This is a genomic window from Lysobacter sp. CA196, from assembly GCF_052078695.1.
Classification (GTDB): Bacteria; Pseudomonadota; Gammaproteobacteria; order Xanthomonadales; family Xanthomonadaceae; genus Lysobacter.
Genome location: NZ_JBQJIN010000035.1, coordinates 1 through 57,061, shown reverse-complemented (window position 1 = coordinate 57,061; position 57,061 = coordinate 1). Strand labels below are relative to the sequence as shown.

44 protein-coding genes are annotated in these 57,061 nt (G+C 68.3%); 27 read left to right on the top strand and 17 right to left on the bottom strand.

Features of this window, described 5'->3' with window-relative positions; all coding sequences use genetic code 11:
• Nucleotides 1-52 precede the first annotated feature (52 nt).
• From ACTOWK_RS21320 to folE, 8 genes are all read left to right on the top strand, one after another.
• Nucleotides 53-490 (top strand): DUF2798 domain-containing protein, encoded by a 438-nt coding sequence (locus ACTOWK_RS21320; RefSeq protein WP_441332095.1) that lies wholly within the window; start codon nt 53-55, stop codon nt 488-490.
• On the top strand, nt 487-1,428 hold the full coding sequence (locus ACTOWK_RS21315; protein WP_441332094.1) for an SDR family NAD(P)-dependent oxidoreductase: 942 nt from the start codon (nt 487-489) through the stop codon (nt 1,426-1,428). The genes ACTOWK_RS21320 and ACTOWK_RS21315 overlap by 4 nt, the downstream gene beginning before the upstream one ends.
• Complete coding sequence (locus ACTOWK_RS21310) at nt 1,425-2,642, top strand: efflux RND transporter periplasmic adaptor subunit (RefSeq protein ID WP_441332093.1); 1,218 nt, start codon at nt 1,425-1,427, stop codon at nt 2,640-2,642. The genes ACTOWK_RS21315 and ACTOWK_RS21310 overlap by 4 nt, the downstream gene beginning before the upstream one ends.
• A 265-nt stretch (nt 2,643-2,907) precedes the next feature.
• On the top strand, nt 2,908-6,075 hold the full coding sequence (locus tag ACTOWK_RS21305; protein WP_441332092.1) for an efflux RND transporter permease subunit: 3,168 nt from the start codon (nt 2,908-2,910) through the stop codon (nt 6,073-6,075).
• Nucleotides 6,068-7,519 (top strand): efflux transporter outer membrane subunit, encoded by a 1,452-nt coding sequence (locus ACTOWK_RS21300; RefSeq protein ID WP_441332091.1) that lies wholly within the window; start codon nt 6,068-6,070, stop codon nt 7,517-7,519. Before ACTOWK_RS21305 ends, ACTOWK_RS21300 begins: the two co-directional genes overlap by 8 nt.
• A gap of 541 nt (nt 7,520-8,060) precedes the next feature.
• Nucleotides 8,061-9,743 carry a GGDEF domain-containing protein gene (locus tag ACTOWK_RS21295; protein ID WP_441332090.1) on the top strand — a complete coding sequence of 561 codons (1,683 nt, stop codon included), beginning with the start codon at nt 8,061-8,063 and terminating at the stop codon, nt 9,741-9,743.
• Between the two features lie 150 nt (nt 9,744-9,893).
• Nucleotides 9,894-10,235, top strand: a complete 342-nt coding sequence (locus tag ACTOWK_RS21290) for a hypothetical protein (protein WP_441332089.1) — start codon at nt 9,894-9,896, stop codon at nt 10,233-10,235.
• A gap of 235 nt (nt 10,236-10,470) precedes the next feature.
• Nucleotides 10,471-11,064: a GTP cyclohydrolase I FolE gene (gene folE / locus ACTOWK_RS21285; protein ID WP_031371805.1), complete on the top strand. Its 594-nt coding sequence runs from the start codon at nt 10,471-10,473 to the stop codon at nt 11,062-11,064.
• Between the two features lie 249 nt (nt 11,065-11,313).
• Here the strand turns inward: folE and ACTOWK_RS21280 are convergent, their stop codons facing one another.
• Both ACTOWK_RS21280 and gltB read right to left on the bottom strand, forming a co-directional pair.
• Nucleotides 11,314-12,840, bottom strand: coding sequence for an FAD-dependent oxidoreductase (locus ACTOWK_RS21280; RefSeq protein ID WP_441332088.1), 1,527 nt, complete (start codon nt 12,838-12,840; stop codon nt 11,314-11,316).
• Between the two features lie 334 nt (nt 12,841-13,174).
• The gene (gltB, locus tag ACTOWK_RS21275; protein WP_441332087.1) at nt 13,175-17,644 is read right to left on the bottom strand and encodes a glutamate synthase large subunit; all 4,470 of its coding nucleotides are present in this window, start codon (nt 17,642-17,644) and stop codon (nt 13,175-13,177) included.
• 518 nt (nt 17,645-18,162) lie between these two features.
• Between gltB and ACTOWK_RS21270 the strand changes: the two genes are divergently transcribed.
• The 3 genes from ACTOWK_RS21270 (at nt 18,163) to ACTOWK_RS21260 (ending at nt 20,883) form a co-directional block, all read left to right on the top strand.
• On the top strand, nt 18,163-19,428 hold the full coding sequence (locus ACTOWK_RS21270) for a TCR/Tet family MFS transporter (RefSeq protein ID WP_441332086.1): 1,266 nt from the start codon (nt 18,163-18,165) through the stop codon (nt 19,426-19,428).
• Between the two features lie 69 nt (nt 19,429-19,497).
• Complete coding sequence (locus ACTOWK_RS21265) at nt 19,498-19,734, top strand: hypothetical protein (protein WP_441332085.1); 237 nt, start codon at nt 19,498-19,500, stop codon at nt 19,732-19,734.
• Between the two features lie 78 nt (nt 19,735-19,812).
• The gene (locus tag ACTOWK_RS21260) at nt 19,813-20,883 is read left to right on the top strand and encodes a DNA topoisomerase IB (protein ID WP_441332084.1); all 1,071 of its coding nucleotides are present in this window, start codon (nt 19,813-19,815) and stop codon (nt 20,881-20,883) included.
• A gap of 417 nt (nt 20,884-21,300) precedes the next feature.
• Here the strand turns inward: ACTOWK_RS21260 and ACTOWK_RS21255 are convergent, their stop codons facing one another.
• The gene (locus tag ACTOWK_RS21255) at nt 21,301-21,741 is read right to left on the bottom strand and encodes a barstar family protein (protein ID WP_441332083.1); all 441 of its coding nucleotides are present in this window, start codon (nt 21,739-21,741) and stop codon (nt 21,301-21,303) included.
• Nucleotides 21,738-22,202, bottom strand: a complete 465-nt coding sequence (locus ACTOWK_RS21250) for a ribonuclease domain-containing protein (protein WP_441332082.1) — start codon at nt 22,200-22,202, stop codon at nt 21,738-21,740. The genes ACTOWK_RS21255 and ACTOWK_RS21250 overlap by 4 nt, the downstream gene beginning before the upstream one ends.
• A 244-nt stretch (nt 22,203-22,446) precedes the next feature.
• Here ACTOWK_RS21250 and ACTOWK_RS21245 point away from each other — a divergent pair, with 244 nt between their 5' ends.
• Nucleotides 22,447-22,647: a KTSC domain-containing protein gene (locus ACTOWK_RS21245; RefSeq protein WP_441332081.1), complete on the top strand. Its 201-nt coding sequence runs from the start codon at nt 22,447-22,449 to the stop codon at nt 22,645-22,647.
• A gap of 79 nt (nt 22,648-22,726) precedes the next feature.
• On the opposite strand, the gene ACTOWK_RS21240 is transcribed toward ACTOWK_RS21245, so the two are convergent.
• The 4 genes from ACTOWK_RS21240 to ACTOWK_RS21225 form a co-directional block, all read right to left on the bottom strand.
• Entirely contained in the window at nt 22,727-23,134 is a 408-nt protein-coding gene (locus tag ACTOWK_RS21240; protein WP_441332080.1) for an I78 family peptidase inhibitor, read from the bottom strand.
• 118 nt (nt 23,135-23,252) lie between these two features.
• Nucleotides 23,253-23,573, bottom strand: coding sequence for an I78 family peptidase inhibitor (locus ACTOWK_RS21235; RefSeq protein ID WP_441332079.1), 321 nt, complete (start codon nt 23,571-23,573; stop codon nt 23,253-23,255).
• Between the two features lie 261 nt (nt 23,574-23,834).
• Entirely contained in the window at nt 23,835-25,238 is a 1,404-nt protein-coding gene (locus tag ACTOWK_RS21230) for a ribonuclease H-like domain-containing protein (protein WP_441332078.1), read from the bottom strand.
• Nucleotides 25,235-27,646, bottom strand: a complete 2,412-nt coding sequence (locus ACTOWK_RS21225; RefSeq protein ID WP_441332097.1) for a DEAD/DEAH box helicase — start codon at nt 27,644-27,646, stop codon at nt 25,235-25,237. The genes ACTOWK_RS21230 and ACTOWK_RS21225 overlap by 4 nt, the downstream gene beginning before the upstream one ends.
• 229 nt (nt 27,647-27,875) lie before the next feature.
• On the opposite strand from ACTOWK_RS21225, the gene ACTOWK_RS21220 reads away from it, so the two are divergent.
• From ACTOWK_RS21220 to ACTOWK_RS21200, 5 genes are all read left to right on the top strand, one after another.
• Complete coding sequence (locus tag ACTOWK_RS21220; protein WP_441332077.1) at nt 27,876-29,321, top strand: Hsp70 family protein; 1,446 nt, start codon at nt 27,876-27,878, stop codon at nt 29,319-29,321.
• 99 nt (nt 29,322-29,420) lie between these two features.
• Nucleotides 29,421-31,469 (top strand): McrB family protein, encoded by a 2,049-nt coding sequence (locus ACTOWK_RS21215; RefSeq protein ID WP_441332076.1) that lies wholly within the window; start codon nt 29,421-29,423, stop codon nt 31,467-31,469.
• Nucleotides 31,466-32,782: an McrC family protein gene (locus ACTOWK_RS21210; protein ID WP_441332075.1), complete on the top strand. Its 1,317-nt coding sequence runs from the start codon at nt 31,466-31,468 to the stop codon at nt 32,780-32,782. Before ACTOWK_RS21215 ends, ACTOWK_RS21210 begins: the two co-directional genes overlap by 4 nt.
• Entirely contained in the window at nt 32,779-33,408 is a 630-nt protein-coding gene (locus ACTOWK_RS21205) for a DUF938 domain-containing protein (protein ID WP_441332074.1), read from the top strand. Before ACTOWK_RS21210 ends, ACTOWK_RS21205 begins: the two co-directional genes overlap by 4 nt.
• A gap of 24 nt (nt 33,409-33,432) precedes the next feature.
• On the top strand, nt 33,433-34,788 hold the full coding sequence (locus tag ACTOWK_RS21200) for a hypothetical protein (protein ID WP_441332073.1): 1,356 nt from the start codon (nt 33,433-33,435) through the stop codon (nt 34,786-34,788).
• Here the strand turns inward: ACTOWK_RS21200 and ACTOWK_RS21195 are convergent.
• The 5 genes from ACTOWK_RS21195 to ACTOWK_RS21175 form a co-directional block, all read right to left on the bottom strand.
• Complete coding sequence (locus ACTOWK_RS21195) at nt 34,698-35,315, bottom strand: YiiX family permuted papain-like enzyme (protein WP_441332072.1); 618 nt, start codon at nt 35,313-35,315, stop codon at nt 34,698-34,700. The genes ACTOWK_RS21200 and ACTOWK_RS21195 overlap by 91 nt on opposite strands.
• A gap of 10 nt (nt 35,316-35,325) precedes the next feature.
• On the bottom strand, nt 35,326-35,856 hold the full coding sequence (locus ACTOWK_RS21190; RefSeq protein ID WP_441332071.1) for a GNAT family N-acetyltransferase: 531 nt from the start codon (nt 35,854-35,856) through the stop codon (nt 35,326-35,328).
• Nucleotides 35,857-36,189: 333 nt separating this feature from the next.
• The gene (locus tag ACTOWK_RS21185) at nt 36,190-36,816 is read right to left on the bottom strand and encodes a thymidine kinase (protein ID WP_441332070.1); all 627 of its coding nucleotides are present in this window, start codon (nt 36,814-36,816) and stop codon (nt 36,190-36,192) included.
• 112 nt (nt 36,817-36,928) lie between these two features.
• A complete protein-coding gene (locus tag ACTOWK_RS21180) occupies nt 36,929-37,702 on the bottom strand; it encodes a hypothetical protein (RefSeq protein WP_441332069.1) in 774 nt (257 codons plus the stop codon).
• 91 nt (nt 37,703-37,793) lie between these two features.
• Nucleotides 37,794-38,597, bottom strand: coding sequence for a hypothetical protein (locus ACTOWK_RS21175; RefSeq protein ID WP_441332068.1), 804 nt, complete (start codon nt 38,595-38,597; stop codon nt 37,794-37,796).
• Between the two features lie 132 nt (nt 38,598-38,729).
• Between ACTOWK_RS21175 and ACTOWK_RS21170 the strand changes: the two genes are divergently transcribed.
• From ACTOWK_RS21170 to ACTOWK_RS21145, 6 genes are all read left to right on the top strand, one after another.
• Nucleotides 38,730-40,712, top strand: a complete 1,983-nt coding sequence (locus ACTOWK_RS21170; RefSeq protein WP_441332067.1) for a UvrD-helicase domain-containing protein — start codon at nt 38,730-38,732, stop codon at nt 40,710-40,712.
• 186 nt (nt 40,713-40,898) lie between these two features.
• Complete coding sequence (locus ACTOWK_RS21165; protein ID WP_441332066.1) at nt 40,899-41,768, top strand: class I SAM-dependent methyltransferase; 870 nt, start codon at nt 40,899-40,901, stop codon at nt 41,766-41,768.
• Between the two features lie 73 nt (nt 41,769-41,841).
• Nucleotides 41,842-42,867: a DUF4272 domain-containing protein gene (locus ACTOWK_RS21160; RefSeq protein WP_441332065.1), complete on the top strand. Its 1,026-nt coding sequence runs from the start codon at nt 41,842-41,844 to the stop codon at nt 42,865-42,867.
• 143 nt (nt 42,868-43,010) lie between these two features.
• On the top strand, nt 43,011-43,511 hold the full coding sequence (locus tag ACTOWK_RS21155; protein WP_441332064.1) for a GNAT family N-acetyltransferase: 501 nt from the start codon (nt 43,011-43,013) through the stop codon (nt 43,509-43,511).
• Between the two features lie 110 nt (nt 43,512-43,621).
• The gene (locus ACTOWK_RS21150) at nt 43,622-44,092 is read left to right on the top strand and encodes a RidA family protein (protein ID WP_441332063.1); all 471 of its coding nucleotides are present in this window, start codon (nt 43,622-43,624) and stop codon (nt 44,090-44,092) included.
• A 126-nt stretch (nt 44,093-44,218) separates the two neighbouring features.
• Complete coding sequence (locus ACTOWK_RS21145) at nt 44,219-45,136, top strand: 5'-nucleotidase, lipoprotein e(P4) family (RefSeq protein WP_441332062.1); 918 nt, start codon at nt 44,219-44,221, stop codon at nt 45,134-45,136.
• 243 nt (nt 45,137-45,379) lie between these two features.
• On the opposite strand, the gene ACTOWK_RS21140 is transcribed toward ACTOWK_RS21145, so the two are convergent.
• Genes ACTOWK_RS21140 through ACTOWK_RS21125 form a run of 4 tightly spaced genes read right to left on the bottom strand, consistent with a single transcriptional unit; the run spans nt 45,380 to nt 50,024 of the window.
• Complete coding sequence (locus tag ACTOWK_RS21140; protein WP_441332061.1) at nt 45,380-46,393, bottom strand: Csu type fimbrial protein; 1,014 nt, start codon at nt 46,391-46,393, stop codon at nt 45,380-45,382.
• On the bottom strand, nt 46,390-48,753 hold the full coding sequence (locus ACTOWK_RS21135) for a fimbria/pilus outer membrane usher protein (RefSeq protein WP_441332060.1): 2,364 nt from the start codon (nt 48,751-48,753) through the stop codon (nt 46,390-46,392). The genes ACTOWK_RS21140 and ACTOWK_RS21135 overlap by 4 nt, the downstream gene beginning before the upstream one ends.
• A 4-nt stretch (nt 48,754-48,757) precedes the next feature.
• Nucleotides 48,758-49,510, bottom strand: coding sequence for a fimbrial biogenesis chaperone (locus tag ACTOWK_RS21130; RefSeq protein ID WP_441332059.1), 753 nt, complete (start codon nt 49,508-49,510; stop codon nt 48,758-48,760).
• Between the two features lie 13 nt (nt 49,511-49,523).
• Complete coding sequence (locus ACTOWK_RS21125) at nt 49,524-50,024, bottom strand: Csu type fimbrial protein (protein ID WP_441332058.1); 501 nt, start codon at nt 50,022-50,024, stop codon at nt 49,524-49,526.
• Between the two features lie 326 nt (nt 50,025-50,350).
• Here ACTOWK_RS21125 and ACTOWK_RS21120 point away from each other — a divergent pair, with 326 nt between their 5' ends.
• The 4 genes from ACTOWK_RS21120 to ACTOWK_RS21105 all read left to right on the top strand — a co-directional run bounded on the left by ACTOWK_RS21120 (nt 50,351) and on the right by ACTOWK_RS21105 (nt 56,746).
• Nucleotides 50,351-51,295 carry a hypothetical protein gene (locus ACTOWK_RS21120; RefSeq protein ID WP_441332057.1) on the top strand — a complete coding sequence of 315 codons (945 nt, stop codon included), beginning with the start codon at nt 50,351-50,353 and terminating at the stop codon, nt 51,293-51,295.
• Nucleotides 51,296-51,406: 111 nt separating this feature from the next.
• Nucleotides 51,407-54,388 carry a glycerol-3-phosphate 1-O-acyltransferase PlsB gene (plsB, locus tag ACTOWK_RS21115; protein ID WP_441332056.1) on the top strand — a complete coding sequence of 994 codons (2,982 nt, stop codon included), beginning with the start codon at nt 51,407-51,409 and terminating at the stop codon, nt 54,386-54,388.
• A gap of 790 nt (nt 54,389-55,178) precedes the next feature.
• Nucleotides 55,179-55,400: a hypothetical protein gene (locus tag ACTOWK_RS21110; RefSeq protein ID WP_441332055.1), complete on the top strand. Its 222-nt coding sequence runs from the start codon at nt 55,179-55,181 to the stop codon at nt 55,398-55,400.
• Between the two features lie 44 nt (nt 55,401-55,444).
• A complete protein-coding gene (locus tag ACTOWK_RS21105; protein ID WP_441332054.1) occupies nt 55,445-56,746 on the top strand; it encodes a hypothetical protein in 1,302 nt (433 codons plus the stop codon).
• Nucleotides 56,747-57,061: the final 315 nt, after the last annotated feature.

The following is a 57,061-nucleotide window of genomic DNA, read 5'->3' as shown; positions in this document are numbered from 1 at the left end:
GTCGCGGGTTGCGAGCAAGCTCGATCCCCGTGTCTCCCACGTCCCTGCCGTCATGTCTGGGGCCGGCCGGGAGGCATTCAAGGAGGCAGAGGGGGCATTGGCCCGATGTCGGGACAATTATTCCCTGAATCAGTGGCTAATCAAGTGCCGTCCGTCTCTCTACTCTGTGCCGCAGATCGACACGAAGGCCCCCGCCATGTTGAGCCCCCGACAAGCCCGATTCGCGTTTCTCCCACTAATGCTGGTGGCCATGTCCGCCCTGATCGGGCTGGCCGTGGTCGTGTTCCGCCAAGGCCTGGCGCAAGGCGCCGAAGAGGCCTGGATGCTGGCCTGGGTGCTGGCCTTCATCATCGCGCTGCCCTCGGCGATGCTGCTGATGCCGGCCGTCAGCGCGGTGTTGGCACATTACACCCGGGGTTATTCCGGGAATGACACTCGTCATGGGATCATCCCGATGACGGGAGAGAAAGTCCCGGGAGCGGGACAATGAAAGCCCCTTTGGTTGTACTCGGTGCCACCGGCGGTGTCGGTCGCGGGGTCGTCCAGGCCGCCCTCGACGGCGGCCGGCCGGTCATCGCGGTCGCCCGCCAGGCCAGCGAACTGAAAGTGCTCAAGGCCGCCTACCCCCACGCCGACCTGACCACGATCGCCGGTTCGGTGAGCAACGACCCCGCCGGCGCCAAGCTCGCCCGCGCCCTGCGCAAACTCGGCCGTCCCCTGGCCGGGGTGGTCGCAGCGGTGTGCGGCAGCGCCGAACGCGGCCGTCTGCTCGACAACCCGGCCGAGTTCCTGCGCCGCAAGCTCGACGAGGACCTCCTCCCCCACCTCGCCGCAGCGCGCCACCTGCTGCCCTTGCTGGCCGAACACGATCGCGGCGGCACCTACGTGCTGATCGGCGGTCCCGGCAGCGAGCACCCCTGGGCCGGTTACGGTCACCGTTCGATCGGTGCCGCGGCCCTGCGCATGCTCGCGCGCGTGCTGCACGATGAAGCGCGCCAGCTCGCGGTCCGCGTGCAGTTGCTCGCGGTCGATACGCCGGTGTGCACCGAGTTCAATCAGCGCAACGCCTGCCCGGAATGGCCGAGCGCCCTGTCGGTCGGCCAGCGTGCGCTGGCCCTGATCGACCACGACGCCGACAGCGAACCGCCGCATGCGGTGGTGCCGTACGCCTCGCGCGCGGCACCGCCGCCGCAATTGCCGCCGCGCGCCGCGCGCGTCCCCTCAGCGCCCGCCAGCCGCCTGCCAGCCGGTGCCCCCGCCTATCCCACCACCGTCCGTCCCACCCCTAAATCGGCTTCAACCGATGCGTGTTCGCAAGATCCGGACAGCACCGCCGAGGAAACCGCGCAACGCTGTCTCCAGGACGCGCGCGCACTGTTGAAGTCGTTGACCTCCAAGAATCCCAAACAGGAACCCACCCCCCGATGAGCACCAGCAACTACTTCGCCCGTTCCGGCCGCGCCGGCGTCGGGCTCTCCGTGCTCGCGCTGGCCGCGAGCGTCGTCATTGCCCTGGCCGCGGTCGGTTGCGGCAGCCAGGCCGCCACCCCCGAAGGCGCGCCGCCGCCGCCGGAAGTCAGCGTCGCCCAGGTGTTGAGCAAGCAGGTCCGGCAGTGGGACGAGTTCACCGGCCGCGTCACCGCGGTGGAATCGGTGGAACTGCGCGCCCGCGTCAGCGGTTACGTCGAGCGCGTCGCCTACCAGGAAGGCCAGGAGGTCAAGAAGGGCGATCTGCTGTTCGTGATCGACCAGCGCCGTTACCGCGCCGAGCTCAACCGCGCCCAGGCCGAACTGGAACGCGCGCGCGCCGAAGCGCGCCTGGCCCAGACCCAGGACAAGCGCGCCCAGACCCTGGTCGAGGCCAAGGCGATCTCGCGCGAAGAGTTCGAGACCCGCCGCGCCGCGACCACCCAGGGCAACGCCTCGGTCCGCGCCGCGGAAGCCGCGGTGGCCTCGGCCCAGCTCGACCTGACCTTCACCGAAGTGCGTGCGCCGATCAGCGGCCGTGCCGGTCGCGCCCTGGTCACCGTGGGCAACCTCGCCCAGGCCGACCAGACCCAGCTGACCACCCTGGTCTCGCAGAACCCGATGTACGTCTACTTCGAAAGCGACGAGCAGACCTACCTGCGCTACAACGACCTGGCCCGCAAGGGCGAGCGCGAAGACAACAAGAACCCGGTCCGCATCGGCCTGGCCAACGAGGCCGGCTATCCGCACCAGGGCACGGTCGACTTCACCGACAACCAGGTCGACCCGCGCACCGGCACCATCCGTGCCCGCGCGGTGGTCGACAACTCCGACCGCATCTTCACCCAGGGCTTGTTCGCGCGCGTCCAGCTCGAAGGCACCGGCGACTTCAAGGCCATGCTGGTCGACGACAAGGCCGTGCTTACCGACCAGGACCGCAAGTACGTCTACGTGCTCGGCCCGAAGAACGAGGCCCTGCGCAAGGACGTCGTGCTCGGCCGCATGATCGACGGGCTGCGCGTGGTCGAGTCGGGCCTGGCGCCGACCGACAAGGTCATCGTCCATGGCGTGCAGAAGGTGTTCTTCCCGGGCATGCCGGTGGCGCCGAAAACCATCGCGATGGGCGCTCCGGCACCGGTGCCGGGTGCGCTGGGCGCGGCGGCCGGGGCGTTGTGACCGACCGATGACGGACGCGCCGCGGGATGAATGCCGCGGCGACGCTCGAACAGTAAGAAACCGCGCAACCCTCAGGCCGTCATCCCCGCGAACGCGGGGATCCAGGGCCTTTCGGGCGAGAACGCTAGAAGTCTCCGGATTCCCGCCCGCGCGGGAATGACGAGCAAAAACAAGCGCTCTCATCAGGTTTCCGTAATCAAGGCCCACGTCCCCACGGCGTGGGCCCGCGACTCATGCGGTTCAACGCCGCACCAAGGAATCCGTCATGGACTTTTCCAAATTTTTCATCGATCGGCCGATCTTCGCCGCGGTGCTGTCGATCGTGATCTTCGCCGCCGGCCTGATCGCGATACCGATCCTGCCGATCAGCGAATATCCCGAAGTCATCCCGCCCTCGGTGATGGTGCGCACGGTGTACCCGGGCGCCAACCCGAAGGTCATCGCCGAAACCGTCGCCACGCCGCTCGAAGAAGCGATCAACGGCGTCGAAGACATGATGTACATCAAGTCGGTCGCCGGTTCCGACGGCGTGCTGGCGATCACCGTCACCTTCAAGCCGGGCACCGACCCGGACGACGCGGCGGTACGCGTGCAGAACCGGGTCAGCCAGGCGCTGGCGCGATTGCCCGAGGACGTGCGCCGGCAAGGCGTGACGACCCAGAAGCAGGCGCCGGTGTTCCTGATGGTGGTGCACCTGACCTCGCCGAACGGCAAGTACGACACCTTGTACCTGCGCAACTACGCGCGTCTGCACGTCAAGGATCAGCTCGCCCGCCTGTCCGGCGTCGGCGATGCGCAGATCTTCGGCGGCGGCGACTACGCCATGCGCGTATGGCTCGACCCGGACAAGGTCGCCTCGCGCGGCCTGACCGCCGGCGACGTGCTGCGCGCGATGCGCGAGCAGAACGTACAGGTCTCGGCCGGCCAGCTCGGCGCCGACCCGATGCCCAACAGCGACTTCCTCACCCTGATCAACGCCAAGGGCCGCCTGCAAAGCAAGGAAGAGTTCGGCAACATCGTGGTCAAGAGCGGCACCGACGGCGAAATCGTGCGCCTGTCCGACGTCGCCCGCCTGGAACTGGGCGCCGGCGACTACAGCCTGCGCGCCCAGCTCGACGGCAAGAACGCGGTCGGCATCGGTATCTTCCAGTCGCCGGGCGCGAACGCGCTGCAGATCCAGGAGCAGGTGATCGCCAACATGGATCGCCTGTCCGAGAGCTTCCCGGACGGCATCAAGTACGAGGCGGTGTACGACACCACCATCTTCGTGCGCGACTCGATCAAGGCGGTGGTCACGACCCTGCTGGAAGCGATCCTGCTCGTGGTGCTGGTGGTGATCCTGTTCCTGCAGACCTGGCGCGCCTCGATCATTCCGTTGCTGGCGGTGCCGGTGTCGGTGGTCGGTACCTTCGCCGCGTTGTACCTGCTCGGCTTCTCGATCAACACCCTGAGCCTGTTCGGCCTGGTGCTGGCGATCGGCATCGTCGTCGACGACGCGATCGTGGTGGTGGAAAACGTCGAGCGCAACATCGAGGAAGGCCTGACCCCGCTCGCCGCGGCGCATCAGGCGATGAAGGAAGTGTCCGGCCCGATCGTCGCGATCGCGCTGGTGTTGTGCGCGGTGTTCGTGCCGATGGCGTTCCTGTCGGGCGTGACCGGCCAGTTCTACAAGCAGTTCGCGGTGACCATCGCCATCTCGACGGTGATCTCGGCAATTAACTCATTGACCCTGTCGCCGGCCCTGGCCGCACGCCTGCTGCGGCCGCACAGCGCGCCGAAGGATGCGCCGACGCGCCTGATCGACCGTCTGTTCGGCTGGCTGTTCCGTCCGTTCAACCGCTTCTTCGCGTCGAGTTCGCAGAAGTACCAGGGCGCGATCTCGCGCGCGCTGGGCAAGCGCGGCGCGGTGTTCGTGGTGTATGCGGTGCTGTTGGTCGCGACCGGCCTGATGTTCAAGGTCGTGCCGGCCGGCTTCATTCCGCTGCAGGACAAGCTGTACCTGATCGCCGCGGTGAAGTTGCCGGAAGGCTCGTCGATCGCACGCACCGACGCCCTGCTCAAGAAGGTCACCGACGTCGCCGCCAAGGTCGACGGCGTGCAGAACACCATGGCCTTCCCGGGTTTGAACGCGGTGCAGTTCACCAACACGCCCAACACCGGCGTGGCGTTCCTGCCGCTCAAGCCGTTCAGCGAGCGTAGCCGGACCGCGGTGGAGATCACCGCCGAGCTCAACCAGAAGATCGGCGGCTTCCAGGAAGGCTTCACCTTCGCCCTGATGCCGCCGCCGATCCTCGGCCTCGGCAACGGCGCGGGCTATCAGTTGTTCATCGAGGACCGCAGCAACCTGGGCTACGGCGCCTTGCAGAATGCGGTCAGCGCATTCCAGGGCACGGTCATGCAGACCCCGGGCATGGGCTATGCGAACACCACCTACCAGGCCAACGTGCCGCAGCTCGATGCCGAAGTCGACCGCATCAAGGCCAAGGCCCAGGGCGTGCCGCTGACCGATCTGTTCGACACCTTGCAGACCTACCTGGGCTCGGCCTACGTCAACGACTTCAACCAGTTCGGCCGCACCTGGCAGGTGATCGCCCAGGCCGACGGTTCGTTCCGCGACAACGTCGAGGACATCGCCAACCTGCGTACCCGCAACGACCGCGGCGAGATGGTGCCGATCGGCTCGATGGTGACGGTCAAGCAGACCTTCGGTCCCGACCCGGTGCTGCGCTACAACGGCTACCCGGCCGCCGACATCGCCGGCGACGTCGATCCGCGCGTGATGTCCTCGGCGCAGGCCATGGACGTGGTCAAGGACGTGGCCGCCAAGGTGCTGCCGCACGGCATGGAAATCGAATGGACTGACCTGAGCTATCAGCAGGCCAGCCAGGGCAATGCCGCCTTGATCGTGTTCCCGCTCGCCATCCTGCTCGCGTTCCTGGTGCTGGCGGCGCTGTACGAAAGCTGGACCCTGCCGCTGGCGGTGATCCTGATCGTGCCGATGTGCATGCTGTCGGCCCTGGCCGGCGTGTGGCTCACCGGTGGCGACAACAACGTGTTCGTGCAGGTCGGCCTGGTCGTGCTGATGGGCCTGGCGTGCAAGAACGCGATCCTGATCGTCGAATTCGCCCGCGAACTCGAACTGCAGGGCAAGGGCATCGTGGAAGCCGCCCTGGAAGCCTGCCGCCTGCGTCTGCGTCCGATCGTCATGACCTCGATCGCCTTCATCGCCGGCACCGTGCCGCTGGTGCTGTCGCACGGCGCCGGTGCGGAAATCCGCTCGGTCACCGGCATCACCGTGTTCGCCGGCATGTTGGGCGTGACCCTGTTCGGCCTGTTCCTGACCCCGGTGTTCTACGTCGCCCTGCGCAAGCTGGTCGGCCAGAAGCTGGTCTCGCACGGCGAACACACTCCTGTGGAGAAGATCCATGCGTAAGTTGACCTTTCCCGCCGTGGCCGTGCTGACGCTCGCCCTGGCCGCCTGCGCCGTCGGTCCGGACTATGTCCGGCCGACCCTGGCGACGCCGGACGCGTTCGCCCGCACCGACGCGGCCGCCGCCACCGACGGCAGCGCCGTGGCCGATGCCAACGCCGAGTTCTGGCAGGGCTTCAACGACCCGTTGCTGACGCGACTGGTCGAGGAGTCGCTGTCGGCCAACCACGACCTGCGCATCGCCCTGGCCAACTACGACCGCGCCAACGCCTTGTTGCGCGGCGCCAAGTTCGACCGTTTCCCGACCATCACCGGCAGCGCCAGCGGCAGCGAATCGCGTTCGAGCAGCGACCAGATGCCGGGTGCGTCGAACTCGGCGCGCGACAACGAGAGCTACAGCGTCCAGGCCAATGCGAGCTGGGAACTCGACCTGTTCGGCCGCGTGCGCCGCAACATCGAGTCCGAACGCGCCGAAGCCTGGGCCGGCGCGGCCGACCTGCAGGCGATGCAGGTGTCGATCGTCGGCGAAGTGGCGCGCAGCTACGTCGAGCTGCGCGGCCTGCAGGAACGCCTGCGCGTCGCCCGCGTCAACGCCGACAACCAGAAGGAAACCCTGCGCCTGGTGCAGGCGCGTTTCGACGCCGGACGCGGCACCGAGTTCGATACCTCGCGTGCCCGTGCCCAGCTCGAAGCGACCCTGGCCCGGGTGCCGAACCTGGAAGCGCAGGTCGCGGTTACCCAGCACCGCCTCGCGGTGCTGACCGGACAGACCCCGGACGCCCTGATCGCCACGCTCGACGAGGCCTCGGCCTTGCCGTCGCTGCCGGCCAGGCTGGATGCCGGCACCCCGGGCGAGCTGCTGCGCCGTCGCCCCGACGTCGCCGCGGCCGAGCACCGCCTGCATGCCGCTACGGCACGCATCGGCGTGGCCACCGCCGACCTGTTTCCGCGCTTCACCCTCAGCGGCCTGATCGGTTCGCAGGCGATCGACACCAGCGCCCTGTTCGAACGCGCCAGCGAAACCCGCCTGGTCGCGCTCGGCATCGACTGGTCGTTCCTCGACATCGGCCGCGTGCGCGCGCGCATCAAGGCCGCCGACGCCACCGCCGAGGGCGAGCTCGCCCGCTATCAGCAGAGCGTGTTGCTGGCGCTGGAAGACACCGAGAACGCCCTCGTGCGCTATGCGCGGGCGCGGGTCGAGGACCAGCACCTGGAACGCGCCGCGCTCGACAGCGCCAAGGCCGCCCAGCTCGCGCGCGTGCGCTACGAGGCCGGCGCCGCCGACCTGTTCGAAGTGCTCGACGCCGAACGCACCCAGTTGCAGGCCCAGGATGCGTTCGCCGACGGCCGTACCCGCAGCGTCACCGGCGCGATCGCGCTGTACAAGGCGATGGCCGGCGGTTGGCCCGGCCGCGAGCCGGTGCGCGAGGGCGTGGCCCGGCGTTGATGGTTCCCCTTGACCGACGATAAAACGGGCGCGGCGGGGCTCCCTTCCCCTCTCATTCGCCGTGACCCGTCGTCGGTCTTTTTGTTTCGCTCCAGCCGGTCGTGCGACCGGCTGGAGTTTTCGTATCGGCAGCCGGTGCTTTAGCTCGTCGTCCTTATTGGGGCGGCGACCCGAGATCTCATTAGTGGTCCTGCGCGCATAGGCGGGCACTCTGCTCCCCTCCGTTCGTCATCCCCGCAGGCGGGAGATCCAGCGCTTCATCGCGACATGGCTCTGAAGTCTCTGGGCCCCGGCCAGGGCGCATGGCGCCCCGGCGTTCACGGATGCGCGAGCCAATGGCTCGCAAGCGCATCCGTTCACCCCCGCCTGCGCGGGATGACGGAACGGCGGGACGCGGCACTCAACACCGATTCCGTGCCCATTGCCGCCCCGGTTGCGCATCCCTCGTCCCGACCCTCGGGCGCTCCGCCCCCGGCTCATGCAGCCCCGCGCCGACTCGGGCTAGACTGCGCAGCTTCATGGAGCGGGAGCGGATCCGGGTATGCGCATAGGCCTATGGGCGCTGCTGATCGCGTTGGCCTGCGCCTGTCTGCCGGCCGCCGCGCAGTCGCTGAAAGTCGAGGTGCTGCTGACCGACACCGACCTGCAAGCGCCGCCGGTCGGCGCCCCGGTGATCCGCCTGTTGGTCGCCGAGCGGCCCGAAGAATCGATCCGTTTCAGCCTGCCGCGCCGCAACGAGGGCTATTGGCTGCGCTTGACCAGCCAGCGCGCGATCGGCAAGTACGAAGGCCAGTTGCTGGTCCTGCGCGGTCCGCGCGCGATGGGCCCCTTGCTGTATTACCCGCCCGGCGCCGGTCCGCGCGAAGTCGAGGACGCCGAACACGGCGGCGTGCCGCTGATGCGCCGCGGCTGGGTGCTGGCCCTGCCGAACGGCTGGCCGCCGTCCTCGGTGGCCTATCTGCGCATCAAGGGCCGCGCGGCGATGAGCGAGATCCGCCTGTCGTTCGCGAGCATCCCCGACCTGGCCCGGCAGGAGCGCGGCGATGCCCGCTTCATGGCCGCGGCCTTCACCGCGATGATGCTGATGGCGGTGGCGATGGTCGGCGTGTGGGTGGCGTTCCGCGACTTCGTCTATCTCGGTTACGGCGCCTACCTGGCCTGCATTGCGACCTATCTGCTGTTGCTGTCCGGCGACGCCTCGGAAATGTGGGGGTTGGCCGGGTTGGCCAGCGAGCCGGCGATCGGCTGGGCGTTGGCGACCCTGGCGACGATCTTCCAGCTTGGTTTCAGCCTGCGTTTCCTCGACCTGCCGCGGCTGATGCCGCGCACCGCCTGGGTGCTGCGCGCGATCCAGTGGGCCAACATGTTCTGGCTGCTGGTGCTGGTGATCATGCGCGAGCATTCCTACGGCTGGTGGTACATCGGCGGCAATCTGTTGCTGCTGCTCGGCGTGCCGCTGATGCTGGTGATCGCGGTCGCGGCCTGGCGCAAAGGCGCGCCGTATGCCGGTTATTACCTGCTCGGCTGGACCCCGATGCTGGTGTTCGCCGCCGCGCTCGCCGCCAACGCGCTCGGCCTGCGCGATGCCGAATGGGCCGAACGCGGCCTGGCCCTGACCGCGGTGCTCGAATCGGCCGTGCTCGCCCTGGCCCTGAGCCAGCATGCCGCCAACCGCCATCGCATCTTGTTGCTGGCGCGGCAGTCGGTCGAACGCGACCCGCTGACCGGCGCGCTCAACGCCCAGGTGCTGGAGCAGATGCTCGAAGCTTGGTCTTCGCCGGGCAGCCTGAACGTCAATACCTACGGCCTGCTGCTGGTCGACCTCGACGGGTTCGGCGAGGTCAACGCACGCTACGGCCGCGCGGTCGGCGACGCCTTGCTGCAGCAGGCCTTGTCGCGCATGCGCGGGGTGTTGCGGCCCGACGACACCATCGCGCGCATGGCCGGCGACTGCTTCGGCATCGTCAGCGAATGCGAACGGGTCGAGTGCGAACTGCTCGCACGCCGCCTCGCCGACACCTTCGCCCAGCGTCCGTTCCGCATCGACGGCCACGAGATCACCATGAGCGTGAGCATCGGCCTGGCCATTTCGCAGCGCGGCGAACAAGTCGCCGAACTGTTCGAGCGGGTGCGCCAGGCCTTGCGCAGCGCCACCGTCGCCGGCCGCAACGCGGTCAGCGTCGCTCAGGGACGCGACCTCGCGACCGCCTTGCCGGCCGAGTGATCCTCACGCGGCACTGACGCGGCTGAGCGTCGCGCCACCGCTTTCTGAACATCGGCGCCTGCGCGAGCGATCTTCACCTGCATTGCATCGTCCAGGGCCTAGCGTGGTCGACATGGACGCAGGTGGCGTCCCTGGAACCCGATCCCGGCCATGAAACATCACGACGCAAAGGAGATCGGTCCGGCAGCGGCCGTGGCGATCGATCCTGGCGAATACCGCGAGCACTTCCATCGCGAGTACCGCTTCGCTTCGTACTACAGCGCCGGTCGCGAGTGGCCCGATTACGAGCCCGCCTACCGTTACGGCTACGACACCTATCTGGACTGCGGCGATCGCCGCTTCGAAGAGGTCGAGGACGCACTCGGGCGCGAATGGCATCGGCACCGTGCCAGTTCGCGACTGCATTGGACCGAAGCGCGCGAGGCGGTGCGCGACGGATGGCATCACATCGAGCGCAGCTTGCCCCACGCACTCGACCGGTCGCTGCGCTGACGGCTCGCGCGATGACCACCGCTCCCTAGGCGCTCTCCCCGGGGAGTCTACTGGTCGCCCCACCGGGCGGCCTTTTTTTTGCCGGCCGTGGCGGTTCGCGACGGGTTGCGGGAGTAACGGCCCGCTGCGGCCCGGCGGGGCGTGGCAGCCATCGCAACCCGGCGTTCCGCCCGCGCACTCGGCGTGCGCGGCGCGGTGGAGTAGGATGCCTCTCCCACATGCACGAAGCCGGACCATGGCCGACAACGACAGCAAGCCGTCCCGCGAACAGGCCGAAGCCGCCGTTCGCACCCTGCTGAGCTGGGCCGGCGAAGATCCCGCCCGCGAAGGTCTGCTCGATACGCCCAAGCGCGTGGTCGAGGCCTACGGCGACTGGTTCAGCGGCTACGGCGACGATCCGCGCGAGTACCTGGCGCGCACCTTCGAGGAGGTGGCCGGTTACGACGAGATGATCGTGCTGCGCGACATCGAGTTCGAAAGCCATTGCGAGCACCACATGGCGCCGATCATCGGCAAGGCCCATGTCGGCTACCTGCCCAGCGGCAAGGTCGTCGGCATCAGCAAGCTCGCCCGCGTCGTGGAGACCTATGCGCGCCGCTTCCAGGTCCAGGAAAAGATGACCGCGCAGATCGCCCAGTCGATCCAGGACGTGCTGCAGCCGCTCGGCGTCGGCGTGGTCATCGAAGGCGCCCACGAATGCATGACCACCCGCGGCGTGCACAAGCGCGGCGTCAGCATGATCACCTCGAAGATGCTCGGTATGTTCCGCGACGACGCCCGCACCCGCGCCGAGTTCCTGCGCTTCATCGACGTCGGTCCGGGGCGCTGAGTTCCTGAGGCAGGGGCTATGCCCCGTGCCCGTGCCCTCATCCGGCCTTCGGCCACCTTCTCCCGCTTGCGGGAGAAGGGAAAGCCACGCTACTCCCGCGAAGCGGGAGAAGGAAAAGGCACGTTACTCCCGTGCACGGGAGTAGGGAACGGCAAGCGTTGCGGTTGCCACCCATCGCAGCTCGTCACCCGCTTGGAGCCCCTCTCCCGTTGACGGGAGAGGGGTTGGGGTGAGGGCACGACAGCCCGCTTAACCGACTTGGGCGAGCTGCTCGTCCCGCGCGACCGGCACCTGCGCGCTCAGCAGCGACACGATCCCCGCCGCCGCCTCGCGGCCTTCGAATGCCGCGGTCACCACCAGGTCGGCGCCGCGCACCGCGTCGCCGCCGGCGAACACCTTCGGATTCGTCGTCTGATAAGGCAACCCGGCCGCAGTCTTGCGCCGCGTCGCGCAGCTTTCGCTGGTCGCCAGCACCTTGATGCGGCCGTTGTCGGTCAACTCGATGCCCTGCTGCGCCAGCCACGCCGGCGGGTCGGGCTGGAAGCCGAAGGCGATGATGACCACATCGGCCTCGAGCACCGACTCGCTGCCTTCGACCACTTCGGCGCGTTGGCGGCCGCGCGCATCCGGCGCGCCCAGGCGGGTTTCGGCCACCCGCACCGCATTGACGGTGGTGCCGTCGCCGAGCAGCTCCAGCGGCTGGCGATTGAACAGGAACTCGACGCCTTCTTCGCGGGCGTTGCCGACTTCACGCGCCGAACCGGGCATGTTGGCTTCGTCGCGCCGGTACGCGCAGCGCACCTGCGCCGCGCCCATGCGCACCGCGCTGCGCACGCAGTCCATGCCGGTGTCGCCGCCGCCGAGCACGACCACGCGTTTGCCGTGCAGGTCGGGCAGCTCGAGCTGGTCTTCCCAGCCGGCGATCGGTTGCGAACGCACGCTCTCGCCTTCGCTGTGCACGACGCGGCCGTTCTGGACCAGGAACGGCAGCGCCGGCAGCACGTTGCGCAGGTCCTGGCCGGGCAGGCCGCCGTCGGTGTAGCGGTACGAGCCCAGGCCCAGGAACACTGCGTCGAACTGGGTGATCAGATCGTCCAGGCTGAGGTCGCGGCCGATCTCGACGCCGAGCTTGAACTGCACGCCCATGCCTTCGAGCACTTCGCGGCGCTGGCGCATCACCGACTTTTCGAGCTTGAAGCTCGGGATGCCGAAGTGCAGCAGCCCGCCGATGTCTTCGTAGCGGTCGAACACCACCGCCTGGATGCCGGCGCGGGCCAGGCGGTCGGCGCAGGACAGCCCGGCCGGGCCGGCGCCGACGATGGCGACGCGCTGGCCGTTGGGCTTGACCGCCGACAGGTCCGGGCGCCAGCCGCTGGCGAGCGCGCTGTCGACGATGTATTTCTCGACCGCGCCGATGGTCACCGCGCCGAAGCCGTCGTTGAGCGTGCAGCTGCCTTCGCACAACCGATCCTGCGGACAGACGCGGCCGCAGATCTCCGGCAGCGGGTTGGTCTCGTGGCACAGCGCCGCGGCTTCGTGGATGCGGCCTTCGCGCGCGAGTTCGAGCCAGTTCGGAATGTAGTTGTGCAGCGGGCAGGCCCAACCGCAGTAGGGATTGCCGCAGTCGAGGCAGCGGCTGGCCTGCTTCTTGGCTTCGGCTTCGGCGAAGCGGCCGTACAGCTCGCCCCAGTCGCCGTCCAGGCGCAGTTGCAGGGGAATGCGCGTGGGCATCTCGCGCGGCGCATCGCGGAATTGGAAGACGGACTTCTTGCTCATGAGTGGCGGCCCCGTTGGCTGCGTTGTCGTGGCGTCGTGGCTGGGGCTGCAAAAGAAAGATCAAAAGCAAATCCCCCCCGGCCCCCCTTTTTCAAAGGGGGGAGGAGTACCGGTTTGTCGCGGTGATCGTGGGCAGTGAAGCGAATCCTTCGCGAGTCCCTCGATTCCCACAGTCCGTGCGATTCACGCGGTGCATGAGCGTAGTAGGCATTGCCGGGTCGCTGCGCATCGCGCGAACCAACCCAGGGTGCCAAATCCGCCTTTGCTGTTCCCCCCTTGGCAAAAGGGGGGCAGGGGGGATTTGCTCTTGCCGTTGCCGTCGCTCGAAGCGCCATCACGCGGCACTCCTCAGAGTCTCGGCCAGCGACTCCAGGCTCGCCGCCTTCGGCTTGACCAGCCAGAACTTGCCCATGTAATCGCGCATCTCGTCGAGGATGCGCCGCGCCCAGGCGCTGCCGGTCAGGGCGACGTGGGTTTCGAGCAGGTCGTGCAGGTGCGAGCGGTGATGCTCGAAGCCGTCGGCGGAAATGCGCAGGATGTCGATCAGCTCGTGGTTGTAGCGGTCGACGAAGTCGCGCTCGGTGTCGAGCACGTAGGCCATGCCGCCGGTGAAGCCGGCGCCGAAGTTGAGGCCGGTGCGGCCGAGCACCGCGACCACGCCGCCGGTCATGTACTCGCAGCAATGGTCGCCGGCGCCTTCGACGACCGCGGTCGCGCCGGAGTTGCGCACGCCGAAGCGTTCGCCGGCGCGGCCCGCGGCATACAGCTCGCCGCCGGTGGCGCCGTACAGACAGGTGTTGCCGAGGATCGGCGTCTCGTGGGCGACGTAGCGCGCGCCGGTCGGCGGGCGCAGGACGATGCGGCCGCCGGCCATGCCTTTGCCGACGTAGTCGTTGGCTTCGCCGGACAGTTCGAACTGCAGGCCGCCGGCCTGGAACGCGCCGAAGCTCTGCCCGGCGGTGCCGCTGAATCGCAGGGTCAGCGGCGCATCGCTCATGCCGCGGTCGCCGTGCAGGCGGGCGATGCGTCCGGACAAGCGCGCGCCGATGCTGCGGTCGGTGTTGCGGATCTTGTAGCTGTATTCGCCGCCGGACTTGTGGGCGATGGCCTCGGCCAGCTCGCTTTCGAGTTGCGCCGACAGGCCGTCGGGCGCTTCCGGCGGTGCCGGCACGCCGCAATGGCCGCCGTGGGCGAGGCCGGAACCGGCGAGCAGGGGCGCCAGGTCCAGGCGTTGCTGGCGTGCGCTTTCGCCCTGGCTCTGCCGTAGCAGATCGGTGCGGCCGACGATTTCGCCGAGCGTGCGCACGCCGAGCGAGGCCAGCCAGTGCCGCACTTCCTCGGCGAGCAGGCGGAAGAAGTTCTCGACGCGCTCGGGCAGGCCGGTGAAATGGTCGCGGCGCAGGCCCGCGTCCTGGGTCGCCACGCCGGTCGCGCAGTTGTTGAGGTGACAGATGCGCAGGTACTTGCAGCCCAGGGCGATCATCGGCGCGGTGCCGAAGCCGAAGCTTTCGGCGCCGAGCAGCGCGGCCTTGATCACGTCGAGGCCGCTCTTCAGGCCGCCGTCGGTCTGCAGGATCACCCGGTCGCGCAGGTCGTTGGCGACCAACGCCTGACGCGCTTCGGCCAGCCCCAGTTCCCACGGCGTGCCGGCGTAGCGGATCGACGACAGCGGGCTGGCGCCGGTGCCGCCGTCGTGGCCGGACACGGTGACCAGATCGGCGCCGGCCTTGACCACGCCGGTGGCGATGGTGCCGACGCCGGCGTGCGAGACCAGCTTGACCGAGATCAGCGCCAGCGGATTGACCTGGCGCAAATCATGGATCAGCTGCGCCAGGTCTTCGATCGAATAAATGTCGTGATGCGGCGGCGGCGAGATCAGGCCGATGCCGGGCATCGCATAACGCAAGCGCGCGATCAGTTCGTTGACCTTGTGGCCCGGTAGTTGGCCGCCTTCGCCGGGCTTGGCGCCCTGGGCGACCTTGATCTGCAGCACTTCGGCGTTGACCAGGTATTCCGGGGTCACGCCGAACCGGCCCGAGGCGATCTGCTTGATCTTGGAGACCTTGTCGGTGCCGTAGCGCGCCGGGTCTTCGCCGCCTTCGCCCGAATTCGAGCGCCCGCCGAGGCGGTTCATCGCGATCGCCAGCGCTTCGTGCGCTTCCGGCGACAGCGCGCCCAGGCTCATCGCCGCCGAATCGAAACGGCGCACGATGGCTTCGACCGGTTCGACCTGGTCGAGCGGGATCGCGGTGGCGAGGTCGGTGTTGAGTTCGAGCAGATCGCGCAATGCCGCGGTCGGGCGTTCGTTGACCGCTTCGGCGTAGTGCTGCCAATCGGCCCAGTCGCCGCTGCCGACCGCGCGCTGCAGGCGGGTGACCACGTCGGGGTTGAACAGGTGATATTCGCCGCCCGGCGTGTACTTCAGCAGGCCGCCGATCTCGGGCAGGCGATTGGCGTCCCAGCCGAGGTCGGCCAGGGTCTGGTTGTCTTCCTGCAACAGCTCGAAGCCGGCGCCGCTGATGCGCGAGGGCGTGCCGGCGAAACACAGCTCGACCACGTCGCGGTCCAGGCCGATGATCTCGAACAGTTGCGCGCCGCGGTAGCTGCCGATGGTCGCGATGCCCATCTTCGAGATGATCTTGAGCAGGCCCTTCTTGATCGCGCGGCGGTAGCTGCGGCCGATCTGCGCGACCTCGCCGTGCTTGGTGCGCAGGATGCCGCGCGCGCCCAGGTCGTGCAGGGTCTGGTAGGCCAGGTAGGGATAGACCGCGGTCGCGCCGAAGCCGATCAGGCAGGCGAAGTGATGCGGGTCGCGCGCGGTGCCGGTCTCGATGATCAGGTTGGCTTCGCAGCGCAGGCCGACCCGCACCAGGTGCTGGTGGATCGCGCCGGTCGCGAGCAGCGCGTGCATCATCAGGCACTCGCGGCGCGGGCGGCGGTCGCTGATGATCAGCAGCACGATGCCGTCGCGGGTGGCTTCCTCGGCCTCCAGGCACAGGCGCTGGATCGCCGCCTTCAGGCCTTCTTCGGCGTTGTAGTTCAGGTCGATGTAGCGATGCGACTGGTCGTACGGCGCCATCGACAGCAACTGGCGCAGCTTGCGTTGCGCGAGCACCGGCGAGTTCAGGTGGATGTGGCCGACATTGCCCGGACCATCGACGAAGACGTTGCCCTCGCGCCCGATCTGGGTCGCCAGCGACATCACGCAGTCCTCGCGCAACGGGTCCATCGGCGGGTTGGTGACCTGGGCGAAGGCCTGGCGGAAGTGGTCGTAAAGCGAGCGCACCTGTTGCGAGAGCACCGCCATCGGCACGTCGTCGCCCATCGAGCCGGTCGCTTCCTGCTCGATCTCGGCGAGCGGGCGCAGCACTTGCTCGCGTTCTTCGCGGGTCAGCTGGAACAGCTTCTGGAAGCCGGCCAGGGTGTCGTGGTCGAAGGGTTCGGCGGTGAGGTTGGGATCGATCAATTCGCTGTGCAGGTAGGTCATGCCCTGCTTGAGCCAGCGCTTGTACGGCGCGCGCGCGCGGTTGATGCGGTCGATCGCCTCGGAGTCGAGCAGCTCGCCCTGGTAGAGGTCGGCGGCGATCATCTCGCCGGGGCCGAGCTTGCCCTTGGCCTCGATCTCTTCGACCGGCAGTTCCCACACGCCGGCTTCGGAGGCGATCAGGAAATGGCGGTCGCGCGAACGCAGCCAGCGCGCCGGGCGCAGGCCGTTGCGGTCGAGGGTGCAGGCGGCGTAGCGGCCGTCGCAGGTGACGATGCCGGCCGGGCCGTCCCACGGCTCGGTGTTGAGCGCGTAGTACTCGTAGAACGCGGCGAGGTCGGCGTCCTTGTATTCCAGCGACTGGGTCGCCGGCGGGATCAGGATGCGCATCGCCTTGAGCAGGTCCATGCCGCCGGCCTGCAGCACCTCGAGCATGTTGTCGAGGCTTTGCGAGTCGGAGCCGTCGGTGCCGACCACTTGATCGAACTCGCGCAGGTCCAGCACCGGGGTGCGCCAGGCATGCGCGCGCGCCTGCGCCCAGGCGCGGTTGCCGGCGATGGTGTTGATCTCGCCGTTATGGGCGAGCAAGCGGAACGGCTGCGCCAGCGGCCAGCGCGGGGTGGTGTTGGTGGAGAAGCGCTGGTGGAACACCACCGCGCTCGCGGCGAGCTCCGGGCGTTGCAGGTCCGGGTACAGCTGCATCAGCCGGTCCGGCAGCACCATGCCCTTGTAGCCGATGCTGGCCGAGGACAGGCTGACCACATAGAAGTCCTGGAAGGCTTCGGCGTCGCTCTGGCGCAGGCGTTGTTCGGCGCGGCGGCGCGCCAGGAACAACGAACGCTGGAACCCGGCCGGGTCGAACGGCGCGGCGGCGTCGACGAAGATCTGCTCGATGCGCGGCATGGTCTGGCGAGCGAGTTCGCCGCAGGCCTGCAGATCCACCGGCACCACGCGCCAACCGGTCACGCGCATGCCTTCGCTGCGCAGGGTGTCGTTGAGTACGTCGCGGGCCTGGGCGGCCAGCGCGGTATCGCGCGGCAGGAACACCAGGCCGGAAGCGAAATGCGGGCCCGGGCGGATGTTGGCCTCGCGAGCGATCAGGCGCAGGAAGGCGTCGGGATGGCGGATCAGCAAGCCGCAACCGTCGCCGCTGAGCCCGTCGGCGGCGACGCCGCCGCGGTGGGTCATGCGCGAGAGCGCCTCGAGGGCGCGGTCGACCAGGGCGCGGCTAGGGCGATCGTCGAGTTGCGCGATCAGTCCGAAACCGCAGCTGTCCCGCTCGTCGCGGGGGTCGTACAGACTTTGTTGCCTGGCTTGCATCGCATCTCCGGACCGGTGGGGTGTTCCGTGGATCGCTAGCTCGCTATCGCTTTACGTTGTGGTCTGACCGGGTCCTTGCATCGCGTTGCTGAAAGCTGGTCCCTGGAGGCGGTTCCCCAACGCGAAGCGACGTTCGCGATATCGATTGGTGGCTTGGCGGTGTTGCTGGAGGTTTTGGGCGTTCTGTTGTGTTGCGCGCAGGGCGCATCCGCCACTGGCGCGGGACTGATCCCGCACCGGCAGTGTCAAAACCGAGCGTGTTTCGACTAAAGCACAAATTGTGCGATGCGGCAATTCACCCTGGGGCGCGGGTTTTGCCCTGCTTACACGCGCACGGAACTGTGAGCGCGCGCGCTCACAGGCGATTTTGTAAGCCAATGATCCCGATGGAAAAATTCTCGATTCGTCGGGCAATTAGTAACGTAAGAAACCATCGCGCGATGACAAACGTCCCTGCCGCACATTCGCCGGCGCGCTAGACTGCGCCACTCGCAAGCCCTTTCGCCCCTTTGGCACTCATGACCTCTCCCTCCGCTCCTGTTTCGGGCGCGCGTCGTGCTGCGCTCGTCTTCATCTTCATCACCGTGCTGATCGACGTGCTGTCGTTCGGCCTGATCATTCCGGTGCTGCCGCACCTGATCGAAGGCTTCGTCGGCGGCGACACCGCCAAGGCGGCCTACTGGGTCGGCTTGTTCGCCACGGTGTTCGCGCTGATCCAGTTCGTGTTCTCGCCGATCCAGGGCAGCCTGTCGGACCGCTACGGCCGGCGCCCGGTGATCCTGATCTCCTGCCTCGGCCTGGGCCTGGACTTCATCCTCATGGCGGTGGCCAACACCCTGCCGCTGCTGCTGATCGGCCGCATCATCTCCGGCATCACCGCGGCCAGCTTCACCACCGCCAACGCCTACGTCGCCGACGTCACCCCGCCGGAACAGCGCGCCAAGAGCTTCGGCCTGATCGGCGCGGCGTTCGGCGTGGGCTTCGTGATCGGCCCGGTGCTGGGCAGCCAGCTCGGCGCGATCGACATGCGCCTGCCGTTCTGGTTCGCCGCCGGCCTGGCCCTGCTGAACTTCATGTACGGCTGGTTCGTGCTGCCCGAATCGTTGCCGCCGGAAAAGCGCACCGCGCGTTTCGACTGGGCCCATGCCAATCCGTTCGGCTCGCTGATGCTGCTCAAGCGTTATCCGCAGGTGTTCGGCCTGGCCGCGGTGGTGTTCATCGCCAACATGGCCCACTACGTCTACCCGAGCATCTTCGTGCTGTTCGCCGGCTATCAATACCAGTGGGGCCTGGACAAGGTCGGCTGGGTGCTGGCGGTGGTCGGCGTGTTCAACATCATCGTCAACGTCGCCCTGATCGGCCGCATGGTCGCCTGGCTCGGCGAGCGCCGCACCTTGTTGTTCGGCCTGGCCTGCGGGGTGATCGGCTTCATCGTCTACGGCAGCGCCGACACCGGCACGATCTTCCTGCTCGGCCTGCCGATCAGCGCCCTGTGGGCGATGGCGGCGCCGGCGACCCAGGCCCTGGTCACCCGCCAGGTCGGCGCTCACGAGCAGGGCCGCATCCAGGGCGCACTGATGAGCTTGGTCAGCCTGGCCGGCGTGGTCGGGCCGGCGATCTTCGCCAGCAGCTTCGGTTATTTCATCGGCAAGTCCGCGCCGATCCACCTGCCGGGTGCGCCGTGGTACATCGCCGCGGCGCTGCTCGGCATCGGCCTGCTGATCGCCTGGCGCTACGCGCGGGTGCCGGCGCCGGCGCCGGCCGGGGCCGATGCGGTCGCCTGAACCAATGACACTGGTGGCACGGCGGCGCTTGGGCGAACGTCGCCTGCGACATCCCCACAGGAGCATCGCATGCGTTTGTTCACAGGCTTTGCCGTTCTGACCATTGCCGCGATGCTCGGCGCCTGCAGCGGCGTCGAGTACCGCGACACCAACGCCGCGGTCGATGCGCGCCCGGAATGCGCGAGCGGCCCGTTGCGTCCCGGCGAGAGCCCGCCGGCCTGGTGCGAGCGCAAGCTCGAAGCGAAGTGGGAGTCGCAGGGCGCATCGGAAAAGGTCGACTTCAAGAAAAAGGACGACGAGCGCTGAACCGCGCGTCCTCATAGCGTGCCCTCGCGCCGCGGCGTCTTGGCGCGGCCTTGACGGCCGGCCCCGTATTGCTGGGGCATGAGCGAGCGCGCACCGTCCGCAGCCGTCAATCGCCGCGCCGCACGCGCGGCCGGCCTGCGCTACGTCAACGACGACGAGCCCGGCATCGAGCGCCGACGTGCCGGGCGCGGCTTCGCCTATCGCGATGCGCGCGGCCGCGCGGTACGGGCGGCGAAAACTCTTGCCCGTATCCGCGCACTGGCGATTCCGCCGGCCTATACCGAGGTCTGGATCTGCAGCGACGCGCGCGGCCACATCCAGGCCACCGGCCGCGATGCGCGCGGCCGCAAGCAATACCGCTATCACACGCAATGGCGGCAACGCCGCGACGAGGGCAAGTTCGAGCGCGTGGTCGCTTTCGGGCGCGCGCTGCCGGCACTGCGCCGCTGCGTGCGCCGCGACCTGAAGTTGCCTGGTTTCCCGCGCGACAAGGTGCTCGCGATCGTGGTGGCGGTGATGGCCGAGACCCTGCTGCGCATCGGCAACCACGAGTACGCGCGTAGCAATCGCTCGTTCGGCCTGACCACCCTGCACAACCGGCACGTCGAGTTCCTGCGCGACGGCCGCGCGCGCTTTCGCTTTCGCGGCAAGAGCGGCTCGATCCAGGAGGTCGAACTCGACAACGCCAAGCTGACCCGGTTGGTGCGGCGCTGCCAGCAACTGCCGGGGCAGGCCCTGTTCCAGTACCGCGACGACGACGGCCGCGTGCAGCCGGTCGATTCCGGCGCGGTCAACGATTATTTACAACGCGCCATGGGCAGCGACTTCAGCGCCAAGGATTTCCGCACCTGGGGCGGCACCCTGGCGGCGTTCCGGCGCCTGGCCGCAGTGCCCCTGCCCGCACCCGCGCGCGCGCGCGGCGGCGAACCGAGCGAACGCGCATTGGCAACGGTGCAGAATGCGGTGATCGGCGAAGTCGCGCAGGCCTTGCGCAACACACCGTCGGTCTGTCGCAAGGCCTACATCGACCCGGCCGTATTCGCCGGCTGGCGCGAAGGCCGGCTGGCACGCTATGCCGACGGTGCCCGCGGTGAATTGCAGTGGGAGCGTGCGGCGTTGCGATTCCTGAAGCAGGCGCGGAGGGGCTGATGTGTAGCGATCGCCGCTCCTACAGGGGCCAGATGGCGACGCAACCAAGGGGTAGGAGCGTCGCGAGCCGCGACCGCAAACCTGCGGCCGGCGACGTTCGCAAGGGCGACTGCGTGGTCGCGGCTTACGCCGCTCCTACAGGTGCAGATCGCGGCGCAAGCAAAGGGTAGGAGCGGCGCGAGCCGCGACCGCGAATCTGCGGCCGGCGGCGTTCGCACGGGCGACTGCGTGGTCGCGGCTTACGCCACTTCTACAGGTGCAGATCGCGGCGCAAGCAAAGGGTAGGAGCGGCGCGAGCCGCGACCGCAAACCTGCGGCCGGTGGCGTTCGCACGGGCGACTGCGTGGTCGCGGCTCGCGCCGCTCCTACCCAAAGGCGGTTGACGCCGCGACTGGAAGCCGGCGGCATCGTAAGAGCTCAAGGCGCCATCTGCTCGAGCTCGGCCTGCGGCAGCGGCAACAACGCCCAGAACGGCACCCGCGATTTCGCCCAATCCTGTGCTGCGTCGTTGAGGATCTCGACCAGGGTCGCGGCATCCTCGCCATGCTCGGCCTGCCAGGGGCCGGCGTGTTCGATCAGCAGCAGATAACCCGGCGCCGGCCACCACGACAGGTCGTTGACGCAGTCGTTCAGCGCGTCCCAGTTGTGGCCGAACCAGGCCGGGAAACGCAGACCCGCGGCGATGCGCGTCAGCGCGTCGTGCTTGTCCGCGCAGCCGGCGAAATCGACACGGGCGACCGCGAATTCGAGTTCGGCGGCGGCATCGGCCAGTGCGCGCGCATCGCGTGCATCGATGAAATAAGCGCCGGCCTGGGCCGGGTCGGCGAGCAATTCGCGCGGATCGATCGAACCGCTCATCGCGCGCCTCCGTCGGCCCGCAGGTCGAAGCGGGTAAAGCTGCGGTAGTGATCGCCGGTGTAGTAATACTCCGACGGCGGATCGCCGCCGGTGACGATGCGACGCGCGCCGCGGTCGTCGGAGCGCGGTGTCTCGACCGTGTATTCGCGGTAATAGCCGCGCGGCTGGCGCGGCAGGCGTTGTTCGCGGTTCTGGAACACCGCGCCGTCCTGGCGATGTTCGAACGGGCCGCCGGCGGCGATACGGCGCAGCGTCTCGTGCGCTTCCGCCGGCAGCGCGATCGAAGCGATCGGCAGGGTTTCGTGGTGGCCGCGCCCGCTGTCTTCGGGTGCGGCCGGCTGCGATTGCACCACCGGTGCGTGCGAGGGAGCGGCGGGTTGCGGCGCCTGCATGCCGCGTTGGCTCCAGACCCACAGGCCGATCAGGGCGACGGCGGCGATCAGCCAGAGATTACGGCGCATCGGGTGTTCCTCGCGAATAACGCCGGCAGTTTAGGCCATGAGAGGTGGCTGCGCTTGCAGCTTTCGATCCGCGCCGCCGCCGGTCCTAGCGACCGCATCGTCGCTGAATTATCCATCGCGCTCCGCCCCGTCGCGGCCCCTGCGACGGGGTCGTGTTCTCATAGTGGGGATCGAACGGCGCGCTCGATTCGGCGTCAACCGCGATCCGGGCGATCCACCACACACTCGCAAGGAGATGCATGCAATGGAGATGATCCGTGTTTCTTCCTCGGCCATCGAGGCGATCGGCTACGACCTTGCGACCGGGCTGCTGAGGATTCGCTTCGTCGAGGGCCAGGACTACGATTTTCACGGCGTGCCCGAGAGCGTGAACCTGGGCCTGATCGCGGCCACCTCGAAAGGCGGCTACTACCACGCCCACATCCGCGATCGTTACGCCAACTGAGTAACGCCGTCGCTCGCATGCCGGCGAACCGCGATTCGCCGGCATGCGATAACGCTTGGGATAGGCGTCGCTGCCGCGATCAACCGCAACCGATGTCGACGATGACGTTGTTCTCGTCGACGTGCACGTTGACCCGGCCGTTCAGGTACTCCTTGGTGATCATCTGGCCGGGCTTGAGCACACGCACGGTGTGGCCGCCGGCGCTGACCTTGGCCTGTTCGACGGTGGCCGCATCGGCGGTCTTGCCGATCAGGCCGGCCTTGGCGGCCGCGGCGTTGCAGGTCGGGCGCGACGGCAGCGGCGAGGGCTCGCCCGGGGCGATGCTGCTGGCGTCCTGGGCACTGGCCGGTTCGGCCGTGGCGCTCGGCATTTCATCGGCGGGGCGGGGGCCGGCGCAGGCGGCCATCGCCAGCGGCAGCGACACGGCGAGTAGCGCGCCGGACAGCAGGCGGTGCAGGGGTTGGGAGAAAGCGGCCCGGTTCGACATGGCGAGGTCCTTCGCTGGATGCGCGCGCGGCGCGGTGGCCCGAGCCTGCCCCGGCGCAGCTGTGCCCAGGGTTAACGCCGGCCGCGGATGCTGCGATCCGCGACCGGGCGCACAGGCCTCAGCCGCAGCGCAGGCCGGTGATGGCGCCGCGTTCGTTGACGTCGATGTTGAGGCGGTCCTGTTGGAAGTCCATCGTCGCGGCCATGCCCGGAGTCAGCACACGCACGTTGCGGCTGCCGGTTTCGACGCGGGCGCGCTCGACCACGTCGGCGTTCGGAGCGCGGCCGATCGCCCAGCGCGCGGCTTCGGCGTTGCAGGTGGACGGGCTGATGTTGGTCGGCGGGATCGGCGTGGCGCAAGCGGCCAGGGCAGCGGTCAGGACCGCGCCGGAAACGAGCGAACGGAATCCGAGGAGGCGATCAGTGGTGTGCAGGGACATGGCGAGGCTCCGGACGTGGTCGCGGGCAGAGTGCGACCGGCGACGTGTGCGGCGTATGAAGGCCGCGGGCCGCGCAGTGTAGCCGGGGCTTTCGCACTCCGGATGACTCAACCGGGCGCTATGCGCGGCGGCAATCGCAGGCTTTGGGCTGGGACGGCACTCCGCGCGGACCTGCCTCGTTCACAAGCCGTGATCGCGTTCGTGTAGATCGCTGCGTCACCGTCGACCGTGCGACGGCGTTGTCTCGCATGCGCCCGCAGCTCAAACCGGCACGGCCGCCTGCGCCTCGACCAGTTTGAGCATCAACTGCGCCAAGGTCACCACATCCTGATGGTTGTGCGCGGCGACGCGGTGCAACAAAGCCGAACTGCCGCCGCGCAGGAAGTGCAGCCACGCGGCCGGCGCCTGCGAGCCGGGCAGGTCGTCCTCGCGCACGATCCGCAACAGCTCGCGTTCGATGGTCGCGAGCTTGCAGTTTTCCCACACGCCGCGATACAGGCGCCGGGTCGGGAACAACAGGTCGACATGGTCGAGCCCGGCCAGCGGGTTGGCGATGCGTGCGAGCCGGTAACGCGTGGTCAGCAGGGGCGCGTCGTAACAACGGCCGTTGTAGCTCGACAGCACCGTCTCCGGGGTCAGCCACTGGGCGAATGCGCGCAGCATCGCCGGCTCGGCGGCGAGGGTGGCGATGGTGAGCTGGCGAATGCGCAGGCCGTCGCCGTGCACCGCATCGCGATGCCAGTCGGCCGCGCCGATCATGAAAGCGCGGGTGCCGGTGCCGCCGGCCAGGCCGGTGGTCTCGGTATCGAAGAACAGCAGCCGGCGCGGGTCGAGCGACTCGTCGAAGCGTTTGGCGAAAGCCAGCGACAGCGAGGCCTGCGGCACCGGCAAGCGCAGGTGGACTTCGGTGAAGAACAGGCCGGGTGAAATCTCGTTGCCTGGGACCGAGCGGTCTACGACGCTCGCCATCGCTGCGGGGCGCGCTATGGGTGTGGCTACTTGGGGCGATGACGATCCCGGCTTGCGTTCGCGTTGTGCGATCAGCCGGCGCAGAGCGTCGAGGTCGGGGCGCGCAGAGCGAATCTTCGGGAGCCCGTCTTTTCCAAACAGGGGCGTACCGGCGTCGGTGTGCGCAGAGCAAATCTCCCCCAACCCCTCTTTTTCAAAGAGGGGAGCGCTGGCGTCGGAGCGGGGAGGGCGAAGCGCTTCGGTCGCACTCTCCCTTTCTTCAGGAGAGGAGGTGCCGGTGTCGGGACGCGCAGAGCAAATCTCCCCCAACCCCTCTTTTTCAAAGAGGGGAGTGCTGGCGTCGGAGCGGGGAGGATGAAATTCTTCCGGGCGGCTTGTCGTGTTGATAACGGGGCGAGTACTGAGGTCGGAGTGGCTGGGGCGAATTGCTCCCAGCGTCTTTCCCTCATGAGGTGAGGCATCGGTCGAGGGCGTAGAGGGGAGCGTGCTGTCGAAGCGCGAACCCGGCAGCGTCGCAAGTTCCGAAGCCCGGACAACCGCATCGTTGGCCTCCCGCGAAGCGCCCCGCCTCCCCTCTTTGGAAAAGAGGGGTTGGGGGAGATTTGCTTTCCCTGCCGGCGCCATCGCCCCTTCATTTGCGACCGCCCGCCCCGCCTGCCGCTGCAACAAGCGCAGCTTGGCGATGTCGACGCTCATGCGTCCTCGCCTTCGCCGAGCAAACTCAGCACCCGGCGCGCCAGCGATTTCGGCGTGTTCTCGCTGCGGGTTTCGTCGACGGCCAGGATCGGGCCGACGCAGGCCGGGCAGCCGGCGCGGCAATCGCAGCGTTCGATCAGTTCGCGCGCACGCGTCACCAGTTCGGCCTGGCGCAGCCACAGCGGTTCGCTTAGCCCGACGCCGCCCGGGAAGTTGTCGTAGAGGTACACCGTCGGCACGAACTGCTGCACCTCGAGCGAGGCCATCGCGGCGCCCGGCACCAGTTCGTGGCCGTCGCCGCGTAGCTGCCCGCGCCCGCCGGCGTCCTGGGTCGCGAACCAGGCGCCGTCGCCGTTGCCGACCGATTTCTGCAGGTCGCGCGCATCGGCCATCACCGCGACGGTGGCGACCACGTGCAGGGCATGGGCGGCGCCGAGAAAACCGTCCAGCGCGTCCTGTTTCGATTCGAACCGCGACAGCAGCACGCCCTGCGGCAGCTGCCACCACACCGCGGTGGTATGCAGCTCCTGGTCGGGCAGGTTGACCGGGCCGTAGCCGATGTTCTCGTGGGTGTAGTAGCGGATCTTCTTATAGCCGGCGACGCGCCGCACCACATGTACTTCGCCGTGGTGGCTGTCGCCGAGCCCGGCCTCGCCGCCGTCGAAGCGGTCCAGCACCTTGAGCTTGGTGTAGTCGATCGAGTCGGTGTAGTAGTCGACGTGGGTGCGGGTGACATAGGCCTTGCGGCCTTCCCAGTCGAGGCGTTCGACCTGGTAGGGCAGCGATTGGATCATGTGGATCGCGCCTTCGTACAAGGTCAGCGCGGCCGCCGAATAGTCGACTTCGGCAATGATCGCCTGGCGGCCGTCGCTGCGGTCGACCACGACGAAGTTGCCGTCGGCGACCGAGCGCAGGCTGACCGCATTGGCCGGATAGCTGTCGGCGATCCACTCCCAGCGTTCGCCTTCGCGATGGACCACGCCGGTCTCGGCCAGCGCCTGCAAGTACACCTCCGGATCGATCGGGCCGAACGATTCGCCGTGCTGGAACGGCAGCTCGAAGGCGGCGCAGCGGATGTGGTCGAACAGGATCAGCGGCTGGTCCGGGGCGATGCGCGCATGCTCGGGCGGAGCGTCGGCGAAGAAGTCCGGGTGGCGGACCACGTATTGATCGAGCGGCTGCGAATTGGCCACCAGCACGCCGAGCGAAGGCTGTTGGCGGCGCCCGGCGCGGCCGAAGCGCTGCCAGGTCGCCGCGACCGAGCCCGGATAACCGTTGAGCACGACCACGTCGAGGCTGCCGATGTCGACGCCGAGCTCCAGCGCCGAGGTCGAGACGATGCCGTCGATGCGGCCGTCGCGCATCGCGCGCTCGGCCTCGCGCCGCTCGCTCGGCAGATAGCCGCCCCGGTAGGCGCGGATGCGCGCCGGCTTGCGCGGGTCGTGGTCGAACACGTCCTTGAGGTATTTGGTCAGCACCTCGACCATCAGCCGGGTCTGGGCGAACACCAGGGTCTTGAGCCCGGCCTTGATCGCGATGCGGGCGATGCGGTTGCTCTGCGAACGCGCCGAGGCGCGCAGGCCGAGATCGGGATTGACCACCGGCGGGTTCCACAGCAGCACGTGCTTGTCGCCGGTCGGCGCGCCGGAGTCGAGGATCGCGCGCACCGGTTGCTCGATCAGCGCCTGTGCGTGCGCCTGCGGGTTGCCGATGGTCGCCGAGCACAGGATGAACTGCGGGGTCACGCCATAGAACGCGCAGATCCGCTTGAGCCGGCGCAGCACGTCGGCGACGTGGCTGCCGAACACGCCGCGGTAGGTGTGGATCTCGTCGATCACGACATAGCGCAGATTCTCGAAGAACTGCGCCCACTTGGTGTGATGCGGCAGGATCGCCTGGTGCAGCATGTCCGGGTTGGAGACGACGATGTCGCCGTGCAGACGGATCGCCTGGCGCGCATCGCCGGGGGTGTCGCCGTCGAAGGTGAAGGCCTTGACCCCGAGTTCGCCGGCGCGGTTGAGCTCCAGCAGTTCGGCGACCTGGTCCTGGGCCAGCGCCTTGGTCGGAAACAGGTACAGCGCCTTGGCGCCCTCGGTCATCGCCGCGGCCACCACCGGCAGGGTGTAGCACAGCGATTTGCCGGACGCGGTCGGCGTCACCACGGCGACGTGTTCGCCGGCCTGGGCCGCCTCCCAGGCCTCGGCCTGGTGGCTGTAGAGGCGGTCGATGCCGCGCGCGCGCAGCGCCGTCTTGAGCGGCTCCGGCAAGGCCTCCGGCAGCGGCGCATAGCGGCCCTCGCGGCCGGGCAGGGTGAAACGGCCGGTGATGCGGCCGCGGTAGCGGCGCTGCAGGCGGTCGGCGAGCGCGCCGCCGTGGCGGGCGTCGATGGCTTCGTCGGCCTGGGCCAGCGCGCGCTGCGCGGCCGCGGCGGGGACGAGGTCGCGATGGGGCGGATCGATCAAGGCGGACATATCGAGGCGGGCGACGGCTGCAGGGGCGGAGCCTCGTTGTACGTCGGTACGGTCTCAGCCTGTGAGACGGCCCTGGGTCGAGCGGCCGATGCGGTGAACGATTCAGATCAAATCCCTCGCCAGCCGGTATCCTCTTGCGCCGCCAGCACGCCCCACGCCTCGTCCCATGAAGATCGGTATCGATTTCGGCACCAGCTATTCGGCCGCCGCGGCCCTCGTCGACGGCGACGTCCGCACGATCCGTTTCGGCGAGGAGCGCCAGTTCCGCACCACGGTGTATTTCCCGGAGGCGGTGCCGGACCCGAGCCAGTTCGAGCTGACCGACGCGCTCGAAGCCGAGGTCGAGGCGCAGGTGCGCAATGCGCGCACCCAGCAGACCCGTGCGATCAACGAGGCCCAGGCGCGGCGCGAGCACGCCGCGCGCCTGCCGGCGGAACAGCGCGATGCGGTCCTGGCGATGATCCCGACGCCGGCGCAGCGCTCCGAGCAGGACCTGCGCCGCGACGCCATCCGCGCGGTGCGCCGGCAGTGGTTGGAACTGCAGGTGCGCGAAGCGCGCGCCTCGGCGGCCTCGTTGCAGAACGCGGTGTACGGCGAAGAAGCGGTCGAGGCCTATCTGAGCGAAGGCTTCGGCAATCTGGTGCAATCGCCCAAGTCGATGCTCGGCTATCAGCTCGCGCCGCACGTGCGCCAGACCATCGTCGGCATCGCCGGCTACATCCTCGAACACATCCGCCTGACCGCCGGCCAGCAACTCGGCGCCAACGTGCGCCGCGCCGTGCTCGGCCGTCCGGTGCAGTTCCGCAGCTCGCTCGGCGCGGCCGGCGGCGACCAGGCGCTGGAGATCATGACCGAGGCGGCAGCGAGCGCCGGCTTCGACGAGGTCAGCTTCCTCGAAGAACCGGTCGCGGCGGCGCTGGGCTATCACGCCCAGAGCGCCGACCGTCACCGCACCCTGGTGGTCGACATCGGCGGCGGCACCACCGACATCACCCTGGCCGAGGTCGGCGGCCCGCAGGCGCCGGTCGTGCTGGGCTCCTGGGGCATCGCCCGCGGCGGCGTCGACGTCGACCTGTCGCTGAGCCTGTCGCGTTTCATGCCGCTGTTCGGCAAGGGCCAGACGCGGGTGCCGGCACACCATTACGTCGAAGCCGCGACCGTCCACGACGTGGTGCGCCAGCGCGAGTTCCAGCGCCGCGACAGTTATCGCGAAGTCGACGCGCCGTTCGGCCCGCGCCTGATCTCGCTGCAGCAGGCCGGCAACACCACGCGCCTGAGCCGCGCGGTCGAGTCGACCAAGATCCACCTGAGCACGCAGGGCGACAGCCAGGCCGCGTTGGACTATATCGAGCGCGACCTCGGCCTGGCCTCGACTGCCGACGACCTGGCCCGCGCCGCCGATCCGTTCCTCGGCAACCTGGCCGAACTGCTGCGCGAGGTCGGCGCCGAGATTGGTGAAGCCCCGGCTGCGGTGTTCCTGACCGGCGGCATGTCGCGTGCGCCTTACGTGCGCGAAACCGTGCGCCAGTGTTTCCCGAACGCGCGCCAGGTCGCCGGCGATGCTTCGCTCGGCGTGGTCTCGGGCCTGGCGTTCGCAGCGGCGCGGGACTGATCCGCGCGCGGCAGCGGACTGCGTTGCCGCAGGACTTGTGATCCAATCGCGGCAGGCGTCCGTCGTTCCACGGACGCGCGCTATCAGAGGACACGAGGCATGCATGGACAGGCCGTAGAGGACCTGGCGCTGATGCGCGAGGTGGCGCAGCGTCACGAGCGTTTGTTGAAGGTGGCCTTGGGCTGGCGCAAGGACCACCCAGGGTTCACCTTCGCGTTGCGCACGCGCGACAACCCCAAGCGCAACCGCCTCGAAGCCGGCTACTGGTTCCAGGGCAATGAGTACTACCTGTTCTTCGCGCCGTTCAAACTCAGCGATTCGAACAACAAGACCCGCACCATCGGCCTGGTGTTCGCGCTGAAGAACGGCCAGATCCGCAAGGCCTACATCGAGATCGTCTACGGCAGCATCCAGGACCCGGTGCTGTGCCGGGTGCACGAGCGTCTGCTGCAGGCGCTGGGCATGGAGGTGACGCCGCGCCGGGAATGCAAGAAGACGATCCCGGCCTCGTCGCCGGAAGAGGCCTTCGTCTATTTCATGAACCACGTTTACCCGGTTGCGCAGCAGATCATCGCCGACGAAGGGGTGGAAGGGCGGTTCTTCATCACCCAGGAAGAATTCGCCTCGGCCATGGAGCGGCTGCCGCGCGGGCGCCGGCGGCCGCGACCGCCGGCCACGCTCGTGGAGCTGTGGAAGCCGCAACCCCCGGCGAGCGTCGTGCCGGTGGCGCAGCCGCGCACCAAGGCGGTCAACACCATTTATTACGGGCCGCCCGGCACCGGCAAGACCCGCAAATACGAGGAACTGCGCAGCGATCCGCGTTACCGCACCGAAGCGCAGGCGCTGTCGGCCGACGCGCGCGACGAGCGGCGCGTGGGTTCGTCGCCGTGGCATGCGGTCGTCGCCGCGGCGCTGCTCGACCTCGGCGGCGCGGCGCGGGTGCCGCAGCTGCGCGCGCATGCCTGGGTCCAGGCCTCGGCGCGGTTGCGCGGCCGTCCGCGCAGCTTGAACCAGATCCTGTGGGGGCAATTGCAGGCGCATGCACCTTTGGACTCGGCGACCGTGCGTACCAGCACCCGCACCGGCGCGGTGCTGTTCGACAAGGATGCGGACTCGGTCTGGCGCTTGCTGCCGGAGTGGCGCGATAACGCGCCGGACCTGGCCGAGGCTGTCGACGCCATCGTCGACGGCATCGATTTCCAGCAGCAGGCCAACGTGGCCGAGTCGCGCCTGAGCCTGGTCACCTTCCATCCGAGTTATTCCTACGAGGATTTCGTCGAGGGCATCCGGCCGGTGCCGGCCGACGGCGACGACGGACGCGTCGAGTTCCGGGTCCAGGCCGGGCTGTTCAAGGAGCTCTGCCGCGTCGCCCATCTGCACCCGCAGCAGCGCTACGCCTTGTTCATCGACGAGATCAACCGCGCCAACCTGGCGAAGGTGTTCGGCGAGTTGATCGCCTTGATCGAGCCCGACAAGCGCGTGACCGCGGGCGCCGAGCCGGGCGAAGGCAGCGGCCTGTGGGTGACGCTGCCGGCCAGCCACGAATTGTTCGGGGTACCGGACAACCTCGACCTCTACGCCACCATGAACACTGCCGACCGTTCGATCGCGCTGATGGACCTGGCGCTGCGGCGGCGGTTCCGCTTCGAAGAGACGCCGCCGCTGCCGGAAGAGATCAAGGGCGGCGATGGCGACGGCCGCGTGATCGCCGACGATGTGCGCGTGGACCTGCCGCGGTTGCTGCGCAAGCTCAACGAGCGCATCGAGTACCTGCTCGACCGCGACCACTGCATCGGCCACGCCTACTTCCTCGACGTGCGTTCGCTGGACGACCTGCGCAGCTGTTTCCGCGACCGCATCATTCCCTTGCTGCAGGAGTATTTCTTCGACGACTGGGGCCGGATCCAGCGCGTGCTCGGCAGCATGGGCAAGGCCGATCATTCGCCCTTCGTCGAGGCGCTGGACGTGGACGCGATCGATCTGTTCGGCGTGCACGTCTCCGACCTGCCGCGCATCCCGCGTTATCGCATCGAACTGACCGACGCCTCGCAGAACTGGTCCGCGGCCGACTTCCGCAGCCTGTATTCGCAGGGCGACGAGGACATCGACGACGACGAAGCCGGACTCGGGGACGGAGCCGAGCCGTGAACCCCGCGCTGCGCGCCTTCGAGCACACGCCGGTGCCGATCACGGCGCTGCCGACCGCGACCAGTCTCGGCCTCGACGAGGTCGAGCGCCTGGAAGCGGTCTGCTTGCTGCGACCGGGGCTGTGCGAGTTCGGGCGCCACTCGGTGCGCTTCGCCCAGTACTGCGGCGTGCTGTGCATCGGCGAGCGGATCCTGGAAATCTTGCCGAAGATCGACCGCACCGACCGCACCGACCGCACCGACCGCGGCACGGCGGATGCGGCGCCGGCCCACGACATGCTGCTGCGGATGTTGCGGGTGGTGCACGACCTGCCGTCGCCGCCGCTCGGGTCCGGTTCGCACGATCTGATCCGCTCGCCCCTGATCGAGCTGTTCGCCGGGCGTTTCCTCGCCGAGACCATGCGCCTGGTCAAGGCCGGGCTGCTGAAGTCCTACGTGTCCAGGGCCGAGAATTCGGCGACATTGCGCGGCCGCATCGACTGGCCGCGGCATCTGCGCGCCAATGCCGGCCGGCAGGATCGCGCCTGGTGCGAGTTCGACGAACTCACCCACGACGTCGCGGTGAATCGGATACTGGTGCTGGCCCTGCTGCATCTGCGCGATTGGTTGGTCGCGCCGACGTCGATACGTCTGTGGCATGAGCTGATGGCCGCGTTCGACGGCATCGCGCCGGCGCGTCGCGACGAGATCGAGCGGCTGTGCCTGGACCGCCAAAGCCGCCGCTATGCCGCGGCATTGAAGTGGGCGCGCTGGATCATCGAGGGCTTGTCGCCTTCGCTGCGTGCCGGGGCGGCCACGGCGCCGGCGTTGCTGTTCGACATGAACCGGTTGTTCGAGCGCTACGTCGCGATCAAGCTGGCCCGGCAAGCGCCGCCCGGTTGGGCAGTCGAATGCCAGCACGACGACCGCCATCTGGCTCGGGTCCTGGTCGGCGAGCAGGGCTCAAGCCCGGCCTACCGCCTCAAGCCGGACTTGCTGGTGCGTCGCGCCGACCGCATCGTGATGATCGCCGACACCAAATGGAAGCGGCTGGAGCGCGACCGCTACGGCAGGGTCCGCCCGTCCACCGACGATATGTACCAACTCAACGCCTATGCCACCGCGTTCCAGGAATGCGGCGAACTGGTGTTGATCTATCCCTGTTTCGACGGCCTGGCCGCGGACACTCTGGAGACGACGATGCGCTACGAACTGGCCGGCTCGAGCGGATCGCAGTCGCGGCGCGTGCACGTGGCCGCGGTCGATCTGATGGACGAGGTGCTGCGGGTGCGGATCGGTTCGAGCGGCGACGTGTTGCGCAGGCTGGCCGCATGAGCGCGCACGACAAGCCTTATTCCCCCTCCTGCGACCGCAACCGCGATCCGATCCTCGCGGTGTTGCGCGAGCATTTCGCCGGGCGCCGGCGGGTGCTGGAGATCGGCAGCGGCACCGGCCAGCACGCGGTGTATTTCGCCGCGGCCTTGCCGTCGTTGAGCTGGCAGTGTTCGGACCGCGCCGAGTACCTGCCCGGCATCGCGTCGTGGCTGGATGAGGCGGCCTTGCCGAACACGCCGCAGGCGGTGGGGCTCGACGTGGCCTGGCCGCGCTGGCCGGGCGAGGCGGATGCAGTGCGCTTCGACGCGGCGTTCAGCGCCAACAGCCTGCATATCATGGGCTGGACGCAGGTCGAGGCCTTTTTCCGCGGGCTCGACCGGGTGTTGGCGACGGACGCGACGGTCGTGGTCTACGGGCCGTTCAATTACCGCGGCGAATTCAGCAGCGACAGCAATCGCGAGTTCGATGCCTGGTTGAAGGCGCGCGATCCGCAGTCGGGGGTGCGCGATTTCGAGGCGGTCGATGCCCTGGCCGTAGCCATCGGGCTGCGCCTGGTCGTCGACCAGGCGATGCCGGCCAACAACCGTTGCCTGGTGTGGCGCCGGTCGCCGCCGCACAATGCCTGACCCTTCGGCTTCCCGACTCCGGCCATGATGCCTCGTCTGCCTTGCCTGGCCCTGCTGCCGTTATTGCTGCTCTTGTCAGGCTGCGACCGCGAGCCGGCGCCGCCCGAAGCCGCAGCGCGAACGCCGGACCTGCCGTGGCGGGTGTCGGCCTGGCCCTTGCGGGTCGACGCGGCGGCGGCCCAGCCGGACTTGATCGCGACGCCGGATGGGCGTGTGTGGTTGTCGTGGATCACCGGCGAAGCCGGCACGCATGCCTTGCGCTACGCCGTCGCCGATCGCGACGGCGGTTGGCCACAGCCGCCGCGCTCGATCGCCGTGGGCCAGGACTGGTTCGTCAATTGGGCCGACACGCCGCATCTCGCGGTGAGCGCCGGCGGCGCGGTGTGGGCGCATTGGCTGCAGAAATCGGCGCAGGCGCCGTATGCCTACGACGTGGTGCTGGTGCGCTCGGCCGGTGCCGGCGCGCCGTGGTCGGCGCCGCTCAAGGTCAATACCGACGGCGGTCAGAGCGAGCACGGCTTCGTCTCGATCTGGCCCGACGGCGCCGACGCGGTCGGCGTGGCATGGCTCGACGGCCGCCACAGCAACAGCGGCGAAGCCGGCCATGGCGGCGGTCACGGTGGAGGCTCCGGCGCGATGAGCCTGCGCAGCGTGCTGATCGGCGCCGACCTGCATCGCTACGACGAAGTCGAACTCGACACCATGACCTGCGATTGCTGCCAGACCGATGCGGCGATGACCGCGCGCGGCCCGCTGCTGGTCTATCGCGACCGCAGCGAGGCCGAGGTGCGCGACATCGCCGTCACCCGTCGCGACCCGAGCGGTTGGACGAAGCCGAAGCCGGTGCACGCCGACGGCTGGGTCATGCCGGCCTGCCCGGTCAACGGGCCCTCGGTCAGCGCGCGCGGCGAAGCGGCGCTGGTGGCTTGGTACACCGCGGCCGGAGACGTGCCGACGGTGCAGGCCGCCTACAGCAGCGATGCCGGCGATCGTTTCGCTGCGCCGCGGGTGCTCGACCGCGGCGAGCAGGCGCAGGGGCGGGTCGAAACCGCGTTGAGCGCCGATGCGGCCTGGGTGCTGTGGCTGCGCGAAGACCGCAGCGGCCAGAGCCTGCAGCTCGCGCGCTTGGCCCCGGATCTGTCGCACGAGCGTCAGCGCATCGAAGTCGCGCGCCTGCAGGGCCGCGGCCGCGGCACCGGGTTCGCGCAGATGGCAGTGACCGACGAGGCGGTGCACGTGGTCTGGACCGATTACGTCGGCCGCGAGGCGGTCCTGCGCGGGGCGCGGCTTCAGCCCGAGGCGACGGTGGTCAGCAAGGGCGAGTCGAACATCGCCGCCGGCGAGATCACCGGTTCGGCCAGCGGCACGCGTTCGCCGTAACGCTCGCGCAGCTTGGCCTTCACCGCCGGGTCGTCGAGCTTGAAGCTGCGCAGCGGCTGCAGCGCGCCGATGCGCAGACCCAGGGCGCGGTCGTACAGCTTCCAGACCAGTTCCGAACAGTAGATGCGCTGGTCCGACCACTCGAACGCCAGGTCGTAGCGGCGCCCGCGGAAGGCTTCCGCCGCGTTGTGCAGTTTCGTCGTCTGCTGCGCGGTCAAGGGCGTGCGCAGGCGCTTGAGCACGTAATGGCCGCCGCTGCCGCGCGCGATCCAACGCTGCAAGGGGGTGTAGGTGACCGGGTCGATCGCCTCGAACACGTAGGGCTGGCCATCGCGATGCAGGATCACCCCCATGTGGCTGTAGCGCGAGCCGGTCGCACGCTGGATCGCCTGGCTCTGCGAGGAGCGCGAGACGTGGAAGATCACGTCGCCGTCGCGGACCTGCGGCGGACGCGCATCGGCGCAACCGCAGGCGGATGCAGCGAGCAGCGCGGACAGCAGGCCGAAGGCGAGGCGGCGGAGTTTCATGCGGCCGGCTTTAGCCCGCCTGCGCCGCCGCGGTGGAGAACAACCGCAGTTCCTTGGCGTCCTCGCTCATGCGGACCATGCCCTCGAAGCGCAGGCCGAGCCGCTCCAGCACCTTGATCGAAGGCTGGTTGTCGGGGTCGGTGATCGCCAGCACCCGCGACAGCGCCAGTGCTTCGCGGGCGTGGCGCAGTACCGCTTCGCCGGATTCCAGCGCATAGCCGCGCGACCAATGGCGCGGCAGGAAGGCATAGCCCAGGTCGGGGTCGGGCAGGGTCTCGCGCCGCAGCAGGCCGCAAATGCCGATGGCTTCGCCGCTGTCGCGCAGTTCCACCCGCCACAGGCCGTAGCCGTTGCGGGCGTAGCTCAGCGCCGGGCCGTCGAGGATGTAGCGCACGGCGCCGTCGAGATCGCGCACGCCGCGGTCGCCGATGTTGGCGATGAAGGACGGTTCGTTGAGCAGTTCGAGGATGAAGCCGGCATCGTCCGGCGTCAGTTCGCGCAACAGCAGGCGTTCGGTCTGGATCGGCGTAGTGGACGGCATCGGCGGTATCGGGTTTGCTGGAGTGCGGCGCGCGCTCGTCGCCGCGCCGGGGTCGGTGCACGATACGCCAGCACGCGGCGTTCGCGCAGCCTGCGGACGCGCCGGAGTTTGCGCTACGCTGCCGGAGCGGTTCGGGCTGGCCGTGAGAAGTCTGTGGACGGTTTGTCGCCTGTCGCGAGGGTTCGCGGTCGCGGCTTGTGACCGAAGGAAATCCCTGTGGGACGCCGCTCCTACCCTTGCTGGCGTCGCTCCTGGGTAGGAGCGGCGCGAGCCGCGACCGCGCCAATGCGATGACGGAGCAGGCTGCGGTACTCGAACTGCCGCCCTGTCGCCTTACTTCGACAACGGCAACGACTGCTGCGAGGGCTCGATCGTGCCCTCGCCGCGCATGACCTTCTTGTATTCGGCGCGCGAGACCGACACATAGCGGTCGTTGCCGCCGATCTCGACTTGCGGCCCGTCCTGCACGGCGCGGCCGGCCTCGTCGACGCGCACGGTCATGGTCGCCTTCTTGCCGGAATGGCAGATGGTCTTGATCTCGGTCAGCTCGTCGGCCCAGGCCAATAGATATTGGCTGCCTTCGAACAGTTCGCCGCGGAAGTCGGTGCGCAGGCCGTAGCACAGCACCGGGATACGCAGGTCGTCGACGATTTCGCTGAGCTGCCAGACCTGCGATCGGCTGAGGAACTGGGCTTCGTCCACCAGCACGCAGTGCAGCTGTCCCTGCGCGGCGATGTCGGCGCGGATCAGCCGTTCCAGGTCGGCGTCGTGGTCGAAGGCGACGGCGTCGGCGCGCAGGCCGATCCGCGAGGCCACGGTGCCGCTGCCGGCGCGGTCGTCCAGGCGCGGGGTCAGGATCGCCACGCGCATGCCGCGCTCTTGGTAGTTGTGCGCCGACTGCAGCAGGGTCGTGGTCTTGCCGGCGTTCATCGCCGAATAATAGAAATAGAGCTTGGCCATGGCCGCAGTTTAGGGCGCCGCGCGCCGCCGCCACAGACTTGACGCGCGGCGCGCGAGCGCTGAAGACATGCTCCGGCCCGTTCAGCCGGGGGCGAATGCGGCGCCGGCCGCATCAACGAGGACGCGGGTCCTCGGGGTCGACCTTGCCGTTCGCTGCACTCTCGGCCGGCGGCGGGACGGCGCCTTCCGGATTCATCGCCTCGACGTCGCCGACGTTGACCGTGCCGCCGAGTTTCAGCTTCCACAGGCGGTCCTGGCGTTGCCAGTAGTGCTCGGCGTTCCAGTTGGCGTCGGCGTACAGTCCACCGGTCAGAGCGACCGAGCCGGAGGCGTCGCGCTGACCGGCCAGCACGCCGACGTCGGTGCCGATGTGGCTGCCGGTGATCTGGTTGCGCAGGCGTTGCAGGCGACGGGCGTAGCGCGGCTTGACCGTCGGGTCGCCGTACACCCGGTACAGCGCCGGGCCTTGTTCGAGCGCGCGCTGGCGTTCGGCCGCGCTCAGCTGCGCCCAGTAGCGTTCGCGCAGGCCGACCAGGTCGCGATAGCCGCGCTCGGCGGCGAGGTCCATCCACACATAGGCGAGGGCGCGGTCGGCCGCCACGCCTTCGCCTTTCCAGTACATCTCCGCGACCAAGCCTTGCGCGGGCTTGTCGCCGAAATAGCCGGCGCGGCGAAAATGATCGAGGGCGACCGCGCGATGCCCGCGCCGATACGACTGCAGGCCGAGCTGGCGGTACTCCACGTCGGGATGCAGGTGCATGTAGCCGACGTCGGCCAGGGCCGCATCCGCGGCCGGGTCGGGCCCGATCGGCGCCGGGGTTGCAGCCGAGGCCGAACTTGTCGCCAATGAGGCGGCGAACAGAAAACAGATCAGACGTCCTGTCACGGCGTGCGCTCCGGTACTCGCGCCGGGCGGAGGTTCGGCGCGGTCGCGAGGGTAGCAAGCCCGGACCAGGGGCGCAGCCAGGAGCATCGCTTCAAGGGCGCTGGCTGCTCATGATCGTTTCCAGCGTACCGACCTCGACGTTGCCGCCGCTTTGCCAGACCGCGTCCTCGACCGCCCAGTAGCGGCGGGTGTCCATGCGCCAGTCGGCGTACATCGGGCGCAGGTCGAGCGAGTCGCCGGGGTCGAAAAGGCTCGAGCCGCCGCGCGAGGCGAACACCCGCAGGTTGCCGGTGGTCAGGCCGGCCGGGCTGCCGGTGATGCGGCTGCGGGCGCGGGCCACGGCGCGCTCCATGCGCGGCTTGGCGGTCTCGTCGGCGTATTCGTCGAAGATCGCCACACCCTGCCGCAGGGCACGCTGGCGCTCGGCCTCGTCGAGTTCCTGCCACATCTTTTCGCGCAGCAATACGAACTGCGGGTAGCTGCGCTCGGCGGCGAGGTCGGCCCAGGCGTAGGCGAGGGCGCGGTCGTGCGGCACGCCGAGGCCGTGCCAGTACATCAGGCTGAGCCGATGCTGCGAATACTTGTCGGCATAACGTGCGGCGCGGCGGAAGAAACGCGAGGCGTCCTGCCACTGCCCGCGGCCGGCCGCGTCGCTGCCGTACAAGCGCCACAGCTCGTTGGGATAGGTTGCCGACATGCGTTGGCGGGCGTCGAAATCGCGGTGGCCGATGCGGTCGGTTTCGGCGCTGGCCAACTGCTCCGGCGTCGCCTCGGTCGGCCCGGCGGCCGTGGAGCCCGCGGCGGCAGGGCGGGCGGAAGTGGAGCCGGCCGTGGCGGCCATGGAGGACATGACCAGCCCGGCGCCAGCCAGCAGGACGACCAGACCACGTGCCATGGCGACCTCCGACGAGGGCCCGGCGCGGTCCGGGCCTGCGCCGCCTAGCCTACCCGAGCCGCCCGGCCCGGTCGCGGGCGTGGCGGTTAGACTGTGCGGCCTGACCGGCCCTTGCCGGCGATCCGACATTCCATGCACGGTCTCAATCCCCCCCAACGCGCCGCCGTTCTGAACACCGAAGGGCCGCTGCTCGTGCTCGCCGGCGCCGGCAGCGGCAAGACCCGCGTCATCGTCGAGAAGATCGCCCATCTGATCGCGTCCGGCCGCATGCCGGCCAAGCGCATCGCCGCGATCACCTTCACCAACAAATCCGCCAAGGAAATGCGCGAGCGCGTGGCCAAGCGGATCCGGGGCGACGGCGCCGACGGATTGACCATCTGCACCTTCCACGCGCTGGGGCTGAAATTCCTCCAGTTCGAACACGCCAAGCTCGGCCTGCGCCGCGGCTTCAGCGTGTTCGACAGCGACGACAGCAACGCCCAGATCAAGGACCTGCTGCCGGCCGGCAGCAAGCCCGACGTGATCGACGAGATGCGCAACCTGATCTCGCGAGCCAAGAACTCCGGCCTGTCGCCCGCCGAAGCCATGCGCGAGTCGCGCAGCGCGCGCGAGATCGAGGCCGCGACGGTGTACGAGATGTACCAGGCGCGGTTGACCACCTTCAATGCGGTCGACTTCGACGACCTGATCCGTCTGCCGGTGCAGTTGCTGGAAGCCGACAACGAGGTGCAGCTGGCCTGGCGCGAACGCATCGGCTACCTGCTGGTCGACGAGTGCCAGGACACCAACGACGCCCAGTACCGCTTGCTCAAGGCCCTGGCCGGCCCGCGCGGCCTGTTCACCTGCGTGGGCGACGACGACCAGTCGATCTACGCCTGGCGCGGCGCCAACCCCGACAACCTGCTGGAACTGGGCAAGGACTATCCGAGCCTGGAGATCATCAAGCTCGAACAGAACTACCGCTGCAGCAACCGCGTGTTGCGCGCGGCCAATGCGCTGATCGCCAACAACCCGCACGAACACCCCAAGACCCTGTGGAGCGACCAGGCCGACGGCGAGCGCATCCGCGTCTGGGAGTGCCGCGACAGCGCTCATGAGGCCGAGAAGGTCGCCGCCGAAATCCAGTACCTGGCGCAGAAGAACCAGGCGATGTGGGCCGATTTCTGCATCCTGTTCCGCGGCAACCACCAAAGCCGCGCGCTGGAAAAAGCGCTGCAGTTGCTGCGCGTGCCTTATCACCTCAGCGGCGGCACCGCGTTCCTGGAGCGCGGCGAGGTCAAGGACGCGCTGTCCTGGCTGCGCCTGATCGCCAACCCCGACGACGACGCGGCCTTCTTGCGCGCGGTGACCTCGCCCAAGCGCGAGGTCGGCGCGACCACCCTGGCCAAGCTGGCCGAGATGGCCCAGCACGCGCAGCTGCCGATGTCGCGCATGGCCGAATCGATCAACGCGATCAAGCAGCTCAGCCCGCGCGCCGGCACCGCGCTCGACGGTTTCGTGCAGATCCTGCGCTTCCTGCGCGCCGAAGCGCAGCGCATCAGCCCCGGCGAACTGGTCGGCGTGCTGGCCGAACGCAGCGGCCTGCTGGCTTCGATCCGCGCCCAGTGCAAGGACGAAGCTTCGTTCCAACGACGTAAGGAAAACCTCGGCGAACTGTCGGGCTGGTTCGACGGCGGCAAGGGTGCGGGCCCGGGCGAGCTGGCCGCGCAGCTGGCGCTGCTGTCGCACGCCGACAAGGGCGAGGCCGGCAATCAGGTGCGGCTGATGAGCCTGCACGCGGCCAAGGGCCTGGAGTTTCGCTACGTGTTCATCGTCGGCGTCGAAGACGGCAACCTGCCGCACGACGCCAGCCTCGACGAAGGCCGCCTCGACGAAGAGCGGCGCCTGATGTACGTGGGCATCACCCGCGCCAAGGAAGCGCTGTATCTGTCGCACGCGCGCGAAACCCAGCGCTGGGGCGAACGCATCCGGCTCAAGCCGAGCCGTTTCATCGAAGAATTGCCGGCGGCCGAACTGCAACGCGACGGCGCCGACCCGGTTGCGGACGCGGCGCGCAAGCACGAGCGCGCGAACGCGGGGTTCGCGGCGATCAAGGCCTTGTTGGAAAACGGCTGAGCGGGCTGAAAGCAGACTGTTGATCGCGGATCAGGTCGTCTGCCACAGGGAAAGCTTCCGTAATCATCTTATGAACCGGCGCACATTTAACGGCGCCGGGAAGTAGGTTTGGTGCGCATTGTCGATGGCAGTATTGCCTTGCCCCGCTGCTCGGGGTTAGTTTCGGTAATTCGTAAGGGGGTAAGCATGAATGACTATTCCGTTTTACGTAGGTTGAGTCGTCGTTTCTCGGCTTTTCGGGAGCCCCAGAACGGGCCTTCGCTGGCCGATGGCGGCGACAGTACTCCGCTCCCGGACGAATTCGTCGTAGCCGAGCCGGCCCCCAAGATCCTGGTTAGTGAAGGCCTTTGCCCGACCTGCGGCGAGTCGGTGGTTTTTTCCGCGACCCACGAATGGTTGCGAGACAGCTATCTCTGCGAGAGTTGCGGCAGCATTCCGCGTGAACGTGCATTGATGTATGTGATCGATACGCTTTATCCGCAGTGGCGCGAGATGCGCATCCACGAATCGTCCCCGGCAGGGCGGGGAGCGAGTTTGAAGTTGCAAACCGAATGCCGCGACTATATTCCGACTCAGTTCTTTCCCGGTGTCGTGGCGGGCGAATTCGTATCCGGCGTCCGTTGCGAAAACATGGAGAAGCTTTCGTTCGCCGATGAGAGCATCGATTTACACATCTCACAGGATGTCATGGAGCATGTGTTCGATCCCGCAGGCGCATTCTATGAAGTAGCGCGTACCTTGCGTCCCGGTGGCGCGCATATCTTCACAGTCCCCTTGGTGCATCGGAATTATCCGTCGGAGCGTCGTGCGAGCTTGAATGGCGACGGTAGCATCGAATATCTCCGTGAGGCTCAGTATCACGGTAATCCGGTCAGCGAAGACGGCGCATTGGTCACGGTGGACTGGGGCTACGATATTTGCCGTTACATTCACGCCGCATCCGGCCTATTCACGCAACTGATCAGAATCGACGATTTGAGCAAGGGCATCCGAGCCGAGCTCAATGAGGTGCTGGTAACGGTGAAGCCTGGACCGGGGCAGTCTGATCGCATCTGATCACGGTCGCCGCGCTGTGGCTGGTCTATCCTTGCGTCCGAACTTTCGAACGTCGAGGTAAAGGTACCGAGCCATGGCCCTGTTGATCAACGCCTACTCCACGCTCGCCGCGCCGCCGGCGCCGGATTTCCTCAAGGCCACGCCGGCCTATCGCGACCGCAGCGATGCCGAACTGGTGCCGCATCTGCAGGGCTTCGTCGGTTACGTGCTCGGCACGATCGAAGACGGCATGGACGCCCGCACGTTTGCGGTGATCCGCCATCTGCAGCGGGTCCAGAGCCACTACAGCTTCGAGGTCGAGGACGGCGCGTTCGAGGCCCTGGCCTCGTGGGCGCAGGCCGCGAACGCGGTCTGCTTCCTGCCCGACGGCTCGGTGCGCGATCCGGCCGGACAAGTGCTGGTCAGCCAGGGCGAGCCCTCGGTCGATGCCGACTCGGCCCTGCCGTATCCGGCCGATGCGCGCGAACGCAAGGTGCGCAGCGAAGCGGAATTGCAGGCGCTCGGCGCGAACGTACCGGCGCATCTGCCGCCGGTGCTCGGCGCCGGCGAAGTGCGCCTGCGCGCGCCGGAGGACGCCATGCGGCGGATGCTGGCGCTGACCGCGGTCGCGGTGCGCGCCGAGTCGTTGGGCAGCGACCCGCTGTCGACGCAGGAGATCGCACTCAAGCTCGGCCCGGGTGTCGCCGCGTTGACGCCGGCCGAACGCGCCTTCATCGATGCCCAAACGCCCGACGAGGAAACCTGGGCCAATCATGGCTGGCGCTACGAGAGCGCGGCGCTGCTGCAGTGGGCGCTGGGCCTGAGCGACGCGCTGCCGCCGCCGACCGCGATCTGCGATGCCGGCGAGGTCGCGCTGACCGCGATCGAACACGCCGACGAGGCCCACATCGCCGCCGCACGACTGCGTCCGGTAGCGGAATTGCTCGACGCCCTCGATGGGCTTTATCGCCGGCATTGGCTGGTCCGCCAAGCCCGCCTCGACGAAAAAGCGCCGCCGGCCGACCTGCACCCGAGCATCGTCTACGAGCGCCATTACGCGCTCAATTGGCTGTTGCGGTTCGACGAACAGGAGTGGGACGAAGTCGGCACGCCTACTTGAAGCGAGGAGCGAGTCAAGAGGAGTGAGTAACGAGTGGGAGCGGCGACGCTCCGCTGCTGGTTCCGCCTCCAGTTCCTGCTACTAGCTCCTAAGTTCCTAACCACCAGTTCCTAACCTCTTTCCAGACCCTGGCCGCCGCCACAATGTCCCTTTTCACCATCCGCAACGTCACCCCCGCCGATCATCCGGCCGTACTCGCGCTCAACCTCGAATCCGAGGCCCTGATGAGCCCGCTCGACGCGCAGCGGCTCGCCGAGCTGGACCGCCAGTCGGTGTATCACCGCGTGGTCTGCGACGGCGACACCGTAGTCGCGTTCCTGCTCGGGTTTCGCGAAGGCGCCGACTACGACAGCCCGAACTACCTGTGGTTTTCCGAACGTTATCCGACCTTCCTGTACGTCGACCGCATCGCCGTCGCCGCCAGCCACCGCGGGCGCAAGCTCGGCGGTCTGCTCTACGACGATCTGTTCGCGTTCGCCCGCGAGCGCGGCTTCGCCCAGATCGTCTGCGAGTTCTACATCGTGCCGTTCAACGAAGCCTCCAGCCGTTTCCATGCGCGCTACGGTTTCGGCGAAGTCGGCACGCAATGGGTGGCCGGCGATACCAAGCAGGTCTCGCTGCAGGTCGCGCCGGTGCCGGCTTGAAGCCGCGGTCCGGTCGCGCTGCCTAGGCTGCACGGCGTGCTGCGACGGTCACGGCGGTCGCCGAATCTCGAATCTCGAACCCGAACTCACGCCCAACTCCTGGAGTGGTCATGCGCCTAGCCTTGTCGATCTCGCTGTTACTGGCCTTCGCCGCGCAAGGCGCCATCGCCGGCGAAACGCGCAAGCCCGAGTTCCTGCGCTCGCCCGATCCGGCCGCGGCCGAGCTGCCGTTCTCCGAAGCCGTGCGCAGCGGCGACCTGCTGTTCCTGTCGGGCCAGATCGGCACCGTGCCCGGCGGCAACAATGCGCTGGCGCAGGGCGGCATCGCCGCCGAGGCCGAGCAGACCTTGCGCAACATCCGCCAGGTGCTGGAACGCCACGGCGCCTCGATGAGCGACGTCGTCAAATGCACGGTGTTCCTGGCCGACGTCGCCGAATGGCCGGCCTTCAACGAGGTCTATCGCAAGCATTTCAGCGCGCCGTTCCCGGCCCGCAGCGCCTTGGCGGCCTCCGGGCTGGCCCTGGGCGCGAAGGTGGAAGTCGAATGCATCGCCCAGGCGCCGCCGCGCGAGCGCCGCTGATCGGTCGGGCGCGGCCGTAGGCGCCAGCCTCCGTCGCGTCCTGAACCGCCGCGCCCGGGCCGGCAATCGACAGCGTTTTGCCGCGGGGCCTACACTCCCCGCCTTGCCACGACCGAGCGCCCGCGCATGCAGACCCGCGCCTTTGCCCTGACCGCCCTCGCCTGCGCGCTCGCGCTGAGCGCCTGCAAGCCTGCGGCCGCGCCGGCCGCGCCGGCGCCTGCGGCCCCGGCCGATGCCAAGACCGCTCCCGCCGCTGCGCCGGCCGCGTCCAGCGCCGACGACAACCTCAACGCGGTGCTGTGGATGCAGCGTTCGGTCGAGTATCGCGCGGCGACCGAGACGGTCTACCGCGCCGCCGCCGACAAGCTCGACACCGCGCTCAAGCAGCCCAACTGGGACGCGTTGGTGCCCGACGAGCGCGGCAATCCGGTCAAAGGCCTGAAGCCGGCCGTGGTCATGGACGTCGACGAGACCGTACTCGACAACTCGCCGTATCAGGCGCGCCTGGTCCGCGACGGCAAGGAATACGACGAGGTCACCTGGGACGCCTGGGTCGCCGAAAAGAAGGCCAAGCCGCTGCCGGGCGTGGTCGATTTCGCCAAGGCCGCGCAGGCCAAGGGCATCACGATCCTGTATCTGTCCAACCGCGCCGTGCACTTGAAGGAGGCCACTTTGGCCAACCTGCGCAGCGCCGGCCTGCCGGTCGCCGACGACCAGGTCTTCCTCGGCCTGGGCACGGTGGTCGAAGGCTGCGAACAGAACGGCAGCGAGAAGAACTGCCGCCGCCTGCTGGCCGGGCGTCAGTATCGCGTGCTGATGCAGTTCGGCGATCAGCTCGGCGACTTCGTCCAGGTCGTCGCCAACACGCCGGACGGCCGCGACGCCTTGCTGCAGCAGTACCACGACTGGTTCGGCGAGCGCTGGTGGATGCTGCCGAACCCGAGCTACGGCTCGTGGGAGGCGATGACCTTCAACAACGACTTCAGCCAGCCGCGCGAAACCCGCCGCCAGGCCAAGCGCGCCGCGCTCGATCTGGCGCCATGACCGTAGTCTCAGGCATGCTGGCGATTATCGGCTTATAAAAATCAGTAAGTTACATCGCAATACTTCAGGTGTTGCATTAACTTTGGCGCGGCGTTAGGCTGCGCCCATCCCGGTGCCAGCCGGGGCCATGCCACAACTCGTAATCTTCCGGCGCAAGCCGGTTTGAAGGAGGCCTCGCGCCTCCTTTTTCTTTTTTCGTTTGCGCATCCAGCGGCCAGGCATCCTGCATCGCGCGCAGCGCGATCAGTACGTCACCGTCACCGTGATGGTGTCGCTGTAGCTGCCGATGCTCGGCGCTTGCGCGCCGACGCGGCCGTAGACCGGCAGCGATTGCGACGTGCCGGTACCGGTGCCGGTCAAGGTGTCGCTGCCGAGGGTGTTGCCCCAGCGCAGCGTGCGCGGGCTGTTGCGATACAACTCGTAGACGACGAACTGGCCGGCGCCGTTGCGCATGCGCCGGGTCGTGCCGCTGGCGTAGAGGCCGTTGTTGAGGCCGATCTGCCAGGCAGTGCGGCCGCTGCAGACCAGGCCGATCGAGGTGGTCTGGTCGACGTTCGAGGTGATCGGCCCAGGCACGTTGCCGAAGGCCATATTGGGCACGGGCTTGGGCGTGAGCGTGCAGCTATCCGGCACCGAGCCGTTGACGGTAAAGGGGAATTGGCTGGAGGTGCCGGCGCTGCCGCCGGAGATGCACGAGGCCGGCATCGGCGGGGTGCCGAGCAACTGTTCGTCATAGCGGAACTCGATCAAGGTGTCGGCGGCCGCAGTGAAACGATTGACGTAGGTGCCGGCGTTGAGCCCGGTCTGCGCCGGGATGCGTCCGTACAGAGTGATGTTCTGTGTTGCGCCGCCGCCGAGCACCGGCACGGCGTAGGTGAGTTGCAGCAGCGCCGGGTTGGGCACGGTGGCGTTGCCGCGCGAGCCCCAGATCGCCGTGCGTGCGGCGTCGGTGTAGAGCTGCATGTTCATCGGGTCGCTGAAGGTGTTGATCATGCGACGCGGATTGAGCGTGCCGCCGCCGTCGGTGCCGCTGCGGATGCTCATGCACATGTTGACCCTGGCGTTGGCGAGCAGGGACAGGCCGAAGGTATTGCAGGTGATGGTGAGCGTTGCGGTGGCATCGGTGACGCCGCCGCTGGTCGCCGCGAACGTCATATTGGTCATGCTGCCGGTGCAGGTGGTCGCCGCCGATGCGGGCCGCGCGAACAGCGGCAGCATCAACAGCAGGCACAGCGCCGCTGCGTGCAGGCGATTCATGGCGACACCTCGGTCTGGCAGATCAGGGGGCCGATGCGCGGCACGCCACCGCCAGCGGGATATTCGAAGCGCACGCTGCAGGGGCCCTCGGCGGTGTCGACGCGCACGCTGTTGATGTCGTGCAGGTTGTCGAGATAAGTCTCGCCGTCGTAGCCGACGACGGCGGTCGCGCTCGAATCCGAGTCCGAATCCGAACTCGAACTCGAACTCGAATCCAGATGCACCCGGCTGCCGACCGGCAGGGCCTGGCCGCGGGCGTCGTGCAGCACCAACACCGCGGCGCGCACTTGTTCGATGCCGAAGCGCACCAGCGTGCCGGAGCGGTCCTGCGGCGTGGCCTGCACTTCGACCCGGTCCAGGCGCAAGTCGGCCGGCAGTTCCATCGGGTCGATGGCGATGCGATTGCGTTGCCAGGCATTGAGCGGCGTGACCAGCAGCATGCCGTCGCGGTCGGTGCGGCCGATCGGGCGGTTTTCGAGCAGCACCGGCACGTCGGCGCGACCGTCGGTGGAGACCACCGCGAACGCATCGCTGACGTTGCGCGCGGCGAAGACGTGGCCGCCCATCCACACCAGCGAGCCGCTCGCGCTGGCATAGCCGTAGTCGACGTCGCCCTGGCGCGCGAAGCCGAGGCTGTAGCGTCCGAACCCGGTCAGCCAGCCGGCTTCGGCCAGGCCGCCTTCTTCGCCGTCGCCGCCGCGCGCTTGCAGACGCCAGCCAAAGCCGCCGTCGCCGGGCAGCGGCCGGCTCAGGTCGAGCACGGCCTGGTCGCGGCCGCGATTGCGTTGCAGCGACGCGCTGAGTTGCAGGCTGCGATCGAAGTTCATCGAGAAGCCGAGGTAGACGTTGCGGTCCTCGGCGCGGTCCAGGTTCTGGTTGTACGACAGGCTGAAGGTCGCGCCGCTCCTGAAATTGCGCGACCAGGTCGCGCTGCCGTAGCGGGCCGGGGTTTCGTCGCGATAGACCAGGCGCACGTAGCTCAGGCCCAGGCTGCCGAGGCGGGTGTCGTTCCAGCTCGCCACCGCGCGTTCGCTGATCCGCGCCGGGGCTTGGCCATAACGCGAGGCCACGTCGCGGTACTCGCCATGCGTGCGTTGGGTGTCGGCGGCGATGTTGAAGCGGCCGTTGCTCCAGTTGTAGGCGGCGGCGTACAGCCAGCCGGAGTCGCTGCGGTCCTGGCCATGCGCGAGCGAGGCGCTGAACACGCCGGCGCCGCCGAGCAACCAGATCGCGCCGAGTCCGCCGTTGACCACGCTGTCGCCGCCTTCGGCATGCGCCTCGACGGTGAACGCATCGCTGACGCCGTAACGCAGGTCGGCGCTGGCCAGCGGTTCGCTGCCATAGGCGAACGAACGCAACGCATAGTCCTCGCGCACCAGGCCCAGGCTCAGCGACCAATCCGACAAGCCCTTGGCGAGCAGTTGTTGCGCGGCATAGAACGGGAAGTCGAGTTGGCGGGTGCGGCCGAACGCATCGGTGACGACCAGCTGCGCGTTACCGGCGCCGGTGATGCCCGGAATGGTCGCGAGCTGGAACGGCCCCGGCGGCAGTTCGCCGCTGTATTGGCGGATGCCGTTGACGTACAGGTCGACCGCCGAGGGCACCGCGACTTCGCCGAGAAACGTCGGCAGCGGGGTGGTGATGCGGTACGGTTGCAGGCCGAAGTCGCGGCCGATGCGCACGCCGCCCAGGCGCAGCGGCCGGGTCCAGTCGAGCTGGCCGCTGATCACGTCGCCGACGCTGACGCTGAGCATCGAGGCCGGCGAGGACCAGCGCCAGCTGCTGTCCAGGCGTACCGAATCGGTCCGCCGCGCCTCGTCCTCGCTGCGATGGCTGCGGGTGACCGCGGTCTGGCTGAAGACGCCGCGGCCCACGCCGAACACGCGCAGTTCGGCGAGGGCGCTGGTGCTGTCGCCGTGGTCGTCGCGGCTGCTGTAGAGGTCGTAGTTGAACAACAGGCCCGGCGACGCGCTTGCGGTGGGGATGTCGGTGCCCGGCGCGTTGAGGCGCGTGGTCGCCAACGACAGCAGCGACAGCGGCGCATCGATGGCCACGCGTTGCAGCGCGGCGTCGTAGCGCACGGCGACGCCGGGCAGGCTGTCGGGCGCCAGCGATTCGGCCTCGCCGTGCCCTTCGAGAACGAAGCCGATCTGGCGCAGGGTGGCGACGCTGGCGAACAAACGGCCCTCGCGCAGCTCGAACGGCTGCGGCGTGCCGTAGGCGGTCTGGTTGAGGCTGACTTCGAGATAGAGCTGCAGCGGCGCGGTCGCTGCGTTGCTCTCGCCGGCGCGGGCCAGGATCAACGGCGGCAGTTCCGCCGCATGGCTCGCAGGCGATGCCAGGAGCAGGCCGGCGGACATGGCTTCAGCGAGCCGGCGAGTCCAGCGCCAGCGTCCGCTCGGTCGATTCGCCATTGATCCTCGCCTTGAACGTACCCGGACCGCGTAACAACTCGGCCGGCGCCGCCAGCGCCCAACGCATGCGTTGGCCGGCCAGGGCGTAACCGAACAGGCCCGACCCGATCGCATGGCGGACTCCCTGCGCATCGACGAATACCAGATCGGCCAGCTGCGCATGCTGGCCGCCGCGGTTGTGCACGCTCAGGCGCGCTTGTTCGCCTTCGAAGCTCAGTTGCGCGCGCAGCTCGGGTGCGAGGGCCGCGTCCCCCGTTGGCGCGAGGAACACCGGCACCGAATAGCGCAGTACGAATTGCAGGCCGGCCGGGCGGTCCTGATCGCCGGGCGGCAGTTCGTCGACGATCAGCCGATAGCTTTCCTCGACCGCAGGCGGCGCGCCGAGCCGGATCACCCGCACCAACTGGCGCGCCCCGGGCGCGAGTTCCAGCATCGGCGGGCTGATCGCCAGCGCACGCGTGGCTTCGAAGCGTTCTTCGTCGTTTTCCTGGACCCAGCGGAACACCCGCACCTGCGCCTGCAGCGGCTTGCTGCCGGTGTTGCTGAGCCACAGGCCGTCGGCGCGCTGTTTGACCTGCAGGGTCAGGATGGTGGGCGTGACCTGCAGCCCGGCCGCGACGACCGGTGCCCCAGCCAGCGCACCGCATAGCGCCGCAGTGGCGAGGGCGGCACGGACGGCATGCGGGAGCCGGCGGCCGCTCATCGTCCGGTCCCGGTCAGTAGGTCACCGTGGCGGTCACCACGTCATTGTAAGTAGCAGCGGGAAAGTTGGCGCTGGGGGTCCTCCCGTACACCGGCAGGTTCTGCGCCGCGCCGGTGCCGCTGCCGGCGAGGACGTTGCCGCCGCCGCCGGTGGTGCTGCCCCAGACGTCGCCGGCGCCGCGCGCGGCGGCGCGATACAGCTGATAGGGCACTTCGTTGGTGCCGTCGCTCATCGCCCGGCTGTTGACGTCGGCGCCGTTCTGGCCGTTGTCGAGCGCGATCGTATAGGCCGTCCCCGGCGTGCAGTTCACGGTCAGCTGGCCTTGCTGGTCGACGTTGGTCGCGGTCGAAGCGACCGTGCCGAAATTGACGTCGGTGGCGGCGACGGTGTGGATATCGCAGCTGCTGGTGATGGTGATGGTGACGTCGAACTGGGTGGTGTCGTTGGCGGCGTAGGCCGGCGCGATGCCGGCTACGAGGAAGGCTGCGAGCAGACGGGTCGGGGAAAGACGCATGAATCGGTGCTCCTGCGCTAATCGCGCTCTGACGGCCCGGCGTTTTTGCCGGATCTGCCTGTTAAGAACGCATAAAACATGCCATTCAGGGCACAGTAGTCGGACATAAACGGACATAGGGTGATGGTGGTCACGTGCTACCGGCTAAGGCCTATTCAGATCTATTTTTGTGATGTAAATCACAGTTTTATCGTCGCGCCGAAAATGAGCGTTAGTCGACGTAATGCGTCAAGTAGTGTGCTTTCTTGGCGGTGCTGGGGTGGACGGCTTGTGTCGGCCGGGGTGCGCCGCCAAGATGCCCGTCCGCGACTGGGGAGCCGCACCCGATGTCCATCGTCCGACGCGCCTGCACCGCGCTGCTGTCGACCGCTGTCCTGTTGGCGGCGGTTGGCTGTGAGCGCGCAACGCCGCCGGCCGATCCGGTCCCGACCCTGCCGGCCCAGGCCGTGACCCAATTGGTCGCCGACCTGCGCCGCAACGATCTGGCCGCCTACGCCCGCCACGCGGTGACGCCGGAGCTGCATGCCCGGCTCGAGACCGCGTGGCGCGAAGGCCGTACGGTCTGGCCGCTGACCGAACTGCCGCTCGACGACCGTTTCCCGAGCTTCATTGCCGCGCTCGCCGCGCAGGATGCCGAACGCAGCCTGGTCGCGACCTACCGGCGCCAGTTCGCCGGCGCCGACACCGAGCTGCATTCGGCGGCCAAGACCATGGGCCTGTTCGCGATCCAGTACGTGCGCAGCGAAGCCGGCTACAGCGACACCGAGCGCGACCACCACGCCCAGTTGATCGCGGCACTCAGCGCCTGGGCGCAGGGCGCGCCGCTGGGCGACTCGGCGCGGGCACGGGTGGCGATTCCGCAACTGGTGTCGGCCGCACGCGCGACCGGACTGGCGGCGCCGGACGCCTTCGCCCGCACCGGAATGGACCGCAGCCTGCGCCGCCTCGGGCCGTTCGTCGAACGGCTCAAGCAGGTCGTGAACGGCTACGGCCTCGACCTCGATGCCGCCCTCGCCAGCGTGCAGACCCGTCTGGCCGAGCAGACCGGCGACAGCGCGCGAGTGCGGGTGCGTTACGAACTCGCCGGCGAAGCGGTCGATGCCTACGTGCTGGTCGAGCGCCGCGACGGCCGCTGGTACCTCAGCGACGTGCTGCGCCATGCCGAGGCCGAAGCGCAGGCGCCGCCGAAGCCGGCCCGCCCGGCGCCGGCCGAGTCGAAGGCCAAGCAGCCCGCGGCGAGCGCTCCGGCCAAGCCTGCGTCGCCACGCTGAGCCCCATCCCGCCTGGGTTTCGCCGCAGTTGGCGAGGCCGGCGGAGCGGTTCGCGCGGACCGTTTCAGGTGGCCCAATGGGTCAGGCGCGCGCCGAAGCCGAATAGGCATAATGACCGGGATGCCGAAACAAACGCCCCTGCCTTTCCCCGATGCCGCTTCGGCCGACTCCGCACGCACGCCGGTCGATGCTTCGGACCCGGCCGTTACGGTCGACCCGGCCGCCGAGCCGGCGCCGGCCGATGCCGAGCTCAACGCCGTGCCGCACGACCGATCCGGCGAGACCGCCGATGACGCGGTCGAGCCGCCGGCGTCCGCCGCCGAACCTGCCATTGAGCCGGCCGCCGAGGCGGTCGTCGAAGCCGAACTTTTGTCCGCACCTGTGTCCGAATCCGTAATCGAGCCTGTGACCGAATCCGCCGCCGACCGCGAGCCCGAAGCCCAAGCCGCAACCGTGCCTGCCTCCGCGCCCGTCGCTGTCGCCCCGGCCGCCGAACCCGAGCCCGAACCCGATCAGCCCGAACTGCCGATCGCGGTGCCGCCGGTGGCCACCGAGTCGCGCGAGCGTACCCAGCCGGCGCACCGCCCGTGGTGGGCGCGGCTGCTCGGCAAGATCATGGCGCCGTGGGTATCGCTGACGATCGAGCCGAAGGCGCCGTCCGAACACATCGCCGAGGAGTGGCACGGTCGCCCGGTCTGCTACGTACTCGAAGACTACGGCCTGTCGAATGCGCTGATTCTCGAGCGCGCCTGCCGCGAGAGCGGCCTGCCGTCCCCGCTGCAACCCCTGCCGGGCGACCCACTCGGCCGCAAGCGCGCCTACGTCGCGCTGTCGCGGCGCCATGCCGGCACCCTGGCGCCGTCCGGTCCGCCCTCGGCCAAGACCCATTCCGGTTCGCTCGCGCGTCTGCTCGATGCGCACCGCAACGACCCCGCGCTCGACGTGCAACTGGTGCCGGTGTCGATCTTCGTCGGCCGCGCGCCGGACCGCAGCAGCGGCTGGTTCTCGGTGCTGTTCTCGGAAAACTGGACCCTGGTCGGCCGCTTCCGTCGCTTGCTCGCGATCGCCCTCAACGGCCGCCACACCACGGTGCGGTTCTCGCCGCCGGTGTCGCTGCGCGGCATCGTCGACGAAGGCCTGCCGTCCGAACGCACCGTGCGCAAGCTTTCGCGCGTGCTGCGCACCCACTTCCGCCGCATCCGCGCGGCGGTGATCGGCCCCGACCTGTCGACCCGGCGCATGCTGATCGACCGCGTGCTCGCATCCGAGCCGGTCAAGGACGCGATCGCCGACCAGGCCCGCCGCGATAGCAGCGACAGTACCGAAGCGTGGAAGAAAGCCCACGCCATGGCCTACGAGATCGCCGCCGACTACTCGCATCCGGTGGTGCGTTCGCTGAGCTTCATCCTCACCCCGGTGTGGAACCGCATCTACCGCGGCGTGCTGGTGCATCACCTCGACCAGCTCAAGCAGGACGCGCCCGGCCACGAAGTCGTCTACGTGCCCTGCCATCGCAGCCACATGGACTATCTGCTGCTGAGCTACCTGCTCTACACCAAGGGCATCGTGCCGCCGCACATCGTCGCCGGCATCAACCTCAACCTGCCGGTGGTCGGCACCATCCTGCGCAAGGGCGGCGCGTTCTTCATCCGCCGCAGCATCCGCGGCAGCGCCCTGTATTCGGCGATCCTCAGCGAATACGTCGCGCAGCTGGTGTCGGGCGGCTATTCGATCGAGTACTTCATCGAAGGCGGGCGCTCGCGCACCGGCCGTCTGCTGCCGCCGAAGGGCGGCATGATCGTGATGACCGTGCGCGGCTTCCTGCGCCAGCCGACCCGCCCGGTGCTGTTCCAGCCGATCTACGTCGGTTACGAAAAGCTCATGGAAGGCAACAGCTACCTCGACGAGCTGTCCGGCAAGCCGAAGGAAAAAGAATCGATCTGGCAGCTGCTGTGGGGCATCCCCAAAGTGCTGCGTTCGAACTACGGCCAGGTGGTGGTGAACTTCGGCGAGCCGATCCGGCTCAACGACATGCTCGCCCAGCACGCGCCCGAGTGGGACGGCCGTCCGCTCGAAGAAGAAGACAAGCCGAGCTGGCTGTCGGCGACGGTCGATGCGGTCGCCGAACAGATCCAGGTCAACGTCAACCGCGCCGCCGACGTCAACCCGATCAACCTGCTCGCTCTGGCCCTGTTGTCCACGCCCAAGCACGCGATGGGCGAGGCCGACCTGCTCGCGCAGATCGCCTTGTCCAAGACCTTGCTGGCCGAGCTGCCGTATTCCGACCGCGTCACCGTCACCCCGCACACGCCGCAGGAAATCGTCGCCCACGGCGAAGAAATCAACGTGCTCGAACGCATCGCCCACCCGCTCGGCGACGTGCTCGGCGTCGACGGCGACGACAAGGCGGTGCTGCTGAGTTACTTCCGCAACAACGTCCTGCACCTGTTCACCGCGGCCTCGTGGATCGCCTGCTGCTTCCAGCACAACCGCCGCATGAGCCTGGCCGGCGTGCTGCGCCTGGGCCGCAGCGTGTACCCGTTCCTGCAGGCCGAGCTGTTCCTGCCGTGGAGCGAGGACGAATTCGCCGAGCGCCTGGTGCGCACGGTCGATGTGTTCGTGCGCTCCGGCCTGCTTGAGCGGGTCAGCGACGACGATGGCGGCATCCTCGCCCGCAACGCCGGCCAGACCGACGAAGTGTTCCGCCTGCGCGCGATCGGCCACTCCCTGCAGCAGGCCTTCGAGCGCTACTACATCGCCATCTCGGTGCTGGTGAAGAACGGCCCCGGTACGATGTCGGCCGGCGAACTCGAAAGCCTGTGCCAGCTCGCCGCTCAGCGCCTGTCGCTGCTGTACGCGCCGGCCGCGCCCGAGTTTTTCGACAAGACCCTGTTCCGCGGTTTCATCCAGAAACTGCGCGAACTGCGCCTGGTCTGGCCCGACAGCGAGGGCAAGCTCGCCTTCGACCAGCGCCTGGACGCCTGGGCGAAAGACGCCAAGGTCATTCTCGGCCGCGAGTTGCGGCATACCATCGAGAAGATCAGTCCGGAGATGGCGGCGAAGCCGGCGGCGAAGGACGCGGCGAGCGCCTGAGTTCGCGGCGCAAGCGTGTCCCTGTCGGTCTCGTTCCCCCTGTAGGAGCGGCGTGAGCCGCGACCGAGTATGTTCCGCGACCGACGTTGGCTGCGATGCCATCGATGGTGATGCTTTCGTTGCTGTTGCTGTTGCTGTTGCTGTGCGCAGCTAAGCACTAGCGAAGGCCATAGAAGATCCGGAGGGCGGCCCGCAGGGATGCGGGCCGTTTTTCATCGGGACAAGGATGTCCCGTATGAAAAATCCCTGCGTCGGCATCGCTCGTGCGGGCTTGTGATTCAAAGAAAAGCAACTTCTTTGGTTAGCTTTCTTTTGTTGCTTTAGACAAAAGAAAGTAACCCGCCGCTTTAGTGGCGGAAGCTTTTGGCGTTTGATCTTGATCTTGATCTTGCTTGAGCGAGACGCCGCAAGATTGTCACGACGTGGTCGCGGCTTGCGCCGTTCCTACCATTGCGACACGCCGATGCGGCAGCTCCAGGGTAGGAGCGACGCAAGTCGCGACCGCGGGACGCGTAGAGGTAACGAGGCCGTCATCATTTGCCGAAGCGGCGTCTTTTCGCCGGGGTAGGAGCGGCGCAAGCCGCGACCACGCCCTGTCGGCCTCCGGCGTTTCGATCAAGCAAGAGCAGAGCTTCCGTCCGCTGACGCGGCCGGGTTACTTTCTTTTGCTGGCCCAAAAGTCCCACAGGGAGTTCCTTCGGTCAAAGCTAACCAAAGAAAAGGCCTTCCTTGCAAGGGCACGAGCCCGCGCGTTCGAAGCCGACGCAGGGATGCTCCAGACAGGCCATCCATGGCCTGCTTGCGCACGGCCCGCATCCATGCGGGCCGCCCTACGGGTCTGCTTTTGACCGGCAAAGCAAAGCCACAAAGCGAAGCAGATCAAAATCTCGGCAACGGCAACGGCAACGGCAACGGCAACGGCAACGGCAACGGCAACGGCAACGGCAACGGCAACGGTGGATCGCCGGGTCCAATCGTCTTGGCCCCCGACCCGCGTCACTGCCAACCGTGACGTTGGACGGGTACCATCGCCGGGTTCCCGTCCGGCTGCCGTCGATGTCCACGTCCTCGTTGTCCACGCCGACGCTGTCGGTGCCTTCCGCGTCTTCCGCCGACTCCGGCGCCATCGACGTGCCCCCTGAGGGCGGTGCCTGGCGCGAGATCCCCGCGCTCGGCGCACGGCTGCTGTGGCGCCACTGGCCGGCGCTGACCTTCTGGTTCTTCGCCCAACGGGTCTGCTACGACCTGCTCATGGGGTTGGCGGTCAAGCTCGGCGAGCGCTCGGTGCTGTTGTCGTTCGCGGTGCTGTCGGTGCTGATCGTGACCCAGCTCGCCGGCACCATCCTGATGTTCCAGTCGCTGCGGCCGTCGTTGCCGATGCTGGCCGGCGGCGCGACCACGCCGGACACCGCGGCGGTGCGCAAGCAATGGATCACCGCGCTGGCCATCGCGATGCTGCCGTTCTTCGCTTATTACGCCGGTTGGGGCCTGCTCGAAGACCTGCGCCGCAACTTCCGCACCGCCTACATCTTCAGCGTCTGGGACAAGGAAAACCTCAACGAGGTGCTCAAGCTCAAGGGCTTGTGGATCGCGCTTGCGGTGGCCTGGGCGGTGCGCTGGTTCAGCAAGCGCCGCGCCGAAGCCACCGGGCATGCGCTGTGGAACGTGGTCGCGACCAGCTGCGAGGCCTACTGGGTGTTCGTCGGTGTCGCCGCGATCGCCCAGGTCGTCAACGGCCTGAAGGACTGGTGGCACGAGCGCGTGGCGTACGCCGCGGTGACCCAATGGTGGGACGACCCGATGTCGGCGTTCAAACTGCTGGCCCCGGCCAAGCGCGGGATCGTGCCGGTCTGGGACTATGTGAGCACCGCCGCTGGCGCGGTCGCGCTGCCGCTGATCTGGCTGGCGATCACCGCGATCATCTACGGCATCGACCTGCGCCGTGCGCAGCGCCTCGACGACGCCGACGAAACCCTCGGCAAGGTCAGCGCCCGCTTCAAGGCGATGCATTTCAGCCTGCGCATGCTCGCCGACAAGGCCAGCGCCGGTTGGACCAGCAAGGGCATTCCCGTGGTCAACAGCCTGCGCCTGGTCCTGCGCGCGGGCCTGCCGGCATTGCTGACCTTGTGCGTGTGCTGGCAGCTGCTGTCGTTCATCGATTCGTGGTCGTGGCGGTTGATGGAACACGTGGTCGGGCCGAAGGACCCGGAATGGCAGAACGTCATCGGCCAGCCCCTGGCGGTGTTCCTCAATACGCCGTTGTCGTTCCGTACGTCGTTGTTTACCGACGTCTTGCGGGTCGTGTTGTTGGCTGCGACGTTCGATCGCGCCATAGCGAGGCTTCCGCGCTCGGCTTGAGCCTCGGCCGTTGCCGATGTTGTTGCCATTGCCATTGCCGTTGACGTTGCTGTGCGGCGCAAGGCACTCGCGAAGGTAATAGGAGACCCGAAGGGCGGCCTGCATGGATGCAGGCCGTTTTTCATCGGGACAGGGATGTCCCGTATGTAGAGCCCTGCGCATGCATCGCTCGTGCGGGCCTGTGATTCAAAGAAAAGCAACTTCTTTGGTTAGGCGGTCTCTAAGCTTAAGTGCATCACCCACCGAAGGGTTCTGCACATGGGCCACCACTACACCCACCTGAGTCCCGAAGAGCGCGGCGCCATCATGGCCTGG

Bases quoted from the DNA above. Each gene is read 5' to 3' on its own strand.
- ACTOWK_RS21290 (WP_441332089.1), top strand. From the start codon at position 9,894: ATGAAACATCACGACGCAAAGGAGATCGGTCCGGCAGCGGCCGTGGCG.
- ACTOWK_RS21145 (WP_441332062.1), top strand. From the start codon at position 44,219: ATGCAGACCCGCGCCTTTGCCCTGACCGCCCTCGCCTGCGCGCTCGCG.
- ACTOWK_RS21200 (WP_441332073.1), top strand. From the start codon at position 33,433: ATGATGCCTCGTCTGCCTTGCCTGGCCCTGCTGCCGTTATTGCTGCTC.
- ACTOWK_RS21320 (WP_441332095.1), top strand. From the start codon at position 53: ATGTCTGGGGCCGGCCGGGAGGCATTCAAGGAGGCAGAGGGGGCATTG.
- ACTOWK_RS21300 (WP_441332091.1), top strand. From the start codon at position 6,068: ATGCGTAAGTTGACCTTTCCCGCCGTGGCCGTGCTGACGCTCGCCCTG.
- ACTOWK_RS21120 (WP_441332057.1), top strand. From the start codon at position 50,351: ATGTCCATCGTCCGACGCGCCTGCACCGCGCTGCTGTCGACCGCTGTC.
- ACTOWK_RS21160 (WP_441332065.1), top strand. From the start codon at position 41,842: ATGGCCCTGTTGATCAACGCCTACTCCACGCTCGCCGCGCCGCCGGCG.
- ACTOWK_RS21170 (WP_441332067.1), top strand. From the start codon at position 38,730: ATGCACGGTCTCAATCCCCCCCAACGCGCCGCCGTTCTGAACACCGAA.
- ACTOWK_RS21130 (WP_441332059.1), bottom strand. From the start codon at position 49,510: ATGAGCGGCCGCCGGCTCCCGCATGCCGTCCGTGCCGCCCTCGCCACT.
- ACTOWK_RS21125 (WP_441332058.1), bottom strand. From the start codon at position 50,024: ATGCGTCTTTCCCCGACCCGTCTGCTCGCAGCCTTCCTCGTAGCCGGC.
- ACTOWK_RS21305 (WP_441332092.1), top strand. From the start codon at position 2,908: ATGGACTTTTCCAAATTTTTCATCGATCGGCCGATCTTCGCCGCGGTG.
- ACTOWK_RS21295 (WP_441332090.1), top strand. From the start codon at position 8,061: ATGCGCATAGGCCTATGGGCGCTGCTGATCGCGTTGGCCTGCGCCTGT.
- ACTOWK_RS21135 (WP_441332060.1), bottom strand. From the start codon at position 48,753: ATGTCCGCCGGCCTGCTCCTGGCATCGCCTGCGAGCCATGCGGCGGAA.
- ACTOWK_RS21155 (WP_441332064.1), top strand. From the start codon at position 43,011: ATGTCCCTTTTCACCATCCGCAACGTCACCCCCGCCGATCATCCGGCC.
- ACTOWK_RS21105 (WP_441332054.1), top strand. From the start codon at position 55,445: ATGTCCACGTCCTCGTTGTCCACGCCGACGCTGTCGGTGCCTTCCGCG.
- ACTOWK_RS21270 (WP_441332086.1), top strand. From the start codon at position 18,163: ATGACCTCTCCCTCCGCTCCTGTTTCGGGCGCGCGTCGTGCTGCGCTC.
- ACTOWK_RS21230 (WP_441332078.1), bottom strand. From the start codon at position 25,238: ATGAGCGTCGACATCGCCAAGCTGCGCTTGTTGCAGCGGCAGGCGGGG.
- ACTOWK_RS21260 (WP_441332084.1), top strand. From the start codon at position 19,813: ATGAGCGAGCGCGCACCGTCCGCAGCCGTCAATCGCCGCGCCGCACGC.
- gltB (WP_441332087.1), bottom strand. From the start codon at position 17,644: ATGCAAGCCAGGCAACAAAGTCTGTACGACCCCCGCGACGAGCGGGAC.
- ACTOWK_RS21165 (WP_441332066.1), top strand. From the start codon at position 40,899: ATGAATGACTATTCCGTTTTACGTAGGTTGAGTCGTCGTTTCTCGGCT.
- ACTOWK_RS21240 (WP_441332080.1), bottom strand. From the start codon at position 23,134: ATGTCGAACCGGGCCGCTTTCTCCCAACCCCTGCACCGCCTGCTGTCC.
- ACTOWK_RS21205 (WP_441332074.1), top strand. From the start codon at position 32,779: ATGAGCGCGCACGACAAGCCTTATTCCCCCTCCTGCGACCGCAACCGC.
- plsB (WP_441332056.1), top strand. From the start codon at position 51,407: ATGACCGGGATGCCGAAACAAACGCCCCTGCCTTTCCCCGATGCCGCT.
- ACTOWK_RS21110 (WP_441332055.1), top strand. From the start codon at position 55,179: ATGGCCTGCTTGCGCACGGCCCGCATCCATGCGGGCCGCCCTACGGGT.
- folE (WP_031371805.1), top strand. From the start codon at position 10,471: ATGGCCGACAACGACAGCAAGCCGTCCCGCGAACAGGCCGAAGCCGCC.
- ACTOWK_RS21280 (WP_441332088.1), bottom strand. From the start codon at position 12,840: ATGAGCAAGAAGTCCGTCTTCCAATTCCGCGATGCGCCGCGCGAGATG.
- ACTOWK_RS21245 (WP_441332081.1), top strand. From the start codon at position 22,447: ATGGAGATGATCCGTGTTTCTTCCTCGGCCATCGAGGCGATCGGCTAC.
- ACTOWK_RS21215 (WP_441332076.1), top strand. From the start codon at position 29,421: ATGCATGGACAGGCCGTAGAGGACCTGGCGCTGATGCGCGAGGTGGCG.
- ACTOWK_RS21185 (WP_441332070.1), bottom strand. From the start codon at position 36,816: ATGGCCAAGCTCTATTTCTATTATTCGGCGATGAACGCCGGCAAGACC.
- ACTOWK_RS21220 (WP_441332077.1), top strand. From the start codon at position 27,876: ATGAAGATCGGTATCGATTTCGGCACCAGCTATTCGGCCGCCGCGGCC.
- ACTOWK_RS21235 (WP_441332079.1), bottom strand. From the start codon at position 23,573: ATGTCCCTGCACACCACTGATCGCCTCCTCGGATTCCGTTCGCTCGTT.
- ACTOWK_RS21175 (WP_441332068.1), bottom strand. From the start codon at position 38,597: ATGGCACGTGGTCTGGTCGTCCTGCTGGCTGGCGCCGGGCTGGTCATG.
- ACTOWK_RS21195 (WP_441332072.1), bottom strand. From the start codon at position 35,315: ATGAAACTCCGCCGCCTCGCCTTCGGCCTGCTGTCCGCGCTGCTCGCT.
- ACTOWK_RS21255 (WP_441332083.1), bottom strand. From the start codon at position 21,741: ATGAGCGGTTCGATCGATCCGCGCGAATTGCTCGCCGACCCGGCCCAG.
- ACTOWK_RS21190 (WP_441332071.1), bottom strand. From the start codon at position 35,856: ATGCCGTCCACTACGCCGATCCAGACCGAACGCCTGCTGTTGCGCGAA.
- ACTOWK_RS21250 (WP_441332082.1), bottom strand. From the start codon at position 22,202: ATGCGCCGTAATCTCTGGCTGATCGCCGCCGTCGCCCTGATCGGCCTG.
- ACTOWK_RS21265 (WP_441332085.1), top strand. From the start codon at position 19,498: ATGCGTTTGTTCACAGGCTTTGCCGTTCTGACCATTGCCGCGATGCTC.
- ACTOWK_RS21315 (WP_441332094.1), top strand. From the start codon at position 487: ATGAAAGCCCCTTTGGTTGTACTCGGTGCCACCGGCGGTGTCGGTCGC.
- ACTOWK_RS21140 (WP_441332061.1), bottom strand. From the start codon at position 46,393: ATGAATCGCCTGCACGCAGCGGCGCTGTGCCTGCTGTTGATGCTGCCG.
- ACTOWK_RS21150 (WP_441332063.1), top strand. From the start codon at position 43,622: ATGCGCCTAGCCTTGTCGATCTCGCTGTTACTGGCCTTCGCCGCGCAA.
- ACTOWK_RS21310 (WP_441332093.1), top strand. From the start codon at position 1,425: ATGAGCACCAGCAACTACTTCGCCCGTTCCGGCCGCGCCGGCGTCGGG.